Raw genomic sequence first — 56,692 nt, forward strand, 5'->3', positions numbered from 1 at the left:
CGTGGGCCGGGGCGTCCCCGTGGGCCGGAACGGCCTCCAGGGCAAGGACGCTTCCGAGGGCCGGGGCGCCCCCGTGGATCGGCACGCCCTCCAGGGCATGGATGCCTCCGGGGGCCGGGGCGTCCCCGTGGGCAGGAACGGCCTCCAGGGCATGGATGCCTCCGGGGGCCGGGGCGTCCCCGTGGGCAGGAACGGCCTCCAGGGCAAGGACGCTTCCGAGGGCCGGGACGCCCCCGAGGGCCGGCACACCACCCAGGGCCGGCAATCCCTCCAGGACCGGCAACCCCTCCAAGACCGGCAAACCGGCCCCGCGGCACCGGCCGCCACCTTCGCGGCGGACATCGGCGGCACCTGGGTGCGGATGCGCGTCGGCGGGGCTGACGCGCCGGTGGAACGAGCGCCCTCGCCCAGCCGTCTGCGCCACCCGGACCGCTCCACGGCCCGGCTGCGGGCGGACATGGTCGCGCTGCTCGGCGACCGGGTCCCGGCCGGTGCCCGGGCCGCCCTCTCCTTCGGCGCGGCCATCGACCATCTGACCGGCACCGTCTACGGATCGGCCCCGCTGTGGGGGGACGAGGCCGCCCCGTACGACCTCGCCGCCGACCTGCGAAGGCGCCGGCCCGACGTCACCTGGCACCTCGTCAACGACGTCACCGCCGCGCTGCTGGACTTCGCCGCCGTGCACGCACGGCCCGGTACCCGCCGGGTCGCCTATCTGACCGTCAGCAGCGGCATCGCGCTGCGCGTCGCGGACCTGGAGCGGACCAGGATCCCGGTCGACGCATGGGGACTGCAGGGAGAGGTCGGCCACCTGCCGGTCCCGCTCACCGACCCCGGCGCGGACGTCCTCGCGGGGCTGCCCTGCGAGTGCGGCGCGACGGACCATCTCGCCTCGGTCGCCTCCGGGCCGGGCCTCGTCCGCGCGGCCCGGCGGCTCGGACTCCCCGACGCCCCGCAGGTCGCCGACTGGCTCCCCGGTGCCCTCGCCTCGGACGACCCCGGCGCGCGCCGGCTGCTGGAGCTGTGCGCCGCCCCAGTGGCCCAGCTGCTGCGCACCCTGTGGTGCCTCGACCCGCACCTCGACCTGATCGGGATCGGCGGGGGAGTGGCCGAGGGACTCGGCGCCCCCTACGCGGCCGAGATCCGCCGCCGGCTCTCCATCGCCACCTCCTACGCCGACCGGGGGCGCGACGACGCCTGGCTCGACGACCGGCTCGTGTTCTGCGGACCGGGTCAGGTGGACGCGCTGCGCGGCGTGCGACGCGTCGGCGACTGGATTCCGGGGGTCAGCCGATGAGCGCCGCAGGTCAGCCGATGAACCCCGCAGGTCAGCCGATGAGCGGCCCGGGGCAGCCGATGAACCCCGCAGGTCAGCCGATGAGCGGCCCGGGGCAGCCGATGAACGCCGCGGACCGGCCGGGGACCGGCGCCACCCACCGCGCCCTGGTCCGCCGGGCGGCAGACCGTTCGGGCCGCACCCTGGTCGACGTGGCCGAGGTGCGCACACCCCGGCTCGACCCGGGCGACATGCTGCTGGCGCCGACGGCCGTGGGCATCTGCGGCACCGACTGGCAGATCCTGCGGGGCCTGCGGGACGACCCCAGCCCCGTCCTCGGACACGAGGGCGTCGGGTACGTGGTCGAGCCCGGGGAGTCCGGGCTGCCGGCCGGTACGCCGGTCACCGTGAACCCCACGCATCCGCACGACGAGTCCTTCCTGCTCGGCCACAACCTCCCCGGCCTGTGGGCGGAGCGCACCCGCGTCCCCGCCACGGCCGTACGCGCCGGACTGGTCGTCCCGGTGCCCGCCGACGCCGCGCGACCGCGCGTCGCCGCGCTCGCGGAACCGCTCGCCTCCGCCCTGTACGGCGCCCGGATCGCACGTCACACCCTGACCCCGGCGGCCCTGGTCGTCTGGGGAGACGGCATCGTGGGGCGCCTCGCACGCGACCTGTGGCTGTCGGAGCGGCCCGGACTGCACACCCTCCTCGTGGGGCACGGCGACGACGCCACCGACCCGCACGCCGCCGGCCTTCCCGGGCTGCTCGCGGGCCTGCCCTCGCCGGTCGTCGCCGTGATCGCCACACCGCGCACCGGCACGCGGGAGGCGCTGACCGCCCTGGACCGGTACGTGCCGGGCACGCTCCTGGTCGACCTGCACGCCGGCGTGCCCTCGGGGGCAGTCCCCCTGACGGCCGGTGACATCGACGCCGCCACGATCCGCGCGGCCAACTGCGGCGGCACACCCTGGCCTCCGAAGGTCGAGGAGCTCACCCGCCCGCACGGCAGGCTCCTGCTCTGCGGTCACCGGGGTGTCTCCGGCGGCCATCTGCGGGAGGCCGTCGACCTGCTGCGCACCACCCCGGCCCTCGGCGAGGAGGTGCTCACCCACCAGGTCGGCCTGGAGGAGGCCGCCGACCTCGTCAACACCGTGCTGACGACGTCCACGCGCGGGGCAGGCGGGCGCCGGGTGCTCAAGGCCGCCGTGCGCATCGGGAGCGGGTCATGACCGCGCCGGTCGCCGTCGCCGCGCCGCAGTGGCGGATCGGCACCGACCGCCGGGCGGCGGCACGGGCCGCCGCCGCGGCCGGGGCCGACCGACTGCACCTGGACTACGGCGGCGCCCACCGCGGGCCGCCGCTGAGCGACCCCGTCGCGCTGCGGGCGGCCGAGACGGCCGCCGGGGAGATCCCGGTGCCCGTCCTCGCCGTCAACCACCTCAACGACATCGGCCTGGCGCGGCAGGACGGCACCCCCGACCCGGCGGCCGTCGACCTCCTGCTGCGGGCCCTGGACTGCGCCCGGCGGCTCGGTGTAGCCGTACTGCACGTGCCCGGGTTCCGGCGGAGCCTGCCGGTCACCGGCCCCCTGCGCGCCGGGACGGCCGAGGCGCTGCGCGGCCTGTGCGAGCGGCTCGCGGGCGCGGAGATGCTGGTCGCCTACGAGTCGCCGCTCGGCCCGCACGACTCGCTCGCGCTGGCCCGGGCGGTGGACCATCCGGCCCTGCGCCTGGTCCTGGACACCGGCAACCTGCTCGACGCGGGGCAGGAGCCGCTCGCCTTCGCCGAACTGGTCGGGGCAGCCGGGCTGCTGCTGCCGGACCTGCACATCAAGGACGGCTCCCGTACGGCCTTCTCCACCGCCGGCCTCCCGGCCCTGCTGCGCGGCTCCGGCGCTCGTTCGGTGCTGGTGGAGAACGACTACCGGGACGCCCCGGACCGTCTGCGCGAGGACATCGCACAGTGCCGCCGCGCGGCCGAAAACCGTCACCCGAAGGACGCACCATGAAAGCCATCCGGCTCATCGCCCCCCGCACCCTGTCGGTCACCGACACCGCACCGCCCGAACCCGGCCCCGGCGAAGTCCTCGTCAGCGTGGCCCTGCTCGGGCTCTGCGGCACCGACCTGGGCTTCTTCGACGGCAGCAGCAACTACCTGCGGGACGGGCTGAAGAGCTACCCCTTCGTCCTCGGCCACGAGTGGATCGGCACCGTCGTGGAGACCGGTCCCGAGGCCGACCCGGAACTGCTCGGGCGACGCGTGTCGGGCCACAACTTCCGCGGCTGCGGCACCTGCGCGCACTGCCACGCCGGACGCGTCCGCTCCTGCCCGGACCGCAGCGAGATCGGTGTGCTCGGCCCCCGCCCGGGCGCCGGCGCGCAGCTGATCACCGTGCCGGTGGACACCCTCACCCGGATTCCGGACGCCCTGTCCGACGCGGCGGGTGCCCTGCTGGAGCCGACCGCCGCCGCGCTGCACGCCGTGGACCGGCTCGCCGTGACCGCCTCCGACCGCGTCGCGGTGCTGGGCGCGGGCACGCTCGGGCTCGCCGCGGCGCAGACGGCGCGCGCGATCGGCGCGGACACCGTCGTCCTGGACCCGCACCCCGCCGCCCGGGAGCTGGCCGCCGAGCTGGGCCTGCGCGCCCAGGCCGGTCCGGGCGCGGCGGACGAGGAGGCCTACGACGCGGTGATCGAGGCGTCGGGCAACGAGGCGGCGGTCCGCTCCGCCGTCCGCCTGGTCGCGGCGGGCGGGCGCGTCGCCCAGCTGGGCACCCCCCACCACGCCGTGGACGGATTCGACGCGGCGGGCCTGGTGATCCGGGACGTGACGCTGCACGGCGTACTGTCCGGCATCGGCTACTGGGACCGGCTCGTCGGCCTCGTCGAGTCGGGCGCGGTGAACCTGGACGCCCTCGTCGACCGGGTCTTCCCGCTGGACGAACTGGACGCCGCCTTCGCGCGCCTCACCGACGGGAACCGGAGCCGCCCCAAGGTCCTGGTGCGGCTCGGCGCGTCCGACCACCCGGCGTCCGCCGCATGAGCGGCACGGCAGTGGCCGGGGAAAAGGAACGGGAGCGGGAACGGATCGACGCGCCGACCGCCGCGCGTCTCGCCGTCCTGGCGAGCGCCACCTTCGTCTATGTCACCTTCGAGGTCTTCCCGGTCGGTCTCATCACGGACATCGCCGGCAGCCTGGACGTCCCGACCGGCCGGGTGGGGCTGCTGATCAGCGGGTACGCCGTGGTCGCCGCGATCGTCACCGTGCCGACGGTCGCACTGGCCTCCCGCGTCTCCCGGGGCACCGCCCTGGTGGTCTCCCTGCTCGTCCTGGTCGCCGCCGAAGTGCTCGCGGCGGCCGCGACCAGCTACTCGATGATGGTGGTCAGCCGGGTCGCCGCGGCCCTGACGCACGGGGTGCTGTGGTCGCTCATCGCCCCGGCCGCGGCCACGCTGGTGCCTCGGTCGCGGGTGGGCACCGCCACCGCGGCGGTGTTCGGCGGGTCCACGCTCGCCGCGATCGCCGGCAGCCCGGGGACCACGCTCATCGGCGAGCTGATCGGCTGGCGCGCAACGGCCCTGGTCCTCGCGGCGGCGACCGTGGCGGTGACCGTCGGACTGGTGTGGGCCCTCCGGCCGCGCGAGCACGCCGCGGGGCCACAGACCGGGCAACCGCGGGAGACGGCCGCCCCGGAGACGGCGCGAGGCGCCGTGCACTGGCCGCGCGTACTGACCCTGTGCGCCGTGGCGGTGGTGCTCATCACCGCGCACTTCCTGAGCTACACCTACTTCGCCGTCCTCGTCGCCGACATCACCGGCACCTCCACCGCCGTGGTCGTGCTGCTCGCGGTCTTCGGGCTCGCCGGGGCCGTGGGCACGTATCTGGCGGGCCGGAACAACGACACCGCTCCGCGGCGGACGGCGGTCGTGACCATCGGGGTGTTCGCCGCGGGCGTCGCCCTGCTGGCGCTGTCACCGGCCCTGGGCCCCGCCGCGGTGCGCGGCGCGGCGGCGGCCGCCGCCGTCGCCCTGTGGGGCGGTGCGTTCGCCGCGGCCGGACCCGTCTTCCAGACCGGCGTGATGCGCCTGGCGGGCAAGGACGCCGACCGGGCCTCCTCGGTCTACGTCACCGGCTTCCAGATCGGGATCGCGGGGGGCTCGGCGCTGGGTGCCGTACTGCTCGGCCACTCCCCGCTCTGGCTGCCGGTCGCCTCGACCGCGCTGGTGGCGGCGGTGCTGCTGGCGGTCCTGGTGCTGCGTCCGGTGCCCGCGACCGAAGCACCAGTGCGCCCCTGAAAATCAACTTGCTTATATAGTGGCAGCTACGCTTCTATAGATTCGCTTCCAGATCCCGACCGTTCCGTTCCCCCCACCCAGGAGGCAATGAGATGCCCCAGACATCCGTCGACAGCGCGACCGTGCACTACCGCACCGAGGGCCAGGGCCCCGGTCTGCTCCTGGTGCACGGCACCGGCGCCACCGGTGAGACCAACTACGGTCACCTGGTGGAGGAGTTCACCGACCGGCGCACCGTGATCCTCCCCGACTACGCGGGCAGCGGCGGGACCGTCGACGACGGCAGCCCGCTGTCGCTGGAGCGGCTCGCCGACCAGGTGCTCGGCGCCGCCGACGAGGCGACCGACGAGCCCGTCGACGTCGTGGGCTTCTCGCTCGGCGCGCTCATCGCCGTGATGGCCGCGGCCCGCCGCCCCGAGCGGGTCCGCCGGCTGGTGCTGGTGGCCGGCTGGGCGCGCAACGACGACCTGCGCAAGCGCCTGGGCTTCACCGTCTGGCGCCGGCTGGCCGACCTCAGCCCGGAGCTGTACTCGCACTACATCAGCCTGCTGCTCTTCACCCCGGGCTTCCTGGCGAACCTGGACGAGGAGGGCTTCGACGCGGCCGTGGGCGGCGCCGAGGTCAACGAGGGCACGCTGCGCCAGATCGAGCTCGGCCTGGACGCCGACATCCGGGAGCTGCTGCCGAAGATCGGCGTCCCCACGCTGGTGGTCGGCTGCCGTCACGACCAGCTCGTGCCCGTCGACCACTCCCGCGAGCTGCACGAGTCGATCCCGGGCAGTGACTACCTGGAGATCGAGAGCGGCCACCTGGTGCCGGCCGAGGCGCCGGAGGAACTGGTGAACGCCATCCGCAAGTTCCTGGACTGACCCGGACGCCACGCCCCTCGGGGCGGTCTGCCACGCCTTCCGCCCCACGGCCGCCCCACCCGGTTGGACCGCCCTCGCCTTGGTCCGGCCCGGCCGGCCCCCCACCCTCGCCTGACCTCCCGGCTGAACCACCCCGCCCCGCCCGGCCCGGCCCCGCCCGGCCGCACACCCTCGCCTGCCCCTCCCGGCTGAACCACCCCGCTCGGCCCGGCCCCGCCCGGCCGCACACCCTCGCCTGCCCCTCCCGGCTGAACCGCCCCGGCTCGCCCCGCCCATCCGGACCCGGACCCGGCAGGCCCCCTCGTGCCCCGCCCGCCCTCTCGGGCCCTGACCCCGGCGTGCCCTGACCCGCCCTCAGCCGCGCGGGCCGCCGCCCCAGGACACCGTCACCGCTCCAGCCGCGGCTCCCGCCGCAGCCCCCAAGCCCTGCCCGTCGAGCCCCTCCAGCCAAAGAGAGCCCGCCCATGGCCACACCCCAGACCGCCCCGACCGAGCTCCTACCGCCGTCGCCTGCGGAAGCCAGACGCGAGGAACCCACCGACGCAGAACCCACCGACGCAACCGCCGACGCACCACGGATCGGCGGTCCGGCGGTCCGGCTGCCCTCGCTGACGGGTATGCGGTTCCCCGCCGCGCTGCTCGTCTTCCTGTTCCACCTCTCCCTGCCCGCCCACTGGCTCATGGCCGGCGACGCCAACGACACCCTCTTCGCCCGCCTGGTCGAGCAGGCCGGCGGCGTGGGCGTCACGTTCTTCTTCGTCCTCAGCGGCTTCGTCCTCGCCTGGTCCGCCCGCGACGGGGACCCGCGAACCTCGTTCTGGCGCCGTCGGTACGTCAAGATCGTGCCCAACTACGTCGTCGCCTGGGCGCTCGCGATGCTGCTGATCGCGGCCGGTACCGCCCCGTGGCAGTCGGTGGCCACCTTCTTCATGCTCCAGTCCTGGGTGCCGGACTACGCCACCAACTTCGCCGTGAACTCCCCGGGCTGGTCGCTGTCCACCGAGGTCTTCTTCTACCTCTGCTTCCCGCTCCTCTTCGCCGGCGTCCGGCGGATCGCCCCGCAGCGGCTGAAGTTCTGGATCGCGGGTGTCATCGCCGCCGTGTGCGCCACGCCCTGGCTGGCCACCACCTTCATTCCGCCCGGCGACGTCTACATGTCGAACGAGCCCGGCGTCTCCGGCCTCCACCTCTGGTTCGCCTACGTCTTCCCGCCCGCCCGGCTGCTCGACTTCCTGCTCGGCATCCTGGTCGCCCGCGCCGTCATGCTGGGCCGCTGGCGCGACATCGGCCTCGTCCCCTCCGGCCTGTTGCTGGCGGCGAGCTATGCGATCGCCGAACTCCCCGGCGTGCCGTACCTGTTCGCCCAGCGCGCGGTGTGCCTCGTACCGTGCGCCCTGCTGATCGCGGCCGGAGCGCTGGCGGACGCGTCGGGCCGGCCCACCCCCTTCCGGCATCGCGCGATGGTCTGGCTCGGCGAGGTCTCCTTCGCCTTCTACCTGCTCCACTTCATCGTGCTCTCCGAGGCGCGAGACCTCTTCGGCGCCCGCCTGGAGTCCGGCTGGGCCGTGACCGCGTTCGTCGTCGCCGAGTGCGCCGTGTCGGTCCTGGTCTCCTGGGCGATGTACGCCTGGGTGGAGAAGCCGCTGGTACGCCGCTGGGCCCGCCCACGGGCCAAGGCCCCCGCCGCCACGGTCGCCTGACCGGTCGACACCCCCGGGCCCGGCGGTCCCCCGCCCGCCCTCCCGCACGACTCGAAGGTGCACACTCATGCCGTTCCGACTCGCCGCCCTGATCCTCGCGATCTTCTGTGTCGGCACCGCGGAGCTGTCACCCAGCGGCATGCTGGACGATCTCTCCGCCGACCTCACCGTGAGCCTGGCCATGGCCGGCCTGCTGGTGACCGCCTACGCGCTGACGATGGTGGTCGGCGGCCCGCTGGTCACCGCGCTCACCACACGCGTACGCCGCAAGACGCTGCTGGTGGGCCTGCTGGCCGTCTTCGTCCTGGGCAACGTCGTCTGCGCCCTGGCGCCGGGCTTCGGCGTGCTGATGGCCGGCCGGGTACTGACCGCGGTCGTGCACGGCACCTTCATGGCGGTGTGCGTCGTCACCGCGGGCGCCATGGTGGGGGAGGGCAAGGGCGGTGCCGCCGTCGCCGCCACCCAGCTCGGGATCAACCTCGCCACCGTCCTCGGCGTCCCCATGGGCTCCTTCCTCGCCCAGCACTACGACTGGCGGGCCCCGTTCGGCATCGTCGCGGCGCTGGCCTCGGTGGCCATCGTCCTCGTCCTCCTCTGGGTGCCCGACACTCCCCGTCCGACCGTGTCGGCGGCCCATGAGGCGCGGGTGTTCCGCCGCCCGGCCGTCTGGGGCACGGTGGGTGCCACCGTGCTGTGCTCCGGCGGCATGTTCACCCTGATCACCTACATGGTGCCGCTGCTGACCGGAGTGGGCCATCTCTCCCGGCAGTGGGTGCCCGCCGTGCTCCTCGCCTACGGAGTGGGCTCCATCGTGGGCAATCTGCTCGGCGGGCGGTACGCGGACCACGGCGTCGACCGGGCCGTGGGACAGCTGTCCTGGGCGCTGGTGGCCGTCTGCCTGCTCGCCTGGCTCCTCGCCCCCCACCCGGTGGGCGGCGCCGTCGCCCTCGTGCTGTTCTCGCTGGCCACCTTCGCCCTGATCCCCGGCCTTCAGGCCAAGGTCCTGGCCGAGGCGGCCGACGCGCCCACGCTGTCCCTGACCGCCAACATGTCCGCCTTCGGGCTCGGCGCCGCGCTCGGCTCGTGGCTCGGCGGTCTCCTCACCGACTCCGGCTTCGGCATCCGTGCCGTGCCCCTCGGCGCCGCCGCGCTCACCGCCGGGGGCGCGCTCCTCGTGCTGGGCCTGGCCCGCGCGGCCCGCCGCGCCCCGGCCGGCCACGCCCCGGCCGACCACACGCCGGCCGACCACGCCCCGGCCGGCCACGCCCCGGCCGGCCACGCCCCGGCCGACCACACGCCGACCGACCATACGCCGGACTCCCTTCCCCTCGCCGTCCCTACCACCGAGAGGTGACCCCGTGGTGACCGCACCGCACGACACCCCCTCCAGACGCCCGGCACCCCTGCCCTCGCTGACCGGCCTGCGGTTCATCGCGGCGGTCCTGGTCTTCTTCTTCCACTCCTCCTTCTTCGAGCCCCTGACGAACCCCTTCGCGGACCGCGGCCAGGCCGAGGCATTCCAGTGGCTGTTCAGCAAGGCGGGCTGGATGGGGGTGTCCTTCTTCTTCGTGCTGAGCGGCTTCGTGCTGACCTGGTCGAGCAGGCGGGACGACACGGTCACGGCGTTCTGGCGCCGCCGGCTGCTCAAGATCTTTCCCAACCATGTCGCCATGTGGGCCCTGGCGATGGTGCTCTTCGCCGGGGCGGCGACCCCGCTCACGGCATGGCTGCCGAACCTGTTCCTGATCCACTCCTGGTTCCCGCAGCACGGCATCTACATCAGCGTCAACGCGCCGAGCTGGTCGCTCTGCAGTGAGCTGCTGTTCTACCTGCTCTTCCCCTTCCTCATCCGGCCGGTGCGGCGCATCCGTACGGAGCGGCTGTGGGCCTGGGCCGGTGCCATGGTGGCCGGCATGGTGGCCCTCGAAGCCGCCGTCGACCTGCTGGTCCCGGCGCAGCCGCGCACCCCCGAGGGATTCCCCATCTCCTCCCTCCAGTTCTGGCTCGGCTACAACTTCCCCCCTGGCCGCCTGTTCGAGTTCGTCCTCGGCATGCTGCTGGCCCGGCTGGTCCTCGCGGGCCGGTTCCCCCGCGTGCCCCTCGCCGGTGCCCTCGCCCTGGCCGTGGCCGGCTACGCGCTCGCGCTGAACGTGCCGTTCCTGTACGGCTTCACCGTGGCCACCGTCGTCCCGGTCGGTGTGCTGGTGTGCGCGGTGGCCCTGGCCGACCTCCGCGGCGAGCGCACGCTGCTGAGCGGTCGCGTGATGCGCTGGCTGGGGGAGGTGTCCTTCGGCTTCTACCTCGCGCAGTACGTGGTCCTCTACTACGGCCGGACCCACGTGCTGCACAACGCGACCTACGGACTGGTCGGCGGCGTGCTCGAACTGCTCGTCCTGCTGCTGGTCACGCTCGCCCTGGGCTGGCTGCTGATGGTGTGCGTCGAACGCCCCGTCATGCGCCGGTGGGCCCGGCCTCGCGTCCGTACGCCCCGGACCCCGTCCGAACCGGTCCTGGTGTCGCCGGCGGCGACACGCACGGGGGCGGCTCGGGTACCGGCCGGGGACAGCGCCGGGGACAGCGAAGCGGAGCCGGTGCCCACGGCCTGAGGCGGGAACCGGGCAGGCCCGCCGGTGGTGTGGGTCAGACGCGGAGGGCGCGGGAGTCGTTCTCCGCCGGGGCGGTACGCAGTTCCCGCAGCCCCCGGGAGAGCGCGATCAGGCCGGCCAGGTCGCTCTCGTAGTCGGCGGCGTGACCGTCCCCCGGGGCCACGAAGACCGCGGCTTCCGGTGTCGCGGCAGCGGCGAGGTCCGCCTCGCCGCGCAGCCGCAAAGACCGGTCGACCAGGCGCACCAGGTCCGGCCCGGCCGCCGGCACGCCCGCCTCCCCGGCCTTTTCCCCGGCCTGAGCCCCGGCCTGAGCCCCGGCTTGATCCCCGGACCTCTCCCGTGCGGCGCGGTGCAGATAGGGGCTGAGCCGGGTGAGCCCGTCCCGGCACTCCACATACCTGCGGTACACGGCCGAGGTGTAGTCCAGGAGCGGCAGCCACCGACGGCCCCGGTGCTGCTCCAGGACCAGCTCCGGATAGAAGTCCACGAGCCGCCGCCACAGCTCTTCCAGCTCACGGAACCGGGCCCGCTGGACGGAGCGTTCCCGCAGGAACTGGGCGGCGCTCGCGAAGCACGGCAGACTCAGCCCGGCGCACACCGCGATGGTGGCCACCTGGCCGGACAGGAAGATGTTCGGGTAGGTGAAGTGATGCCCGAAGCCACGGCAGGCAGGGCAGTTGACCCACAGGATCCGCAGGACGCAGCTGAGGGCGAGCCCGAGGAGACCCGCGGAGACGGTGCCCAGGGACGCCCGGAGCAGCGGCCGGCGACTGTTGCGCGCGTGCCGCGCGGCGAGCACGGCGCACGTGGTGTAACCGAAGACCAGATAGGCGCCGCCGATGTCGTAGAACGCGCGCACCTGCCAGTGGTCCAGGTACGGCAGCGCGAAGGTGTGGTCGCGCAGGCCCGGCGGCATCAGCGCGGTCACGCCGGCCATCGCGGTCAGACAGAGGAGGCAGAACACCACCTCCCCCCTGCGCCACAACGGCCGGCGCCGCTCCCACAGGAAGCCGACCATGAGGCACAGCCCGGTCAGGATCGCCACGTTGTACGCGAGCTTCGTGAAGCCGGTGAAGGCGAGGCCGTCCAGCGCCGCCGGATCGGACAGCTGGGCCGGCACGTTCCCCGCGCCCAGCAGGAAGAGCGACAGGCACAGATGCAGCCGCATGGGGGCACGGAAGCGCTGCCGGATCAGCAGCGGAAGCGTCCACGCCGTGCCACCGAGCAGCGTCACGATGGCCAGCAGATTCACGAAGTCCTTCACAGCGGCCCGCCCGCGGGAGCACGGCCGCGGCATTCCCGTCTCCGGTGACGCCGGACGCACGAGGTGCCCGCACGCCCCGTCCTTCGGCCGAACACACGTCCCCCTTGTTGCCGCCCCGCCTTGCGGCCGCACACACCCGACCCCGTTCACCGGCGCCGACCAGATGCGCCGACCCCCTGCGGCCCGATCCGTATGACAGGCCCCAGGCAAGCTACGGCGCCCCGGTAGCGAAGAGCAAACCCACCGTGATCACCGCCCCGACGCCCCGGCCGGGAGGGCCGCATGCCGTCCTTCCGGCAGGTGCTCCAGGGCGTGCACCAGGCGTGGGACGAGCGGCGGGACGAGGCCACCGAGGTCGCCGGGAAGATCGTCCGGGATCTGGCGGGACGGGAGCCTACGGGGACGACCGGACCCCCGGCGAGGAGGAACTTGCGCAGGCGCTGCTCGGGCTCACCCGGGAGTACGACCCGCAGCGCGGCGGATTCGGCGGGGGGCCGAAGTTCCCGCCGTCCATGGTGCTGGAGTTCCTGCTGCGGCATCACGCGCGCACCGGCGCCGAAGGCGCCCTGCAGATGGCGTCCGACACCTGCGAGCGCATGGCCCGGGGCGGCATCTACGACCAGCTCGGCGGCGGCTTCGCCCGCTACTCCGTCGACCGCGACTGGGTCGTGCCGCACTTCGGGAAAGTAGCTGTCTAAGGTCCAACACTTCCGTACCATTTCCCCTGAGAACAGAGGGGGTTGTGGTGCGCGAGGATCACGCGACGCTGGTCGGGTTAGGGCTCAGCCCTGAGGAACTGGAAGCCCTGGGACTGGACAAGCCCGCGACGGCCGATCCGGCCGGACTCATGGACGCCTACCTGCGACGAAGCAAGAAGATGGAAGACCTGACCACGCTGCGGGGACACTTGCGGGACGTGGCGCGCTGGGCGCAGACGAACGGACTTCAGATCCGACACGTCTGGTTTGAAGAACTCTCGGCATCCAAGGCCTACGTAAGACGCCGGGAGTTCGAGAAGGCCACCCAAGCAATCATGGACGGTAAGTCCAAGACGCTCGGCGTGTGGAAGACGGACCGCTTCGACCGTCGCGGCATGGGAGCGGTGGGCCGGATGCTCGACGAGTTCGACCGCCGACATTCGCGGCTCGTCTCCGTTTCCGAAGGGCTGGACTCATCACAGGGTGGCCGCATGGTCTTCGCGATCCTGAGCGAGCGTGCCAGGGAGGAAGCGAAGGACATAGCGAAGCGTGTGAAGATCGGCCATGACTCGCACAAGGCGGAAGGCCGAAGGGGAACGGGCAGGCCCCCGTTCGGTCTCTACAGCGCGCCCGGAAGCGGCAAGGTCGAACCCCATCCCGACGAGTACGACACAGCCCGCAGGCTGGCGGACCTTTTGCTCGACAAGAAGACGACGAAGGACACCGCTCACCAACTCAACGAGGAGGGCTACTGGACCCGGACCGGTGCCACCTGGTCGCCCACGGCGGTGAGCAAGCTGGCTCAGTCCCCGCTCTTCGCGGGCATGGTCCCGGTCCGGCGGCGCAAGACGGACGAGCACGGCAACCCCTTGGACAGTTGGGAGGGGTACGGCGAGCCTCTGCGCAATGAGAAGGGCGAAGTCATCATGTGCGGCAAGGGGGTCGTGACGCCGGGCGAGTGGTTCAAGATCAAGTCGCTCATTGCCGAGCGGACCGACGAACGGTGGGCGAAGGGGAAGCCGGAAGCGAAGTATCTGGGCACGGGGAGCTACCGATGCGGGCGGCTACGGGACAAGAAAGGCACGGGGGAACTTGAGTCGTGTGGTGGCTCGATGAGCCACCGTGGCGGACGCTACCGGTGTGAGGTCCGGCAGACGCGGGGCAAGTCCATCTGCGAGGGAGTGGTGACCCTCGCCGAGCGCATCGACCACGCGGTTGGACAGGCTTGGGTCCACCACATCACGGCCCTTGAACCTGGTGACCCGGTGGTCATCGAGATAGCCCGCCGGTGGCTCGCCTTCGCGGACCCCGAAACGCAGGCGAAGAAGGACGAGGCTCAGAAGGCCCTTGAGGCGGCCCATCGGCGTGTGAAGAAGCTCGAAGACGACTTCTACGTGTACGGGAAGATGGATGAAGAGCGCTTCGAGGAGCTGAGCGAAGGGCAGCGCGCCGTTATCGAGAGCACCACCGCGACCCTTGAGGCATGGGACGCGGAGGCAGACCTCTCGCCCCTCACGCAGGTCGACACCCTGCGTGAGGCGTGGGAAGCGGCGGATATGGCGGACAAGCGGATGCTTCTGAAATGCGCCCTCGGAAAGAAGGGCATCACGGTCAAGCCCGCCGCGCGGCAGGGGGACCACACCCCGATCCTGGAACGGCTTGAGTTCGACTGGCTGTCGAAGAAGGACACAATCACCGAGAAGTGAGTTCGAAGCACGGCTGGTCCTTCGAGCCCCATCCCCGTTCCGCAGCGAGCACACGTGAGGCGGACGCGCGCCCTGGTGCCGGCCCTCGCTGGGTTCCTGGCGTGGGTCCTCGTGGTCCTGGTGCTCATGCTGGGCATCCAGGTTTCCCATCCCTTCCGTGATCTCGGCGGCGCGGGGCGGCAAGGGTGCAAGGACAGGCCCCGTCCCGGTCGCTGAGCTACAGAAGGGCAGGCGGCCGGGATGGTCAGCAGGGCGCGCGGGGACCGTGGCGGAGCAACGCTGCCACTCGCCGACCGATCCGGCCGCGCGAGCACTGAGCCGGCGCCCCTCGGCCCCGTTCGCGTGCCGCCCCTGTGGCGCATGGACGGGGCGGAGGCGGAGTGCGCAAGGATGGAGGTATGCCGAACCGACTTGCGCAGGCCACATCCCCCTACCTCCTCCAGCACGCGGACAACCCCGTCGACTGGTGGCCATGGGAGGCCGGCGCGTTCGAAGAAGCCCGGCGGCGCAACGTCCCCGTGTTCTTGAGCGTCGGCTACAGCGCGTGCCACTGGTGCCATGTCATGGCGCACGAGTCCTTCGAGGACGATGACACCGCTGCGTACATGAACGAGCACTTTGTGTCCGTCAAGGTGGACCGTGAAGAGCGGCCGGATGTGGACGCCGTCTACATGGAGGCCGTGCAGGCCGCCACGGGGCAAGGCGGCTGGCCCATGTCCGTGTTCATGACGCCGGACGGGGAGCCGTTCTACTTCGGCACGTACTTCCCTCCCGGGCCCCGGCATGGGATGCCGTCCTTCCGGCAGGTACTCGAAGGCGTCCACAGCGCGTGGACGAGTCGGCGCGACGAGGTGGGCGAAGTCGCCGCGAAGATCACCAGGGACCTTGCCGGACGGGAACTGAGCATCGAGTCCGCAGGATTGCCCACCGACGAGACTCAGGCCCTTGCGCTCCTCCAGCTGACCCGGGACATCGACCCCGCAAGCGGCTGGTTCAAGGGAGGCACCAAGTTCCCGCCGTCGATGGTGATCGAGTTCCTAGTGCGGCACCACGCGCGGGCCGGCTCCGTGGCCGCGCTGGAGATGGCAGAAGGGCTGTGCGGCGGGATGGCTCGTTCGAGCCTGTACGACCAGGTGGGAGGCGGGTTCCACCGGTACGTACTCACGCCGAGGCCTGGTGGACCTTTGGTACCGCACTTCGAGAAGATGCTGTACGACAACGCCCTGCTGTGCCGGGTGTACGCCCACCTCTGGCGTGCCACCGGCTCGGAGCTCGCCCGCCGGGTCGCCCTGGAGACCGCCGACTTCATGGTGCGCGAACTGCGCACGAACGAGGGCGGGTTCGCCTCCGCGCTCGATGCCGACAGCGACGACGGCACCGGCAGGACCGTCGAGGGCGCGTACTACGTGTGGACACCCGAGCAGCTGCGTGAGGTGCTGGGGGAGCAGGACGCCGAGCTCGCCGCGCAGTACTTCGGTGTGACCGAGGAGGGCACCTTCGAGGAAGGCGCCTCCGTCCTGCAGCTTCCTCAGCAGCAGGAAGGGCTGGTCGACGCCGGGAAGATCGCCTCGGTGCGGGAGCGGCTGCTCGCGGCCCGGGCCGAGCGGTCCGCGCCCGGCCGGGACGACAAGGTCGTGGCCGCCTGGAACGGGCTGGCGATCGCCGCGCTCGCCGAGACCGGCGCCTACTTCGACCGGCCCGACCTGGTCGAGGCCGCCGTCGCCGCGGCCGACCTCCTGGTCCGGCTGCACCTCGACGAGCAGGCCCGGCTCACCCGCACCAGCAAGGACGGCCACGCCGGCGCCAACGCGGGCGTCCTGGAGGACTACGCGGACGTGGCGGAGGGCTTCCTCGCGCTCGCGTCCGTGACCGGTGAGGGCGTCTGGCTGGAGTTCGCCGGGTTCCTCCTCGACCACGTCCTGGTCCGCTTCACCGACCCGGAGTCGGGCTCCCTGTACGACACGGCCGCCGACGCCGAGCAGCTCATCCGCCGTCCTCAGGACCCGACCGACAACGCCGCCCCGTCCGGCTGGACCGCGGCGGCGAACGCCCTGCTCGGCTATGCCGCGCACACCGGGTCCGAGCCCCACCGCACCGCCGCCGAGCGGGCGTTGGGTGTCGTCAAGGCGCTCGGACCGCGCGTGCCCCGCTTCATCGGCTGGGGTCTCGCCGCGGCGGAGGCCGTGCTGGACGGACCGCGCGAGGTCGCGGTCGTGGGGCCGTCGCTCGATCACGAGGGCACGAGGACCCTGCACCGCACGGCACTCCTGGGCACCGCGCCGGGCGCGGTCGTCGCCGTCGGCGCTCCGGAGAGCGACGAGTTCCCGCTGCTCGCGGACCGCCCACTGGTCGGCGGTGAACCGGCCGCGTACGTCTGCCGCAACTTCACCTGTGACGCCCCGACGACCGAAGTCGAAAGGCTGCGAGCGGTGCTGAGTGGCTGAAGCGTCAGCCCCGACCGTGTGACTCGGCCAGGGCGCGTTCCACGATCGCCTCCAACTGCTCGTGGTGCGCGCCCCTCCAATAGGCCCGGCCGCACGCCGTGCACTGCGCGAACACGTCATACGTCGCATGCGTCCCCTGCTTCAGCTGGTCGGCGACCTCGTCCTTGGTCGCCTCACGCAGCACCCCGTTGCAGGCGGTGCACCGCGTCCAGGGACGCAGTTCGGGACGGAACCGGTCCAGGACGTCCCGCAGCTGCTCCTCGGGCCGGGTGCTGTACACGAACGCGCCCGCCCACAACTCCCGGCGCCGCAGCAGCCCCCGGTCCCGGCTCAGCATCACCCGCTGCTCGGCGGCCGACAGCGCGGCCAGCGCCTGGTCGCCGATGTCGGTCGACTCGTAGGCCGCGTCCACGCCGAGCAGCCGCAGCCGGCGGGCCAGCGTGCCGAGGTGCACGTCGAGGAGGAAGCGCAGGGGAGCGCCCGGGACGGTCTGGGGGCGTGCGACGGTCCGTACGGTCACGGACTCGCCGGCCGCGGGGACGTGCGAGGCGGGCACCTCGCGGCCGTCCACGACGAGGGCGCCCACCTCGGTCAGTGGCACGCCCAGCGACTCGATGACATGGCCGAGGCCGGCGACGCCGTCGGTGGCGGCCGGTACGGTGCCCGAACGCCCGGCCCGGGGCACGAACACCTGCAGCTCGGGGGCGAACTCGACGTGGATCTCGGGACCGTTCACTCGGTCAGGATGCCACGGCGGCGGGCCACGGCCTCAGGGTTTTCCGGCCGGCAGGCCGTGTTCCAGGACGTCGAGGGCGCGGTCGACGAGGTCCCGTACGTCGTCCCGGTGGCCGGTCTCGGCCCAGTAGTGGGAGACCTCCGTCAGCCCGCCCAGCACGGACATGGCGAAGACCCGTAGCTCCAGGCTGTCCGGGGCGAGCCCGGAGCGGTCGGCGAGCGCCTCGCGGAGGAGCAGGCCGGTGGCCGCGGTGCTCTCGATCATGCGGGCCCGGACCGCGGGCACCTCGACCCCGAGCCGGGCCCGCAGCCGGGCCACCCCGGGCTCCTCGGCGAGACTCAGGTCGAGAGCCGTGCGCATCAGATGCCTGACGAGGTCGGCCCACGACTCGTCCTCCGGTCGGGCCCGCAGCTCAGCCGCCATCACCGGGGCCCATTCGTCGGTGACGACGATGTCCTCCTTGGTCGGGAAGTAGCGGAAGACGGTCGACGCCGACACCTCGGCACGGTCGGCGATCTGCTCGATCGTCGTGGCGTCGTAGCCCTGCTCCTCGATCAGCGTGTAGGCAGCGCCGCGGATCGCCCGGCGGGTCTTGATCTTCTTCCGCTCCCGGAGTCCCGGCGGGGGCCGGTCGGCGGGGGTGGTGCGTGGGGCCGTCATGACATGAGAGTAACTGTCAAAAGACAGCTACCGTCAACCTGTCTCCCTCTCCCGCTCCGGGTGCGACGAGAAACGGCCACGGCTGGAGAGCCGTGGCCGTGCGGGTCGGGGAGGGTCTACCCGTGCTGGTACGCCACCAGTGAGATCCCCACGTAGTGCGTGATGAAGGCCGCCAGGGTGAAGGTATGGAACACCTCGTGGAAGCCGAACCAGCGTGGTGACGGGTTGGGCTTCTTGATGCCGTAGACCACGCCGCCCGCGCTGTAGAGCAGGCCGCCGACGATGACCAGGACGAGGACGGCGACGCCGCCGGTGCGCATGAAGTCCGGCAGGTAGAAGACGGCCGCCCAGCCCATCGCGATGTAGCACGGGGTGTACAGCCAGCGCGGGGCGCCGACCCAGAAGACGCGGAAGACTATCCCGGCGGCCGCCGCGGCCCAGACGCCCCACAGCAGCCACTGCCCCTTCGCCCCGGGCAGCAGCAGCATGGTCAGCGGCGTGTACGTGCCCGCGATGATCAGGAAGATGTTGGCGTGATCCAGACGGCGCAGCACGCCGTCCATCCGCGGACTCCAGTTGCCCCGGTGGTACAGCGCGCTCACGCCGAACAGCAGGCACGCCGTCAGTACGTAGATACCGCAGGCGACGCGCCCTCTGGTCGAGTCGGCGAGGGCGGTCAGTACCAGGCCCGCGACGAGAACGGCCGGAAACATGCCGAGGTGCAGCCAGCCGCGCAGCTTGGGCTTCACCGGGTGCGGCAGGGAGAGCGCCACCGGGCCGCGGCCGTCGGCCGGCGTATCCGAGGGCGCGTCGGGGACGAACGCAGTCATGGCCGAATGGTAGCTACGGAACCGTAAGTGACCTATCAGTCCAGCTGATTGGCCGACGAAGAGTGGCCATCCTCTCACCGTCACCGAACGATGGTCACGCAAACGGACGGTCATATGAACCCAACGTGCACGCAAAGCGTCGTGAGAAACCGTGGCGATCCTCACGTTGCTCACCTGTGCGCTCCTCTGGACAGATGGGCGCGGACGTCGGATGATCAAATGAGTGCGGTCGGCACCGGATGAGCGCCAGGTTTCACCGTGAAGCATCCGGGTCGCAGCCCCCACGGGGCCTCCACATCACCAAAAAATCCCTCATTTAGGAGCAATCGTGGCGCGCGACATCGCGGCTCCCACCGTCCCCACCACTCACGAGGGGCTGATCTCGTGGGTGAACGAGATCGCCCAGCTGACCCAGCCGGACAACGTGGTCTGGTGTGACGGATCCGAGGCCGAGTACGAGCGCCTGTGCGGGGAGCTCGTCGAGAAGGGCACCTTCAAGAAACTCGACCCGATCAAGCGCCCCCACTCCTACTACGCGGCCTCCGACCCCACCGACGTCGCCCGCGTGGAGGACCGGACGTTCATCTGCTCCGAGAAGGAGGAGGACGCCGGCCCGACCAACCACTGGAAGGCCCCCGCCGAGATGCGGGAGATCTTCCAGGGCGCCGGGGGCCAGGGCGGCCTGTTCCGCGGCTCGATGCGCGGCCGGACCATGTACGTCGTGCCCTTCTGCATGGGCCCGCTGGGCTCGCCGCTGTCCGCGCTCGGCGTCGAGATCACCGACTCGGCGTACGTCGCCGTCGCCATGCGCACGATGACGCGCATGGGCCAGGCGGTCCTGGACGAGCTCGGCTCCGACGGCTTCTTCGTCAAGGCCGTGCACACCCTGGGCGCCCCGCTGGAGCCCGGCCAGGAGGACGTCCCCTGGCCCTGCAACCAGACCAAGTACATCTCGCACTTCCCCGAGGACCGCGAGATCTGGTCCTACGGCTCGGGCTACGGCGGCAACGCCCTGCTCGGCAAGAAGTGCTACGCCCTGCGCATCGCCTCCGTGATGGCGCGTGACGAGGGCTGGCTGGCCGAGCACATGCTGGTCCTCAAGCTGACCCCGCCGCGCGGCGAGGCCAAGTACGTCGCCGCGGCCTTCCCGAGCGCCTGTGGCAAGACCAACCTCGCCATGCTGGAGCCGACCATCCCCGGCTGGACGGTCGAGACCATCGGCGACGACATCGCCTGGATGCGCTTCGGCGAGGACGGCCGCCTCTACGCCATCAACCCCGAGGCCGGCTTCTTCGGTGTCGCCCCCGGCACCGGCGAGCACACCAACGCCAACGCGATGAAGACGCTCTGGGGCAACTCCGTCTTCACCAACGTCGCCCTCACCGACGACGGCGACATCTGGTGGGAGGGCATGACGGAGGAGACCCCGGCCCACCTGACGGACTGGAAGGGCAACGACTGGACGCCCGAGTCGGGCGTTCCGGCCGCGCACCCCAACGCCCGCTTCACCGTGCCGGCCTCGCAGTGCCCGATCATCGCGCCGGAGTGGGAGGACCCCAAGGGCGTGCCGATCTCGGCGATCCTCTTCGGCGGCCGCCGCGCCACCGCCGTACCGCTGGTGACGGAGTCCTTCGACTGGAACCACGGCGTCTTCCTCGGCGCCAACGTGGCCTCCGAGAAGACCGCCGCCGCCGAGGGCAAGGTCGGCGAGCTGCGCCGCGACCCCTTCGCGATGCTGCCGTTCTGCGGCTACAACATGGGCGACTACATGGCCCATTGGATCGACGTGGCCAAGGACAAGGACCAGTCCAAGCTGCCGAAGATCTACTACGTCAACTGGTTCCGCAAGGACGACCAGGGCAAGTTCGTGTGGCCCGGCTTCGGCGAGAACGCCCGTGTCCTGAAGTGGATCGTGGGCCGTCTGGACGGCACGGCCGAGGGCGTCGAGTCGCCGATCGGTGTCCTGCCGGCGAAGGGCTCCCTCGACACGGACGGCCTCGAACTGTCCGACGCCGACCTGGACTTCCTGCTCACGGTCGACAAGGAGGTCTGGCGCGAGGAGGCCGCCCTGGTCCCCGAGCACCTCAACACCTTCGGCGACCACACCCCGAAGGAACTGTGGGACGAGTACCGCGCGCTGGTGAAGCGCCTGGGCTGAGCCCCACCTCCAAGACTCCGCGGCCGGCCTGAACCGACAGTGCCCTGACCAGCAACATCGTCACGGCCGGCCGCGGAACGCACTGGCGGGACCCGCACAACGGCGTGCGGGGTATTGGATCTGTCGCCACCTTCCGTCCGCCTCGACGGAATCCGGCGGCGACAGGCCCGTCCCGCCCGCTTCGGCGCGGCCCCCAGGTGGGCTCACGAACGTGCCGATGGATGACCGAGCGCTCCGGCCGACTGCCTACGTCGACCGGGGCGCTCGGGCGTTTCCCGCTGGGTGACGGTCTTGAGGTTGCCCTTGGCGTCGCAGGCGAACGAGGTGAGCTTGCCGCTGCCGCCCTCGGCCGTGCAGCGCCGGCCCTCGAAGGCGCCGCGGGTCGGGGTGGCCTTGTTGTACGTGTACTCGCGGGTGCCGCCGGCGGTGCGGGGGTGGTCACCGGCATCGTGTTCCCCGGCGTCCCGGCGTCCCGGCCGGCCCGGGCGTTACCGCCCCGCGCGTCGCCGCGAGACGCCTCTGGGGCGGTTCCTGGAATCTCGGCAGGCCGCGCGGCCCTGGGAAAGCCGTCCGTGGGGATTCGTGGCGCCCGGTCCGCGCGTCGCTGCGGGTGCGCGCGGACCGGGGCCGTTCGAGGGAGCCCGTGGAACAGGCTCAGCGGGACGCGAGTGCGCGCGGCCCCAGAGCGGCCGTGTGGGCGTCCATGCACTCGGCCGCGAGAATGGCGGCAGCCGTATCGGCCCGGGACGCGGCCACGACCAGCGCCCGCCCCGCGAGGGCGTGCGCCCGCCGATGGAGCGCCACGGCACTCCGCTCGCGCCGGCCCCTGGCCGCGCGGACCGGCGTACGCCCACCCCTCAGCCGGGCCACCTGCTCCGTGAGCCGCTCCGCCGAGGCGTCCAGGTCGGCCGAGGGGGCTGTCGCGCGCAGTTCGTCCGTGACGGCGAGCAGCGCGGCGAGATGGCCGGCGAGCTGGATGTCCAGCTCTTCCTCACGCGAGCGGTGGGGGAAGTCGGCGGTGGTGCCGGCCATCGTGCTGTGGACCGACTTGGTGCGGATCGGTTCGTACATGGGACGGCCTCCTGAGTGCTTCAGGAAGCCATCCTAGCTTAGATTTCGTCTAAAGTTGAGTTGTTCACAAAACCGGACCGCCTGCACACGCAGTGTGAGCGGGGTCTCCGCGGGGTCGGTCAGGGCTGGCTGTAGCCGTCCAGGAAGTGCCCGATCCGGCCCATCGCGTCCCGCAGGTCACCGACCGACGGCAGGGTCACCACGCGGAAGTGGTCCGGCTCCGGCCAGTTGAAGCCGGTGCCCTGGACGACCATGATCTTCTCGCGCCGGAGCAGGTCCAGGACCATGCGCCGGTCGTCCTTGATCTTGAAGACCTTGGGGTCGAGACGCGGGAAGAGGTACAGCGCGCCCTTCGGCTTCACGCAGCTCACGCCCGGGATCTGGGTCAGCAGCTCGTACGCCACGTCCCGCTGCTCGCGCAGCCGCCCGCCCGGCAGCACCAGGTCGTTGATCGTCTGCCGTCCGCTGAGCGCCGCGACCACGCCGTGCTGGCCCGGCATGTTCGCGCACAGCCGCATGTTCGCGAGGATCGTCAGGCCCTCGATGTAGGAGTCGGCGTGCGCGCGCGGCCCGGAGATCGACATCCAGCCGACCCGGTAGCCGGCGACCCGGTAGGCCTTCGACATGCCGTTGAAGGTGAGGGTGAGCAGGTCGGGGGCGACGGCGGCGGTCGGGGTGTGGGTGGCCTCGTCGTAGAGGATCTTGTCGTAGATCTCGTCCGAGCAGACCAGCAGGTTGTGGCGGCGGGCGATGTCGGTGAGCCCCTTGATCATCGCCTCGTCGTAGACGGCCCCGGTCGGGTTGTTCGGGTTGATGATCACGATCGCCTTGGTGCGGTCGGTGACCTTGCGTTCGACGTCGGCCAGGTCCGGCATCCAGTCGGCCTGCTCGTCGCACCGGTAGTGCACGGCGGTGCCGCCGGACAGGGAGACGGCGGCGGTCCACAGCGGGTAGTCGGGCGCCGGCACGAGGACCTCGTCGCCGTCGTCGAGCAGCCCCTGCATCGCCATCACGATCAGCTCGGAGACGCCGTTGCCGATGAAGACGTGCTCGACGTCCGTCTCGATGCCGAGGGTCTGGTTGTGCATGACGACCGCGCGCCGCGCGGCCAGCAGCCCCTTGGCGTCTCCGTATCCGTGTGCCGAGGACACGTTCCGGAGGACGTCCTCCAGGATCTCGGGCGGACACTCGAAGCCGAACGCCGCCGGGTTGCCGGTGTTGAGCTTGAGGATGCGGTGACCTGCTGCTTCCAGGCGCATCGCCTCCTCGAGCACCGGGCCCCGGATCTCGTAACAGACGTTGGCGAGCTTGGTCGACTGGATCACCTGCATGACAGGGAGCTTACGGCCCGGTAATGCCCCGTGGCTCGTGTTTTCCGCCACGCGAGACGCGCCGGTTTCGCATGAAATCGCCATACGCAGCCTCATCGGCCCCGGACGCACCGGCGGTGCGCGGTGGGGCGCAGTAGGCCAAAGGGGCGACGGGTGCGCGGTTTCCCCGCACCCAGGGGAGGGGCGCCGGTACCCGGGCAAAGCCCGACGAAGCTCGGAAGCGGTCATCAAGTCCCCCAACCATGCCCCCCAAGTTCCCGGCAGGTCATGGCGGTTGCGTAGGGTCGGCCCGGACGCCGAGGGTCCCGTTCTGAAACAGGTTCTTGTGCCGCCCGCCTTGCGACGATCACAATGCGCATGACAACACTGCGGGCGGCCGGAAGTTTTCCGGCCGCCTCCGTCGCAAGAGGGGACCCCCCATGAGAAAACCTCTCGCCGCCGCGTTCTTCGCCCTGGCGATAGCCGGGGCCGGCGCGGCTCCCGCGACCGCTGCCGAGGCCGCCCCCCAGGGCGTCGGCAAGGCCGCGGAAACGGGCTCGGCCACGTCCGCCGCCACGGACGTGGTCACGTCCGTGGGGCAGACGCTGTCCGGGCTCCGCGGCACGAAGGCGAAGGCCGTGAACTTCGCCGGCACCGTCGCGCTCAGCAACTGCTCCGGCTCCGTCGTCCGCATGCCGGACTCCGAGGACAACGACCCGGCGCTGGTGATGACCAACGGCCACTGCCTGGACGGCGGCATGCCCGGCCCGGGCGAGGTCCGCGTGGACCAGGCCTCCAGCCGTACCTTCGGCCTGCTCAACGCCTCCGGCTCGCGCGTGGCCACCCTGCGCGCCGCCAAGCTCGCGTACGGCACGATGACCGACACGGACGTCGCGTTCTACCAGCTCACCACCACGTACGGGCAGATCAAGAGCTCTTACGGCATCAACGCGCTGACGCTGAACGACTCGCACCCGGTCGCCGGCACCGCCATCAGCATCCCCTCGGGCTACTGGAAGCGGATCTACAGCTGCGACATCGACGGGTTCGCGCACACCCTGAAGGAAGGCGACTGGACCTTCAAGGACTCGGTCCGCTACACCTCCGCCTGCAACACCATCGGCGGCACGTCCGGCTCGCCCGTCGTCGACCAGGCCACCGGCAAGGTCGTCGCCATCAACAACACCGGCAACGAGGACGGTGAGCGCTGCACGATGAACAACCCCTGTGAGGTCGACGCGAACGGCAACGTGACCGTCCGCAAGGGCATCAACTACGCCCAGCAGACCTACCAGATCCCGGCCTGCTTCGGCGTCGACAGCAAGCTCGACCTGCACGCGAGCGGCTGCACCCTGCCCAAGCCGTAGGGCAGGGGCCGGGCCGGGTGGTCACGCGAGAGCGGTTCTTCGGACCGCCCGGCCCGCCAGGACGTCCGTACGCCGGCCGTCCTCGATCACGAAGCGGCCGTCGACCAGGACGTACGGGATACCCGTCGGGAGCGTGCGGGGTTCGGAGAAGGTTGACCCCGCCGCCACCGTCGCCGGGTCGAAGAGGACCAGGTCGGCGACGTACCCCTCGCGCACCAGGCCCCGGTCCGGCAGTCGCAGCCGGGCCGCCGGGCGCGAGGTGAGGTGCGCTACGCACTCCTCCAGCGACAGCACCCCCAGCTCCCGCACGTAGTGCCCGAGGTAGTGCGGGAACGTGCCGTAGGCGCGCGGGTGCGGCTTGGCGCCCTGGAGGATGCCGTCCGAGCCGCCGGTGTGCACCCGGTGGCGCATGATCGCCCGGACGTTCTCCTCGTGGCCGACGTGCTGGAGGATCGTCGGGGCCAGCCGGTCGGCCAGCAGCAGTCCGCGCGCGGTCGTCCAGGGGGCCTCGCCCCGCGCGTCCGCCGACTCCCGGACCGTCCGGCCGACGAACCCGGCCAGGGCCGGATCGCCCACGCCGGAGATCTCGATGGTGTCCCACTCGATGGGCACGCCGTGACAGCCGTCCGAGCCCGTGACCTCCAGGTCGTGGCGGATCCGAGCCGCCGTCCCCTCGTCCGCCAGCCGCTTCAGGGCCGTCTCGGGGCCGCCCTCGTTCGCCCAGCTCGGCAGCATGGCCGCCAGCGTCGTGCAGCCCGGCGTGTAGGGGTAGGTGTCGAGGCTGATGTCGGCCCCGGCCGCCAGCGCCTCGTCCAGGAGGGCGAGCAGCTCCGGCGCCCGGCCCTTGTTCACACCGAAGTTCATGGTGGCGTGGGCGAGATGCAGGGAGCAGCCCGCCTCCCGGGTCAGCGCGACCATCTCCTCGTACGCCTCCAGCGCGCCGGCGCCGTAGGAGCGGTGGTGCGGGCAGTAGTAGCCGCCGTACGACGCCACCACCCGGCACAGCTCGGTCAGTTCGGCGTCCTTCGCGTACATGCCGGGCGTGTACGTCAGCCCGGACGACATGCCGACCGCGCCCTGCTCCATGCCCTCGGCGACCAACTGCCGCATCCGGTCCAGCTCTTCGGGGGTCGCCTCGCGGTCCTCCCAGCCGACGGCGAGCGCGCGGACCGTGCCCTGGGGGATCAGATAGGCCGCGTTGACCGCGATCCCCCGGTCCAGCCGGTCCAGGTACTCGCCCACCGACCGCCAGTCGAAGTCGATGTCGTCCCCGGAGCCGTTCCACCCGGCGATCGCCCGCCGCACCTCGCCGAGCGTGCGGTCGTCGACCGGCGCGTACGACAGCCCGTCCTGGCCGATGACCTCCAGGGTGACGCCCTGCGCGGCCTTGGCGCTGTGGTCGGGGTCGCGCAGCAGGGCCAGGTCGCTGTGGGCGTGCATGTCGACAAAGCCGGGGGAGAGGACGAGACCCTCCGCGTCCAGCTCCCGGCGCGCCCGAGGCCGCTGGCAGCCGGCCGCCGCCGCCTCCTTGACGATCGACACGATCCGGCCGCCGTCGACCACGACATCGGCCCGGTACGAGGGTCCGCCGGAGCCGTCCACGACCTCCGCGTCCCGGATGACGAGCTCTTCCATCGCGGGCCTCCTCAGAAGAACGTACGGACGTAGTCGACGACCGTCCCGTCCGCCGCCACGACCGGGATCAGCTGCCACTTGTCGAACGACGTGCACGGATGGGACAGCCCCAGACCGACCCAGTCACCGACCTCCAGATCCGCCTCCGGCGTGGTGCTCAGCCAGGCGTGCTGGTCGGACAGGCCGGTCACCGACACCCCGGTGGCCGGGCGCTCGGCGCCGTCCCGGCGGATCACCTGCGCGAAGGGCAGATCGAGGTCGTAGGCCGCGTCCCGCTTGCCCGCGTTGACGAAGGCCTGCTCGGCGGAGGGCCGCGACACCACCTGCGTCCACAGGCGGAACGCCGGCTCCAGGGCGCCCTCCTCGGGGACCCGGTTGAACGGGGTCAGCTTGCGGTAGTGGCCGTCGTCGTGCGAGACGTAGGCGCCCGAGCGCAGCAGCTTGCAGACGGGCCGGGAGAGTCCGGGGATCTCCGCGAAGACCTCGGCGACCGCGTCGAACCAGGCGCTGCCGCCCGCGCTGACGACGATCTCGTCCACGCCCTCGAAGCGCCCGGCCCCGTCGAAGCCGACGGCGAGCGCGACCAGCCGCCGCAGCCACGCCGTCACCCGCTCCTGGTCGGCCTTCGGCACCTCGCCCTCGTAGCCCGCGACACCGACGAGCCGCAGGGTCCGGGTGCGCGCCACCGCGTCCGCGACCGCCGCGCACTCCGCCTCCGTGCGGACCCCGGTCCGGGCGCCCTCCCCGGCCGCGAGTTCGACGACGACGTCCACCGGCCGCACGGAACCGCCGAGGGCCGCGTCCATCAGCTCGACTCCGCGCACGGAGTCGACGTAGCAGACGAAGCGGAAGTCCGGGTCGGCGTCCAGCTCGGCGGAGACCCAGCGCAGGGCCGCCGCGTCGACCAGCTCGTTCGCGAGGAAGATCCGCCGGGTCCCGAACGCCCGCGCCACCCGCGCCTGGTGGGGGACCGCCAGGGTGATGCCCCACGCCCCGTGTTCGATCTGCCGCTGGAACAGTTGCGGGGCCATGGAGGTCTTGCCGTGCGGCGCGAAGACCAGGCCGTGCCGGGCCGCGTACGTCTCCATGAGCTTCAGGTTGTGCTCCAGGCGCTCGGCGGACAGCGCGAGCACGGGCGTGGCGAAGCCGCCGGTGAACAGATCGCGTCGCTGGGCGGCCAGCTCGCCCACCGTCAGCCCGTCGGCGTCCGGCGGGAGGCCCTTGAAGCGGTGGTCGACGCGCTCTGCGGCGAGCCGGGCGAGGGACTCGGCGGCGGTGTCGACTGGCATGGAGCCTCCTGATCAGCTGTGTTGCATTCTCTGCAATCTGCATTGCGTATGTCGATGCACGCTGTCTAACATCTCGGCCACCCGCGGTCAATGAAACGGCCGTCCACTGAACCGACCAGGAGCTACGAGCATCGTGACCCCCACCGGACCCTGCAACGCCCCCGACGTCGTGGACGTCGTCGCGCTCGGCGAGTCCATGGTCACGTTCCTGCCCTCCCGGCCGGGGCGGCTCGCCGACGTGCCCTCCTTCGACCGGGGCATCGGCGGGGCCGAGTCGAACGTGGCGTGCGTACTGGCCGCCGCCGGGCACTCCGTGCGGTGGGTGAGCCGGGTGGGCGACGACCCGTTCGGTGATCACCTGGTCGAGGCGATCGGCGGGTACGGGGTCGACGTGGCACACGTCCGGCGTGACCCCGGCCGCCCCACCGGCATCTACTTCCGCACCGCCGGGGACCGGGCCACCGACGCGCACGAGGTGGCGTACTACCGGGCCGGTTCCGCCGCGTCCGCGATGAGCGTGACGGACCCCGAGCCGGCGGCGGTGCGCGCCGGGCGCGTGCTGCACCTGTCGGGGATCACGCCCGCGCTGTCCGCGAGCTGCCTGGAGCTGATGCGCGAGCTGACCGCCCGCAGGCCCGGCCGCCCCCTGGTCTCCTTCGACGTCAACCACCGGCCCGGACTCTGGAGCGACACCGACGCGCCCCGCGTCCTGCGGGACCTCGCCCGGGGCGCCGACCTCGTCTTCGTGGGACAGGACGAGGCCTGGGGGCTGCACAGTCCCGAGGCCGTCCGCGCAGCCCTTCCCGAACCCGAGGTGCTGGTCGTCAAGCAGGGCGCCAAGGGAGCCACCGTCTTCGAGAAGCGGGACGTCACCTTCGTCCCCGCCCCCCGGGTCGACGTCGTCGCCGAGGTCGGCGCGGGCGACGCCTTCGCCGCCGGGTTCCTCTCCGCCACCCTGCGCGGCCTGCCCGTCCGGGACCGGCTGCGGCACGGGCACCTGATGGCCGCCGCCGCGCTCACCGTCCCCGGCGACCACGCCACACCCCCCTCCCGGGAGCACGCCGACCGGCTCGCCGCCCTGGACGACGCCGCATGGGGGAGACTGCGACTCGGCCCGGGCTGGACCGAGGAGACGCAGCGGGCCGACGAGGAGGTACGTACGCCATGAGCCAGACCGTCGACCGCGCGCTGAGCATCCTGCCGCTGCTCGCCGAGGGCCCCGCCGACCTGGGGCAGGTCGCCGACCGCCTCGACGTGCACAAGTCCACGGCCCTGCGCCTGCTGCGCACCCTCCACGAGCACGGCCTCGTCTACCGCCAGTCCGACCAGCGCTACCGCCTCGGCGCCCGCCTCTTCGCGCTCGCCCAGGAGGCGATGGAGAACCTCGACGTCCGCGAGATCGCCCATCCCCACCTGGTCCGCCTCAACGAGAGCTGCGGCCACACCGTGCACCTCGCCGTGTACGAGGAGAACGAGGTCCTCTACATCGACAAGGTCGAGAGCCGCTACCCCGTGCGGATGTACTCCCGCATCGGCAAACCGGTCGCCATCACCGTCGCCGCCGTCGCGAAGCTGCTGCTCGCCGACCTGCCCGAGCACGAGCGGCGGGCCGTGGCCGAGAAGCTCGACTACCCCACGTACACGGCCCGTTCGACACCCAACGCCGGCGCGTTCCTGCGGGAGCTGGACAAGGTGCGCGAACAGGGCTGGGCCACCGACCTCGGCGGCCACGAGGAGTCCATCAACTGCGTCGCGGCGCCCATCCGCGGCGCCGACGGCCGGGTCGTCGCCGCGATGTCGGTCTCCGCGCCGAACGTCGTCGTCACCGCCGACGAACTCCTCACCCTCCTGCCGCTGGTGCGCCGTACGGCGGACGCCATCAGCGGCGAGTACTCCGGCAGGACACCAGTGAAGGGCACCGTATGACGGACAAGATCGCACTCACCCCGAAGACCCACACCACGCCGCCGGCGAAGTTCTCGCACGGTGTGCGGAAGGGCAACATCCTCCAGGTCGCCGGCCAGGTCGGCTTCCTGCCCGCCGAGGAGGGCAAGGCGCCCACCCCCGCCGGGCCGACCCTGCGCGAGCAGACTCTCCAGACCCTGGCCAACGTCAAGGCGATCCTGGAGGAGGGCGGCTCCGGCTGGGACGACGTGATGATGATCCGCGTCTACCTCACCGACGTCGACCACTTCGCCGAGATGAACGCGATCTACAACGCGTACTTCGAGGAGCAGGGCCTGACCCAGCCGCCCGCCGCGCGCACCACGGTCTACGTCGGCCTGCCCGCGGGTCTCCTCATCGAGATCGACGCGCTCGCCGTACTCGGCTGACCCTCCACCCCACCTCGCTCGTTCAGGCGCGGCGCCACCGGTGCGCCGCGCCGCGCTCCCCCCTACCCCGAAACCGCATGCATTTACGTAGAGGACCCCCGAATGTCCCTTCCGCTCGCCGCGTCCGCCCCTGCCGAGACCCCACCCCACACCGGAGGCCTGCTCCTCCTCGTGGACGGCACGGCCGGACTGCTGCTCACCGCCGCCCTCGGTATCGGGCTCCTGCTGTTCCTCATCATCAGGATGAGACTGCAGCCGTTCGTCGCGCTGCTCGCGGTCTCCATAGCCGTCGGCCTCGCGGCCGGTCTCTCGGTCACCGAACTCTTCGGCACGGTCCAGAAGTCGGACGCCGTCTCCACCATCGAGTCCGGCATGGGCGGCATCCTCGGCCATGTCGCCATCATCATCGGCCTCGGCACCATGCTCGGCGCGATCCTCGAAGTCAGCGGCGGCGCCGAGGTGCTGGCGGGCCGTCTGCTCGGCCTGTTCGGCGAGAAGCGCGCCCCCCTCGCCATGGGCCTCACGGGCCTGATCTTCGGCATCCCGGTCTTCTTCGACGTCGGCATCTTCGTCCTGGCCCCGATCGTCTACGCCGCCGCCAAGCGCTCCGGCAAGTCGATCCTGCTCTACTGTCTGCCCCTGCTCGCGGGCCTCTCCGTCACCCACGCCTTCCTGCCGCCGCACCCCGGCCCGGTGGCCGCCGCCGGACTCCTCCACGTCGACCTCGGCTGGGTCATCCTCATGGGCATCGTCTGCGGACTGCCCGCCGTGCTGGCCGCGTGGGCGTACTCCGCGTGGATCGGCCGCCGCATCTTCGTCGCCGTGCCGCAGGACATGGTCGAGGCGTCGGAGGAGGCCAAGCAGGCCGTCCTCGACGAGCAGCGGGCGACCGGCACCGAGCCGCGCGAGCAGCCTGTCTCCCTCGGCACGGTCCTCGGCATCATCGGCACCCCGCTGGTCCTGATCCTGGCCGCGACGTTCTCCTCGATCGCCCTGGACCCCTCCACGCTCCGCTCGGTGATCGAGTTCTTCGGCAACCCCTTCGTGGCGCTCACCCTCGCCCTGTTCCTCGCGTACTACCTGCTCGGCATCCGGCGCGGCTGGTCCCGCAAGTCCCTGGAGACGGTGTCCACGGCGTCCCTCAAGCCGGTCGGCAACATCCTGCTCGTCGTCGGCGCGGGCGGCGTCTTCGGCGCCGTCCTCAAGGCCAGCGGCGTCGCCCAGGCCCTCTCCGACACGTTCAACGACGTGGGCCTGCCGGTGATCGTCCTCTCCTACCTGATCTCCGTGGTCCTGCGCGTCGCCCAGGGCTCGGCGACGGTCGCCATCGTGACGACGGCGGGCATCGTGGCGCCGCTCCTCTCCGAGGGAGACCACTCCCAGGCCTTCGTCGCCCTGGTCATCATGTCCATCTCGGCCGGCTCCATCTTCGCCTCGCACGTCAACGACGGCGGCTTCTGGATGGTGGCCAAGTACTTCGGCATCAGCGAGCGGGACACGCTCAAGACCTGGACCGTGCTGGAGAGTGTGCTCTCGGTCGCGGGGTTCGTCGTGGCGGCGGTTTTGAGCCTGTTCGTGTAGGCGTCTCATAACGATGCCGGGGCTGGCTGTGTGCCGCACAGGTTTGTCGACCATACTGCTGCGCTGTGGAGCAGCGCATAGGTTCGAGCAGCCAGCCCCTGGAAGGCGCCGGATTCGACCCGGCCTTCATCCCCGGGCTCACGTCACCCGCGTCCGGACGGACGGAGGACGAGAAGCCGGAGAAGGAGCCCGAGGTCGCGGAGGCCGAAGACGCCGAGGAGACCGAGGGGGCCGAAGAGGCCGCCCCGGAGCCGGTGGAGGACGCCGCATCGGAAGGCGGTCCCGTCTTCGAGGCCTCCGACCGCCGCGCGAAACTGGTCGCCGACCACAGAGGGGTACGACTCTCCCTGGACGACCAGGAATGCGAGTTCCGCTGGGACGAGATCGGCGCGGTCGAGACGGAGACCGCCCGCTTCGGCAAGCGCTACACCGTCACCGTCCACACCCCTGACCGGCGCTGGTACCCGATCGAGATCGAGGCACCGGCCAGGAGCCGTTTCACGGAGTGGGACGAGCAGTTGGACGCGGTACTCGACGCCTACTTCGAGGACGCCGAACCCGAGGGGCGCGAGGAACCGCGCACCTAACCGCAGTACTGGGTTTCTTTACCGATCGACCGGTACATGCAGTCGGCGTTCTCCAGCAGCTGCAGCACCGCATCGCGGTTACGCGAAGTCTCCCGCTCGATCACCTCGTCGGGCGGGTAGAACCCACCCCCACCGGACCTCGGATACATCTCGAACGTGTACCCGAAGATCTTGTGCGTGCCCCAGAGGTAGTCGTCGATCGACCCGTCCGTGATGTACAGGTCGCTCGACTGCTCCGCCGTGTAGCCGTTGCTCGCGGCCATCTTCTGCCCGACCGTCTTGAACGCCGCGTGGTCGTCCGCGGTCATCCCGGTCGTGGTGTCCGAGTACGTGTAGCCGAACGGCCACAGCACCAGCTCGCTGTACGTGTGGAAGTCGACACCGGCCCTGATCTGCTGCTTCCCGCCGACGACCCGGCTGCGCACGAAGTCGGCGACGACCTTCACCTCGGGTGCGGACTCGGCCGCCGTGCCCCGGTAGGTGTCGGAGGACGCCGAGCCGGAGGAGCCGCCGCAGCAGCCCCAGCGGTAGTTCCAGTTGCGGTTCAGGTCTGTGCCGACGTACGACGAACCCGAGTTGGGCTGGCGGTTCTTGCGCCACGAGCGGTACGACCCGGTGGCGATGTCGTACTCGCCGCCGTCCGGGTTGAGGTCCGGGACGATCCAGATCTCGCGGTTGTTCACCATGCTGGTGACGCGTGAGTCGGATCCGTAGTCGGAGGTCAGCTCACGCAGCAGGTAGAGCGCCATCTCGACGGTCAGGTGCTCGCGGGCGTGCTGGTGGTGCGTGAACAGCACCTCCGGCTCGGCCTCGTCGCTGCCCACGTTGTCGCTGATCTTGAGGGCGACGATGTCCCGGCCCTGGTACGACTTGCCGATCACGCGCCGGCTCGCGATCGACGGGTTGGCCGAGACGATGGAGTTGATCTCGGTCGTCATCTCCGCGTAGTTGTGGTAGCGCGAGTCGGCGGACGGGAAGTCGAGGATCCGGACGTCGTCCTCGCCCGCGGACCGGTCGGGCACCGCGCCGAGCGCGGTGACCTCGTAGCCCAGCGCGCGCAGCTTCCTGATCTGGTCCGCGCGCCCGGAGACGACGACACCGTGGCTGTGGGACTCGTCCACGGTGACGCCCGTGCGCTGAAGTGCCGTGCGGTCCTTGGCCGTCGCGTGCAGATGGACCTCGTACTGCCTGACGTCGTCGGCCGAGGGGGCCGCCTTGGGGGCGCTGTCGGCGGTGGCGTCCGGCGCCGTCGCCGAGAGGGGCGCCGCGAGGGCGAGTGCGAGAAGGGCGGCGAGGGCGGCGGTGCGTCTGCCCGTGCCGGGCCCGGAGCCTCGTATGCGAAGTCGCATGAAATCTCCTTGTGGGAGGTGGGGTTGTTCGTGCGACGTACGTAGTGCGGGTGGCGCAATCGTTCTGCTAATGGCATGAGCAGGTCAAGACTGAAAACGGTCGCGCAGTGTACGCGTGCGGCGTGGCCGTCGAGGTGTCACGGGCGAAGTACACCCACGGGTGTGACTCCCGCGTGCATAGATGTATGGGGCGGGGGAGAGTGAGGATCCGCGCAAGGGGAGCCGGGCTGTCCGGGTCCTCGGAACACACCCCCCAGAGGACTGGCTGATCATGGGCGGATCAGCGCCACGACGGGACCACCAGCTGCCGGCCGAGACGACCAGCTTCGTCGACCGGCGTGGCGAACTGACCGAAGGCCGCGAACTGCTGTCCCGCGCACGGCTGGTGACGCTCACCGGACCGGGCGGCGTCGGCAAGACCCGGCTCGCCGCGCGCATCGCGGCCCGCGTGCGGCGCGCCTTCCCTGACGGCGTGTGCTTCGTGCACCTCTCCGGGGTGCACGACCCGGCGCTCGTCCCGCTCGCCGCCGCCGACGCGCTGGGACTGCACGACCACTCCGCCCAGCCGCCGCTGGACGCCCTCGTCGAGCAGGTACGGGACCGGCGACTGCTCCTCGTCGTCGACAACTGCGAGCACCTGGCGGGCGCGTGCGCCCGGCTGGCCGCGGCCCTGCTGCACGGCACCGAGGGCGTCCGGATCCTCGCCACCAGCAGGCACCGGCTCGGCCTCACCGAGGAGCATCTGCTGGAGGTGCGGCCGCTGCAGGTGCCCGACCCGGACGGCGACCTGTCCGCCGCCGAGGGCTATCCGGCCCTCACGCTCTTCGCCGACCGCGCGGCCGCCGTCGTTCCCGGCTTCCGCCTGACTCCCGGCAACCTGGCCTCCGTGGCCCGCCTCTGCCGCCGCCTGGACGGCCTGCCCCTGGCCATCGAACTCGCCGCCGTCCGGATGCGCGTCCTCGACGTCGACCAGCTCCTCGACCGCCTCGACGACCGCTACCGCTTCCTCACCACCGGCAGCCCCGCGGCCCTGCCCCGCCACCAGACCCTGCGGGCGGCGGTCGCCTGGAGCCACGACCTGTGCACCGGCCCCGAGCAGGTGGTCTGGTCCCGCCTGTCGGTCCTGCCGGGCGGCTTCGACCTGGAGACGGCGGAGGCGGTGTGCGCGGACGACCCGACGCCCCCCGCCCTTGACCCGGTCGACGGGATCGCGCCGGGGCCCGTGCTCAGCCGCCATTCCCTGCCCGCTCCGCGCGCCGGTGCGGGCCCTGGCGGGCCGCTGCTCCTGAGTGTGCCCGGCCCTGGCCGTGGGTCTCCGCCCCGGCCCGTTCCGTGTCCGGGTGGTGTGCCGTTGCCTCTGGCCGTGTCTGGTCCTGGTGGGTCGCTGCTCGTGGGTGTGCCCGGCCTCGACGGCATGTCTCCGCCCCGGCCCGTTCCGTGTCACGTGTCCCCGGCCGGTGATGACGCCGGGGACGCCGTAGGCAGCCGGCAAGCCGGGCCGGGTCCGGTCGGGCTCCGTGTCGATGAGGTCCTCGACGCCGTCGCCGGGCTCGTGGACAAGTCCGTGCTGTGCCGGGAGCCGGGGCCCGGCGGGGTGCGGTACCGGATGCTGGACACGTTGCGGCAGTACGGGCTGGAGCGGTTGCGGCGGAGGGCGGGGGAGGAGGGGGCCGCGCGGCGGCGGCAGCGGGACCGGATGCTGTGGCAGGCCGAGGAGTGTGAGCGCGGCTGGTTCGGGCCCGGGCAGCCGGAGACCGTCGCGCGGCTGCGCGCCGACCGGGACAATCTGCGTGCCGCCCTCGACTTCAGCCTGGCCACCCCGGGCGAGGAACGCGCCGGACTCAGGCTCGCCGGCGCCCTCTGGTTCTACTGGCACGCCTGCGGCGCCCCCCGCGAGGGCCTGTACTGGCTCGAACGGGCCCTGGCCGCCAGCCCCGAACCCACCCGGGAACGGGCCCGCGGCCTCTGGGTCGCCGGACTGCTGGCCGCCACCACCCAGGACTTCCCCCGGGGCCGCCGCCAGGCCGCGGACGCCCTCGCCCTCGCCCGTGCCCTGGGCGACACCGCCGAGGCCGCCCACGCCGAGTACGTCATCGGCGTCATCCGGCTGTTCGGCGACGACCTGCCCGGGGCTCTGACGCACTTCGAAGCCACCGTCGCCCGCGGCCCCGTACCCGGCCAGCACCTGAGCCTCGTAGGCCTCGACCAGGTCGAACTCGCCTGCGCGCTGGGCTTCCTGGGCGAGGCCGACCGGGCCGTCGAGGTCTGCGAGCGGGCCCTGCTGCTCTGCGAGCGGCACGGCGAGCAGTGGGTACGGTCGTACGTGCTGCGCATCCTCGCCCTCGCGCACACCGTCCGCCGCGACTGGCCCCGGGCCGAGCGGCACGCTCGCGAGGCACTGCGGCTCAAACACGCCGTCCACGACATCATCGGCATCGCCCTGACCCTCGACCTGCTCGCGTCGATCGCCGCCGAACGCGGCAACCACCGGCACGCGGCCCTGCTGATGGGCGGCGCCGACCGCGTCTGGGCCGACATCGACACCGGCCGCTGGGGCGCGCACACCCTCAACTCCGTACGCCGGGACAGCGAGGAGCGGGCCGGCCGGGCCCTGGGCCGGGACGCCTTCGAGCGGGCCCACCGGCGCGGCGGCGGACTCGGCCTCGCCGAACTCGTCGGCCAGGCCCTCCAGGAGCCGGTCCGCCCGCGCCCCGGGGACTCCCCGGCCCCGCACGACGACACCGCGGTCCGCCTGACCCGCCGCGAGTCGGAGGTCGCCCGGCTGGTCGCCGAGGGGCTCGCCAACCAGCAGATCGCCGACCGCCTGGTGATCGCCCGCCGCACCGCCGAAGGCCATGTGGAACGCATCCTCAGCAAGCTCGGCTTCAGCAACCGCAGTCAGATCGCCGCCTGGGTGACGGCGCAGAACTGACCCTCCCGCACCGGAACACCCACCCACCTCCCGAGGGGAACAGATGACCGTCCAACAGCCCTCCCTACCCGCCCCGTTCGACCACCGCATGGCCGTCTTCGACTCCGACGAGGACTTCGTGGCCGCCGCCCTGCCCTTCCTCGGCGAAGGCCTCGCCGCCCTCGGCGAACCACCGCCCGTGGCCATCGCCGACCCCCGCAACCTGGACCTGCTCCGGGACGCCCTCGGCGGCGACGCCAAGGACATCACCTGCATCCCGCACACCGACTGGTACACCGGCTCCGCCGCCAACGCCGTGGCCCGGGCCGCCGCCTACCTCGCCGCCCACGCCGCCCCGGGCGGCCGGATCCACCTCCTCATGGAGCCCGTGTGGAGCGGCCGAGCCGGCCGTTCGGCCCGCGAGACCACCGAGTGGATCCGCTACGAGGCCCTCGCCAACCCCCTCTTCGCCCCGATGGCCACCACCGCCATGTGCGCCTACGACACCCGCACCGCCGGACCCGCCGTCGTCGCCGCGGCCCGCCGCACCCACCCCGACACGGAGGTGTACGAGGACCCGGTACGGCTCGCGGCCGAACTCGACGCCGTACCGCTGCCGCTGCCCCCGTCCGGCGCCGAGCGCCTCGCCCAGCCGCACGCCGCGGCCGTACGGTCCTGGGCGCGGACCCGCGGCCTGCCCGCCGCCGACGCCGAGCTGTTCGGGACGGCCGTCGCGGAGACGGCGGCGGCCCTCGCCCCCCTGGACGGCGCTGCCCTGCTGTGGGGCGAGGCGCCCGCCTGCGTCTGCGAACTGCGTTCCCTCCGCCGGGTCGACGACCCGCTCGCCGGCTTCGTCCCGCCACCGCCCACCGGCCAGGACCCCGGACCGGGCCTGTGGTACGCCCGCCAGGTCTGCGCGTACGTCGACATCCGCGACGACAGCGAGGGCGCCACGGTCCGTCTGCAGTACGCGTGACCTGCACAAGCAGGTAGGGGATCGGGTAGTCCTCCCCCTGCGCCGGACCACCCCCGGGGATCACCCTGGACCCATGCTGCAACTCTCCGGGCGCCACCTCCCGGACCCCGACGCACGGTACGGTCCGTTCCCCCAGCCACCCCTGGGAGCGGGCCACCTCAGCGTCGAGTACGGGCCCCGGCTCTCCGCCGTCCGCGAGGCGCGCGCGGAGGTCCGCAGACAGCTGGAAGGCTGGGGGCTCGCGGAACGCGGGGAGGTGGCGGACGTCGCCGAGCTGCTCGTCGGCGAGCTGGCCACCAACGCCCTGGTGCACGCCGAGAGCGGCTTCCGGCTGTCCCTCTTCGCCTCGCACGGCGTACTGCGCTGCGAGGTCGCCGACGCGGAGCGCCGGGTGCCGCGGGTGCTGGACGCGGGCACCGGGGAGAACGGCCGTGGGATGTTCCTGGTGGACGCGCTCGCCCGGCGCTGGGGCTGCCACCGGGACGGGCCGGGCAAGACCGTGTGGTTCGAGCTCGGTACGTGTGGGGCGGACGGCTGTGGTCGGCGACAGCCGTGACGCTCCGCTGGGGTGGGCCGTGGGCGGTGCGTTGTGCCGCCTCGGCCTGTCTCCGGGCTGCGGGTTGTCCGTGGTCGCTCGCGCCCACGCGGCGGAGCCGCAGATCGACACAGCCCCGCGCCCCTTGAGGTGATTGCGCTCCTGCCCTCTTGTCGGGCCGGGTTCTTTGCGGTTTCTTGATCTGTATGGCCGAGATCACGGATCACACGGGTGCGCAGGAGTCCCAGCCGCGTAAGGCGAGCTGGAAGTACATCGGGCCGGGCATCGTCGTCGCGGCGACCGGTGTCGGTGCCGGTGACCTGGTCGCCACGCTCATCGCGGGCAGCAACTTCGGCTACACCCTGCTGTGGGCCGCGATCATCGGCTGCCTGGTGAAGATCTCGCTGGCCGAGGCGGCGGGCCGCTGGCATCTGTCCACGGGCCGCACCCTGTTCGACGGCTGGGCGAGCCTCGGCCGCTGGACCACGTGGTTCTTCGCCGTGTACGTCGTCGTCTGGGGCTTCGTCTACGGCGCGGCGGCGATGTCGTCGAGCGCGCTGCCGCTGCAGGCGCTGTTCCCGGACGTGATGGACCTGAAGTGGTGGGCCATCGCCTGCGGCCTGGTCGGCCTGGTCTTCGTCTGGTTCAACAAGTACGCCGTGTTCGAGAAGGTCATGACGGTCCTGGTGGGCGTCATGTTCGTGGTGACGGTGTACCTGGCCATCCGGGTCACCCCGAACATCGGCGACGCCTTCGCCGGACTCCTCCCCGTCCTGCCCGACGAGAAGGACTCGATCCTCAACACCCTGGGCCTGATCGGCGGCGTCGGCGGCACCATCACGCTCGCGGCGTACGGCTACTGGGTCAACGCCAAGGGCTGGACCGACACCGGCTGGATGAAGGTCATGCGCCTGGACAACCGCGTCGCCTACGCCACGACCGGCATCTTCGTGATCGCCATGCTCTTCGTCGGCGCGGAGCTGCTCCACTCGGCCAACATCGCGATCTCGAGCGGCGACAAGGGCCTGATCCAGCTGGGCGACATCCTGGAGGCGGAGTACGGCGCGGCGACGGCGAAGTTCTTCCTGATCGGCTTCTTCGCCACGTCGTTCACCTCGCTGATCGGCGTCTGGCACGGCGTGAGCCTGATGTTCGCCGACTTCACGGCACGGCTGTCGGGCAAGGAGGCCGTCAAGGGCGAGGAGATCGCCTCCGGCAAGCGCGAACGCTCCTGGCCCTTCCGCGCCTACCTGCTCTGGCTCACCTTCCCGCCGATGGTGCTCCTCTTCGAGGACGAGCCCTTCCGTCTGGTCATCATCTACGGCGTCCTCGGCGCGGCCTTCCTGCCCTTCCTCGCCGGCACCCTGCTGTGGCTGCTGAACTCCAGCCGTACGCCGAGGCAGTGGCGCAACGGCCCGTTGAGCAATGCCATGCTCGCCATCGCGGGCCTGCTGTTCCTCGTCCTGTGCGTGAAGCAGATCTGGGACCAGCCGTGGGGGGACTTCTTCTAGGCAGCGAGGCGGGCCGGGAGGCGGGCGGGGAGAATCGACGGATGACCGAGCAGCCACTCCCACCACCCGGCCCCGGCTTCGGCCCGCCCCCACCGCAGTACGCGCCCGCGCGGCCCGCCTACGCGCCGCCGCCCGTCCCGTACCCGCCCGCACCGGCCCCGTACCCGCCGACCCCGCCCCCGTACGCCCAGAACCCGCCCCAGCAGCCGGCCCCGGCCGGACCGGACTTCCTCGCCGTCGACAAACGCAACGCGGTCGTCGTCGACGCGACCGGCGTCGCCTTCGAGGCGGCCGGCCAGACGATCGAGTTCCGCTGGCCCGAGATCCGCGGCGTCCACTACCGGGCGAGCCCCGACGGCAAGGCGCTGATGGTCTCGGTGGTCCACATGGACGGCAGGTTCTACGAGTGCGTGGTGGAGGCCAAGCCCAGGACCCGGCTCCAGGAGTGGTTCCCGCAGCTGGCCTGGGTGCTCGGCCACTACCGGCCGATGGGCTGACGGCGTCCCGGAGCCGCTACGGCAGCCCGTGGACGTGCGGTCCGACCGCGTTCGACCAGGCGTTGCCCGCCGTCGCGTCCCAGTTCGTCGACCAGGTCATCGCGCCCCGCAGGCCGGGATACGTCCGCGGCGGCTTGAAGGAACCGCACCCCGTGCCCTTGGCCAGGCAGTCCAGGGCGTTGTTCACGACGGACGGCGACACATAGCCGCTCCCCGCGCCCCGGGTCGAGGCGGGCAGGCCGAGCCCCACCTGGGACGGGGCCAGGCCGCCCTCCAGATGGATGCAGGCCAGGGCGGTCAGGAAGTCCACCGAGCCCTGGCTGTAGACCTTGCCGTCGCAGCCCAGCATGGAACCGCTGTTGTAGTACTGCATGTTGACGACCGTGAGGATGTCCTTGATGTTCAGGGCGGTCTGGAAGTAGGAGTTCGACGTCGACTGCATGTCGATGGTCTGCGGTGCCATCGTGATGATCAACGACGAGCCCGCCTTCGCCGAGAGCGACCGCAGCGCCTGGGTCATATAGGTCGCGTTGAGGCCGTTCTCCAGGTCGATGTCGACGCCGTCGAAGCCGTACGTCTGCATCAGCGAGTGCACCGAGTTCGCGAAGTTCGCCGCCGAGGCCGCGTCGTTCACCGCCACCGTGCCGCGCTCACCCCCGACCGAGACGATGACCTTCTTCCCGGCGGCCTGCTTGGCCCTGATGTCCGCCTTGAACTGGTCGACGGTGTAGCCGCCGAGACCGGCCGAGTCCAGGTTGAAGGTCACCGCGCCCGGCGTCGAGGTCGCGTCGGCGAAGGCGACGGCGATGATGTCGTACTGCGACTGGACGTCGGCGAGCCTCTGGACCGTGGCCCCGTTGTCGAAGTTCTGCCAGTAGCCGGTCACCGCGTGCTTGGGCAGGGCGGGACCGGGACCGGTCGGCGCGTTCGTCCGGCCCGTCACCGCCGCCGACTTCGGCGACTCTCCCGCCGCGTTGGTCGCCGCGACCTGGAAGGAGTACGAGGTGGAGGAGGCGAGGCCGGTCACGGTCGCCGAGGTGCCGGAGACGGCCGTCACCTTCGTCCCGTCGCGGTAGACGGTGTAACCCGTGGCCCCGGAGACGGTGTTCCACGCCAGCGACACCGACGAGGACGACGTACCGGAGACGTTCAGACCGCCCGGCGCGGCCGGGACCGTGGGGCCGGGGTCGGTGCCGCCGCCCCCGTCGGGCCCGAACACCGACACGTCGTCCGCGTAGTACGCGGCCTGCCCGTACCAGCCGTGCGTGTACACCGTCACCGAGGTCGTCGACGATCCCGTCCTGAAGGTCGTCGACAGCTGCTTCCAGGAGGAGGAGTCCGGGGTCCAGGTGGACACGTCGGTCGTGCCCGTGCCCGAGACGCCGAGGTAGGCGTAGCCGCCCCGGACCCAGGCGCCCAGGGTGTACGTCGAGCCGGGCTTCACCCGCACCGTCTGGGAGCACCGGGCGTTGTCCTGCCCCGCCGGGGTCCCCTTCAGCGCGGCCGTGCCGGCGTGCACCGGGGAGGAGACGGCCGTACCGCTTCCCGCGGAACAGGTCCAGTCGCTCAGGCCCGACTCGAAGCCGGCGTTCCTGGCGTTGTTGACGTCGGCGGCGGAGGCCTGGCCGACGGTCGTGACAGTGAGGGCCAGGGCGGCCAAGAGGGCGCCCGGCCACAGCCGCGGGTATCGCCTACATATGGACATGACAAGAAAATGGTCCAGACCAACCGGCCTGTCAATAGGTTCAGACCAATTCCGGGGCGAGTTCGAGTCCATGGGTGTCGAGCGGCGGGATGCTCAACCTGCCCCGTTTTGACGCATCTTGCGCAATGACAGTTCCTCGCGAGCTACACAAACGCTGTTCTCCGGTCACAGAGCCGTGGATACAGTGCTGAGGTAGTCACGCAGTGAAGTCACCGAAGTGGGCCGGAGTCACACCGGCGCGCCGACGGGCATGGGGAAACGGGGAGCCGCGCGTGCCAACTGCCATTGCCGTGACCAGTGCCGACATGGCACTGCCGCCACAGGACGAACGCACCCTGCCCGCCGTCGTGCTGAGGGACATCGACCGGCGCCCCCTGGAACAGGCGCTCGCCGAGATGCAGACCCTGGTCGAGCACCACGGACACGTCATCGTGGTCTGCTCCCAGGCCGCGCCCACCGCCGTACAGCGCCGGCTGCACACCCTGCGCTCCCTCATGGAGAGCGACCGCATCGCCCTCTTCCGCCCGGACCTGCCCCCGCTCGGACTGGCGGTCCTGGCCCGCCAGTTACGGCAGCTGGCGTCCTGCGACATCAGCCCCGGCGTGCTCGCCTCGGCGGGCCGGCTGCTCGTCCACTACATCCACGCCGGGGCGCTGCTGGGCTCCGTCACCCGGCTCGACCGCGTCCCCGTCGGCCTGAAGTCACACGCCAAGTCCTGGGTCCCGGGCAGCCAGTTCGGCGTCCTCGCCCACCCCGAGCCGCGACTCGTCAGAATCACCCCCGAAGCCGCCCTCCCCGGCCCCGAGTTCGGCACCTGGATGCTCGTCGCCAAGGGGCAGCTCCAGTCCGACTGGGTCACCACCACCCTCGCCCCCTCCTGGAAGGTGCAGGGGCTGCGCGAGATCCCGCTCCCGGCCGAGTCGCCCGACTGGTGGGGCACCGGCAAGCTGATCGAGTTCTGCAGCTTCCTGCCCGACCTGTCGGTCCTCTACCAGCTGGTCACCTCCGTACGGCGCGGCAGCTGCCACTGGTGCGGCATCGACGTCATCGGCGACCGCTGCGTGTTCTGTTCGGCCATGCCACCCGTCTACGACAGCCCGCCCCCCAAGCAGCTCGAGAGCCGAACGGCCGTCGGGGCAACGGGTGGACGCCGCCCGGGGTGAACCCCGACACCGCTCGCCGGCACCGCTCCGATCCCGACCGACCGCTATCCCCAACGAGGTTGCACGGTTCATGAACTCCCGTCAGCGCCGCGGCGTGATTCTCCTGCTCCTGTCGGTCCTCTGCGCCCTGGGCGCCTTCGCCGGCGTGCTCTCCGTCATAGGCGACGTGAAGTCCAAGGTCGGACCCGAGGTCACCGCCTACCGGCTGAAATCCGACGTGCCGCCCTACACCACGCTCACCACGGGCCAGTTCGAGAAGATCAAGATGCCCGAACGCTGGCTGTCCGACAACGCCGTCACCGATCTGCGGGACATCCAGGGCAAGATCGCCGTCACGACCCTGCGCTCGGGCTCCCTGCTCCAGTCCGACATGATCGTCCGCCGGCCCGCCCTCCGGCCGGGCCAGCAGGAGGTCGCCATCATGATCGACGCGGCGACCGGCGTGGCCGGCAAGATCACGCCCGGCTCCTCGGTCAACGTGTACGCCACGTTCGAGGGCAAGCGCGAGGGCGACCCCGACCAGTCGAAGATCATCGTTACCAACGCCGAGGTCATCGACGTGGGCGACCTGACCGCGCTGAAGCCGGACGAGAACAACCGCACCCAGCGGCCCACCGACGCCGTCCCCATCACCTTCGCGCTGTCCGCCCTCGACGCCCAGCGCATCACCTACGCCGAGTCGTTCGCCCAGCGGGTCCGGCTCGCCCTCGTCGCGCCCGGCGGCGACACCACGGTCCCGGAGCAGGACCGGACGTACGAACTCGCGAAGGACAAGTGAGAGGCCCGCATGCCCACGAGGATCCTCCCGGCAGTCGGTGAAGCGGACGCCGTCCGGTCCATCACGACGCTGCTCAGCCAGCTCCCGGACGCCGAGCCGGTGGCCCCGGTGGCCGACTCCACCCAGCTCATCGACACCCTCGCGCGGCTCGCCGCCGAGTCCGTCGACGAACTGCCCGAGGTCGTGGTCGTGCACGAGCGGATCGGCCCGGTCCCCGCGCTGGAGCTGATCCGCGAAGTGGCCCTGCGCTTCCCGGCCGTCGGCGTCATCCTCGTCACCTCGGACGCGAGCCCCGGCCTCTTCCAGGCCGCCATGGACTACGGCGCCCGCGGCCTCGTCGCCCTGCCCCTGAGCTACGAGGAACTGGCCAGCCGCGTCCAGGCGGTCGCCCAGTGGTCCGTCGGTGTACGGCGCCACCTGGGCGCCGGCGGCGACGTCTTCACCGGCGTCGGAGGCACCGTCGTCACCGTCAGCGGCGCCAAGGGCGGAGCCGGAGCCACCCTGACCGCCATCCAGCTCGCCCTCGCCGCCCAGGCCTCCGGCCGCAGCACCGCCCTGGTCGACATGGACCTCCAGACCGGCGACATCGCCTCCTACCTCGACGTCCAGTTCCGCCGCTCCGTCGTCGACCTGGCCGCCATCACGGACATCTCCCCGCGCGTCCTGGCCGACGCGGTCTTCCGCCACGACACCGGCCTCGCCCTGCTGCTAGCCCCCGCCGAAGGGGAACGCGGCGAGGACGTCACCGACCGCGCCGCCCGCCAGATCGTCAGCGCGCTGCGCTCCCGCTACGAGGTCGTCGTCATCGACTGCGGCGCCCAGATCGGCGGCGCGGGCGCGGCGGCCGTGGAGATGGCGGACCGGGCCCTGCTCATCACCACGCCGGACGTGGTCGCCGTACGGGGCGCCAAACGGGCGGTACGGATGTGGGACCGGCTGCAGATCCGCAAGGCCGAGGAGACGACCGTCGTCGTCAACCGGCACAGCCGCGGTACGGAGATCCAGCCGCCCCTGATCCAGAAGATCACCGGCACCGCGGTCGCCGCCACCGTCGTCCCCGCCAACTTCAAGGAACTGCAGAGCGTCGTGGACGCGGGCCGCATCCACGAGCTGGAGAACAAGAGCTCGGTGAAACAGGCCCTGTGGGGCCTGGCGGGGGAGTTGGGCCTGGTCAAGGTCCCGGACGGGGGTCAGAAGGGGGGCCGGGGGGCGGTGGGCTTTCGGCGGAGGAGGGAGGGGGGATGAGAGTGCTTCGTGGTGCACGGGAGCGAGACCGGGGCCAGGTGACCATCGAGTTCCTCGGGATGACACCGACGATCATCGTGACGCTGGTGGCGCTGTGGCAGGTCGTGCTCGTGGGTTACACGTTCATCCTCGCGGGAAACGCGGCGGACGAGGCGGTGCGGGCGGCGACGGCGGCGGAGCCGGGCGCGCGTGACGGTGCCTGCGAGGACGCCGGGCTCAAGCACCTGTCGGAGGCGTGGCGATCCGGTGCGGACGTGACATGCGGCGGCTCCGGTTCCGGTTACGTCACGGCCGACGTGCACCTGGAGGTCCCGATCCTCTTCCCGGGCACGCTGTCCGTTCCGTTCCCGGTGGACGGCCACGCGGGTGCGGTCGAGGAGGCGGACTGAGATGGCGTGTCCCGGCAAGGGCCGTGACCGGGGGCAGGTCGCGATCGAGTTCATCGGCTTCCTGCCGATCCTGATCCTCGTCGGGCTGGCGGCGGTACAACTCGGCCTGATCGCGTACACGGCCCAGCAGGCGGGGACGGCGGCCCGGACCGGGGCGCGCAGTGCGTCGCTGGAGGGGCCGTACGAGGCGGACTGCCGCGCGGCGGTGAGCAGTTGGCTGGCCGATGAAACCGACTGCGGCGCGGCGCCCGGCGCGGACGAGGTCACCGTCACGGCCACCGTGCAGATCCCGTCCCTCGTGCCCGGCTGGGACTTCGACCCGGCGGTCAAGACCGCCACGATGCCGCTCGACCACTGAAAGACGAGCTAGGAGCACCGCACCCATGAGCCTGCGAGCACGCATCAACACCCCCGAGGAGCACGGCAACCGGGGCGAGGACGGCCACATGGTCGCCTCCTACCGGGCCAAGCTCCTGGAGGAGATCGACCTCGCGGAGATGAGCTCGCTGGCCGCCGCCGAGCGCAGGGCGCGGCTGGAGCGGGTGCTCGGGCACATCATCAGCCGCGAGGGCCCGGTCCTGTCGACCGTGGAACGCTCGCAGCTGATCCGCAGGGTGGTCGACGAGGCGCTGGGCCTCGGCATCCTGGAGCCGCTCCTGGAGGACGCCTCCATCACGGAGATCATGGTGAACGGCCCGGACGCGATCTTCGTGGAGCGCGGCGGCCGGGTGGAGCAACTGCCTCTGCGCTTCGCCTCCAACGACCAGCTCATGCAGACGATCGAGCGGATCGTCTCGACGGTCAACCGCCGCGTGGACGAGTCGAACCCGATGGTCGACGCCCGCCTCCCTTCCGGCGAGCGCGTCAACGTCATCATCCCGCCCCTGTCCCTGACGGGCGCCACCCTCACGATCCGCCGCTTCCCGCGCTCCTTCACGCTCCAGGAGCTGATCGGCCTCGGCTCGCTCGACGAGCACATGCTGTACCTGCTGGCGGGCCTGGTGCAGGCGAAGTTCAACGTCATCGTCTCGGGCGCGACGGGCACGGGCAAGACGACCCTGCTCAACGCCCTCTCCGGACTGATCCCCGAGGGCGAGCGCATCATCACCATCGAGGACTCGGCCGAACTCCAGCTCCAGCAGGCCCACGTCATCCGCCTGGAGTCACGCCCGCCGAACGTCGAGGGCAAGGGCCAGGTGTCGATCCGCGACCTGGTCCGCAACTCCCTGCGCATGCGCCCCGACCGCATCGTCGTCGGTGAGGTCCGAGGCGGCGAGTCCCTCGACATGCTGCAAGCCATGTCCACGGGCCACGACGGCTCCCTCGCCACCGTCCACGCCAACAGCGCCGAGGACGCGCTGATGCGCCTCCAGACCCTGGCCTCCATGTCGGACGTGGAGATCCCCTTCGTCGCGCTGCACGACCAGATCAACAGCGCGGTGGACGTCATCGTGCAGCTGACGCGGTTCGCGGACGGCGCCCGCCGCATCACCGAGATCGCCCTGATGGACAGCCACGGCAGCGACCCGTACCGGCTGGTCACGGTCGCCCGTTTCAACGCGCGGCCCATGAGTTCCGACGGCCGTATCCACGGCGCCTTCGAGCACTTCCCCGTCCCACGCCGCACCGCCGACCGCCTCTACATGGCCAGCCAGCCCCTCCCGCAGGCCTTCGGCATCGCCCGGTCCGCGGACCAGCTAGCCACCCGAGAAGCCAGGTAGGACCGACCGATGGATCTGCAAACGCTCATCACGCTCACCACGGGCGTCACCCTGCTGACGTGCGTCCTCGCGGTCGTCGGCCTGCACTCCTACGCCACGGGCAAGGCGCAGCGCCAGGCGCTCGTCGACCGCCTCTCCGCCACCGGCCACGTCCCGGTCGGCGGCCGCCGCCGCAACTTCCAGGGCATCGACCGCCGCCTGCGGCGCACCAGACTCGGCAAGAAGCTGGAACTCCGCCTGGCGGCGACGGGCCTGGACATCACCCCGGGTGAGTTCTTCGTCTACATGCTCGCCACGGTCGCCGGCCTGTGGCTGATCGGCCAGGCGGCCCTGGCCCCGTTCTTCGGCCCGCTGGCGGGCCTGCTCGGCATCGGGGTCGCCGTCCAGTTCCTCAACTGGCAACGCCAGAAACGCATCGAGAAGTTCATCAACCAGCTCCCCGAGATGGCCCGGATCCTCGCCAACGCGACCCAGGCGGGACTCGCTCTGCGCACGGCGATCGGCATGGCGGCGGAGGAGATGGAGGCCCCGGCGGGCGAGGAACTGGGCAAGGTCTCCGCGCAGCTCGCGGTGGGCGCGTCGCTGGACGAGGCACTCGACGAGATGGCGGAGCGCCTCCCGTCCCGCGAACTGGTCGTCCTCGTCACCACCCTCGTCCTGTCCAACCGGGCGGGCGGCCAGGTCGTGAGCGCCCTGCGGAACCTGACGGAGACCCTGGAGGAACGCAAGGAGACCCGACGCGAGGTCCGCACCCAGCTCTCCCAGGTCAGCATGACGTCGTACGCCGTGCCGGTCCTGGGCGTGGGCTCGCTCTTCCTGATGAACGGGGTGAAGGACGGCGCCCTGGACCGCATGACCGGCTCCCCCTTCGGCCAGGGGGCGGTCATCATCGCCTTCGCGCTCTACGCCGTCGGCTTCGTCCTCATCCGCCGCCTGTCCCGCATCGACGTCTGAGAAGCCAGGAGGGAACGGAACCCATGGGACTTCTCCTCGCCCTGCTGATGGGCCTCAGCGTCTGGGGCGTCTTCGCCGGTATCCGCATGTACCGCGCCGAGGCCAAACTGCCGGGGGATCTCGCGTTGGCCCTGGAGGTCGGCTCCACGCGTACGGGAGCAGTGGACTCCCTGATCGACCGCATGGGCATGCGCTACGCCCCCGCGGTCCTGCGCCTGATGGGCCCCAAGCAGGTGGCCAAGTACCGCCGCAAGATCGACCTGGCGGGCAACCCGGGCGGCCTGACGATCGACCGCTACGCGGCCCGCCGGGCGGTCTACGGGGCCCTCGGCGCCGTCGGCTTCCTGGTGTTCCTGATGCGGGGCCAGCTCCTGGTGGCCCTGTTGCTGCTGGCCTTCGGCGCGTTCTGGACGGAGGTGGGCATCTGGTCGGCGATCCGCATCCGCAAGGACGTCATCGAACGGACCCTGCCGGACTTCCTGGACGTCCTCGCCGTCGTGGTCAGCGCCGGCCTCGGCTTCCGCCAGGCCCTGGACCGGGTCGCCTCCAAGTACGAGGGCCCCTGGGCGGACGAACTGCGCATCACCCTCCGCCAGATGGACCTCGGCATGAGCCGCCGCGAGGCCTTCGCGGAACTGCGGCGCCGCAACGACTCCGAGCAGGTCGCCATGTTCGTCACGGCGTTGCAGCAGGGCGAGGAACTGGGCGCCCCGATCGTCGACACGCTGGTGGCCCTCGCCAAGGACATGCGGCGCACGGACGCGCAGAACGCCCGTCGCAAGGCCGCCCGGGCCGTCCCCAAAGCCACGATGATGATCACGACCTTCATGGTCCCGGCCACGATGCTCCTGCTCGGCGCCGGCCTGATCCTCGGCTCGGGCACGGACTTCGGCTCGGTGACGGGCAAGTAGGGGGGCGGGCGACAGCATGTCGATGACAGGGGAACGGACGGGGCTGCTTCGCCGCCGCCGTCCCAGGACACCGGAGATCACCACGCCCCCGGCAGGCACGGTCCTCCCTACCCACGCCCGCACGGGCGCGCCGGACATCCCGGTGACGTCGGCGTTGCCGCCGGGGTGGGAGGCGGTGGAGGGGGGTGGAGTTCAGGGGGATGCGGACGGCGGGTCGGAAGGGCAGGCGGACGGCGAGCCGGATCCGGGTGCGCACGGCCGGTCAGCCGCCGACGGCGCCCCGCCCCGACAGGGGCCACCCGCACCACCCGACAACGAGAGCCGCACGGGTGGTGCGGATGGGAACCCCGTCCCGGCCGAAGGCCGGGGCACGGCCACGGATACCCCCACCAGCCCCGCGATCGACATCCAGGTCAACGCCCTACAGGCACTGTCCCGACAGGTCTTCGGTTTCCGCCTGGCCATGATCGCCCTGGCCACCCCCACCGCCCTCCTCAACGCCAACGAGGGCGTCCCCACCCGCCTGGTGGGCGCAGCCGTAGTAGTCACCTTCATGACGTCCTACGTCCTCTTCAGGGACTGGGAACGCTTCGGCCCCCTCCTCCTCCGCCACCCCACCCTCCTCGCCGCCGACACCCTCTTCGGCGCCCTCCTCCTCATCTCCGCGGGCCCCGACAGCACCCTCGCCTACGTCAGCGTCTGCACCCCCCTCCTGGCCGGCCTCGTCTACGGCTGGCGAGGAGCAGCAGTGTTCGCCAGCCTCCAGGCCCTCCTGCTCCTCCTCATCCACGCGGCACAGGAGAACCCACCCCCCGGCCTCGCGGAGGCGACCCTCCTGCCCGGCCTCTGCGTCGTCGCCGGCGCCGTGGGCTCCAGCCTGCGCAACCTCATGCTCCGCTTCGGCGCGGCCACCCAGGCCCTCACCACCGTCCAGGCCCGGCTCGCCGTGACGGAAGCGGTCAGCGCCGAACGCGCCCGTCTGGCCCGCGAGATGCACGACTCGGTCGCCAAGACCCTGCACGGCGTGGCACTGGCAGCCGACGGCCTGACGACCTCCACAGCCACCGACCAAATGAACCCGACCCTGATCAGACAGCAGGCGGCACTGGTCGCCCGCTCCGCCCGCCGCGCAGCCGCCGAATCCCGCGAGCTCCTGGCGGACCTGCGCCGCGAATCGGACCCGTCCCAGGCCACGGACGTCCTGGTCGAACTGGCCGCCCGCACCCGCGACTTCAGTGCCCGCACCGGCCTCCCCGCCGTCTACCACCCCACCGGCGAGCACTCCGTACCCCCCGTCCCACCCGCCGTGGCCCGCCAGCTCCTCACCATCGCCGCGGAAGCGATGGAGAACGCCCACCGCCACGCACACCCCACCCGCGTCGACGTCAGCGCGGGCGTCCACGGCGACCTGCTCCGCATCAGCGTCCACGACGACGGAAACGGCCTGCCACCCGGCACGACACTCGAACAACTCCGCCGAACGGGCCACTTCGGCCTGGTCGGCATGGTCGAACGCGCCGCCTCGGTGGGCGCCCGCATCCGCATCGGCCGCGGCGGCCACTCCCAGGGCACGGAAGTCCGCCTGGAACTCCCCCTGGCGGCCCTGACCACCCCCACCGCCTGAAAGGAGGCTCCTGATGCCGGACCATCCGCTCCCGCACCCCGGCGCCGCACCACAGCCGCCGCCCCACCCCTTCACGGACCTCGCTCAGCCCGCACAGCAGCCGAGCCGCACCCTCCGGGTCGTCGTGGCGGACGACAACCCCGTCGTCCGAGCGGGCCTCACCGCGCTGCTCTCCGGCCGCGCGGACATCACGGTCGTGGCGGAGGCGACCGACGGCCGCCAGGCCTGCGAGGCAGCTCGCCGGCACCACCCGGACGTAGTCCTCCTGGACGTCCGCATGCCCGGCGTGGACGGCATCTCGGCCCTCCCGTATCTGGTGGGAATCGCCCCGGTCGTGATGCTGACGTACAGCAGGGAGTCGGAGATCGTCCAGGAGGCCCTGCGCCGAGGAGCGGGCGGCTACCTGGTCCACGGCGAGTTCACGGCCGACCAGCTGGTGGATGCCGTACGGGACATCAAACAGGGCAGGGCCCACTTCACCCCCACGGCAGCGCAGGCCCTGCTCGCCCAACTCCGCCAGGACCAGTCATCAAATGCGACTGCATACGGAATCACTACCTCCGCAAACGCGCATACCAATTCCCAAGAGCGGCCCCGACCAGCAGATTCACCTCTCTCCATCACCCCACCCTCACCCATTTCTTCACAAAACCTTTCGCAGGTGCAATCAAGTGTGGGACAGTCTTCATCCGGGTGGCCCGACAGGTCGCGGTTCCAACTGAGCGCGAGGGAGGCGGAGATCATGGACCTCATCGCGTCCGGCATGAACAACCAGCAGATCGCCGCCACGTGCTTCATCAGCGAGAAGACCGTCAAGAACCACATCAACCGCATCTTCGCCAAACTCCACAGCACCAGCCGCTCCGAGGCCGCCGCGAAATGGCTCGGCACGGCACCGGACTCATCCCGAGGGCTGGGGTGACCTTTGATGACGGAACGGACGAAGAGCCGGTCGATCCTCCACGATTGGGCCCGGAATTGGGCCCTGGGGCCCTCCCGCGGACGCCATGTTCCGCCGTACGTTCCCCCTGTCGAAAGCGACACAGCCGAAACCGGAGGGGAACACCATGAGCGACCTGATGCTGAAGACCGCCGTCGCGACCAAGGTCCGTGTGAACGGCTGGAAGAACACGACGACCGAGGCGATGCGCCGCCGCGCCGGCGACAGGGGACAGACGGCGGTCGAGTATCTGGGCATCATCGCGGTGGTGGTGGCGATCGTGCTGGCCATTACGGGAACCAGCATCGGTACGACGATCCTCAACAAGATCACGACTCTGATCAACCGGGTCGGGAATTGACGGGACCGCGTAGGTACGGCGACGCAGGGCAGGCCTTCCCCATCTACATCACGGTGGTGGGGGGCCTGCTCTTCCTTGCGCTCGCCTACTTCGCAGTGGGTCAGGCGACAGTGAACCGGGGCGGTGCCCAGACGGCGGCCGACGCCGCCGCGCTCGCGGCTGCTCAGGATGCCCGGGACGAGCTCGCGGACAAGTGGGTCGAGGCCGTTCTCGATCCCAACCAGTGGCAGGACATCTTCAACGGCGACGTACCACTGACTGGCGACCCATGTTCACGTGCGCATCAGCTCGCGGGCTGGAACGACGCCGACGTCCAGGGATGCTCGGGCAGCGGGCTGCCCCTGGGGTACGAGGTCGTTGTGCAGACTCGGACAACCATGGGGGAGTCGATCGTCCCCGTCACTGCGCAGAAGAAGTCGAGGGCCAATGCCACGGCCGTCATCGAGCCCCTCTGCGAGTTCAAGCTCCCTGCCGAGGGCGCGGGGGACAACTCGCTTCCCCGCCTCACTTGCGACGGCAAAGAGTGGGACCTGAAGCCGGACGATCTCACCGAGCTCCCGGAACCCGAGGATCTTTTCGACGTCCACCTGGCCGACTGAGAAGCGAACGACGAGTGATGAAGGAAGCGGAGAGATGAGCATGCGGTTCACTGAGAGGGCCCGCAGGAGGATGGTCGCGTTGTTTCTGGCGGCTGGGCTGGCCCTGGGGACGGCCAGTTGCGGTGATGGCGGCGACGACAAGAAGCCCGACACGTCGGCCTCCGCTTCCAAGGGGCGTGGCTCCGCGCCGAGCGCGCAGGAGGGGAAGTCGGAGGCGCCGCTGGCCGAACTCAAGGGCAAGGACGGCCTACTTCTCCAGATCACGTCCGCGCAACGGGACGCGGGCGGATTCGTCACCGTGAACGGCCAGTTCAAGAACGACGGTTCAGATTCGCTCACCATCCCGGCCGAACTGCGCGGTGACGAGACGGAGATCCTCAAGCACGGCACATCACTCGGCGGTGCGACGCTCGTGGACTCGACTGGGAAGAAGCGCTACTACGTGCTGCGCGACACCGACGGACGACCGCTGACGACAACGGGCCTCACCACGATCGAGTCCGGGCAGACCATCCCGGTCTTCCTTCAGTTCCCCACTCCGCCCACGAGCACCACTGACGTCATGCTCCAGGTCCCGACGTTCTCCAGCGCCCCCATCAAGATCTCCGGATGAGGCCGACCATGACCCCCATCCACACCCGACCGGCGCCCCCACGCCTCGCCCTGGTCCTCACCGCCGCCACCCTCATGGTCGCCACGAACATCTACGGCGCCGTCTCCGCTCACGCGGACGAAACCCCCGGCGTCCCTCCTGGCACCGAGGCTTCCCCCTCCGCCCCCGTAGAGGTCGATCCCAACGACCCCGACCTCAAACTCCCCGAGGGCGCCACCCTGGCCTCCGCCAAGGTCCTCGACATCAAACAGGTCGTAGAAGACCAGAGCGGCGACGAACGACGGGAAGACACCAACGCCGACGTCAAGTTCGCCCTCCAGGCCGAGGTTCTCTTCGGCAAAGACAGCGCGAAACTCGGCGCGGAGGCGAAGGCGCGTATCTCCGCGATCGCCGAGGAGATCAAGACGCAGAACGCGACGAAGATCCGTGTCTTCGGCTTCACCGACAACCTGGGCTCCTCCGCCCACGGCGATGTTCTGTCCCGGAAGCGCGCGGACGCCGTACAGAACGTCCTGGCCCAGGAACTGACCGACTCCAACGTCACCTACGAGGTACGCGGCTACGGCGAGCAGTACCCCATCGCGGACAACTCCTCGGAACCCGGCCGCAAGAAGAACCGCCGAGTCGAGGTCTCCTTCCCCCGCTCGGAGGGCTAGTTGTATGAGGGCTGGACGTTGGTGACGCCCGCCGACAAGCGTGAGGCTGGCGGCCGTCCGCCAGCTCCGCTGTGGGGCCGGTGGTAGTTGTAGTGGATGTTCCAGACAGCGATCGCAGCCGAGCGGGGTCCTCGCTGGTGAACTCCCGGGCGTAGAGCAGTTCCTCGGCCAGGATTCGCGGATAGCGCTCCACCTTCCCGTTGTGGCGGGGCGTGTAGGGCTTGGTCTTCTAGTGCCGTGACTGGCCACCGACGATGCGTGCGAAGTCGCCTGATCGGTAGCAGGCACCGTTGTCGGTGACGACTCGGTGGATGTGGGTGATGCCGTGTGCGGCGAACCAGACCTTGGCTCGGGCGAAGAAGGCCGCCGCGGTCGCTCCCTTCTCATCCGCGAGGGGCTCGGTGCAGGAGAGCCGGGAGAAGCCGTCGACGACCGAGTGGAGGTAGGTGTAGCCGCGTTTCGCGCCCGCTGACTTCGCCCGACCAGCGGCTCTGGCCTGATCGCTGTCGCGGCCGTGGACGCGCCACCCTCCGCCGTCAGGGATTCGGCCGACCCTCTTGACGTCCAGGTGGACCATGTGGCCGGGCCAGCGAGCGGTGATCTTCCCCGGCTTGCGGTTGTTGTCCCCGTTCGGGTCAATGAATCGGCGTCTGCCAAGGCCCAGTCGGGTGAGGTGTCGGGTGCGGCGGTTGATCGCAAAGCCGAGATCGGCCAGTTCGTCGGTGATCCGCTGGGCGGACCACTTGTGCTCGCGTCGCCAGGTCTCGATCTGCTCGATGACCCAGGCTGGTGTCGCGGTAGGGCTCGCGTGCGGTGTCGAAAGTCGGTCTTGCAACCCGACGTCTCCGTGACGTGGCCAGCGGTTGACCCACTTCGACGCGCACGCCCGGGAAGTTCCCATCTCTGCTGCGACGTGAGCGATCGGGCGGGTCTTGCAGCGCTCCACAAGACGTCGCCGGCCTTCGACTGAGAGAGGTGCGTTGGCGTGGGTCATCGGGTCTCAGCCGTTTCATTCTCAGCCGCGGTGACTTTGGCCGGTCGGAGCAGCCAGCGGAGCGCGACGAGGCCGAGGATGAGATGCAGGACGCTGGCTGCCGCCGCGGCGACGTGCAGTCCGGTAAGGAAGGCCGACTTGGCGTCGGTCACGGTCGCCGCTGTCAGTTCAGGCAGCTGGAGTGTCTCGTCGAGGGTTGGGGCGAGGTCGGGGCCTTGGAGGCGGAACAGCAGAGCTGCCAGCGAACCGAGCAACGCGATGCCGAGAGCATTGCCGATCTCGTTGCTGGTCTCCGCGATCGCGCCTGCGGATCCGGCGCGCTCGGGAGGGACTGCGGCAACGGCGGTGTCGGCGACGACAGCGAAGGAAATGCCATAGCCGAGACCCGCGACCGCGGTGGATGCGACGTACCAGCCGATTCCGCCTGTGATGGTGGTGGGCAGCAGCAGGAGCAAACCGGCGGCGATGGAGAAGTGGCACACGAGCAGCGCGGCGCGCTTGCCGACGCGGTCGACGACCAGCGGGGTCGCGATGCAGGTGGTGGTGAGTGCGACGGCTCCAGGCAGCGCCCAGAGCGCGGCCTGCAAGACGGGGACGTCGAGGACAGACTGCAGGTAGATCCCGGCCAGGTACGCGGCAGCTGACCATGCTGCGAGCGGCAGCAGACCGGTGATGACGGCGACGGTGAATATCCGGTCGCGGAAGAGTGAGAAGTCGATGAGCGGGTGCTCCAGTCGCCGTTGCCGTAGACCGAACCACGCCAGTACGGCAATGCCCGCGAGCACGGTGGCCATGGCGGTAACTGTCAGGCCTTGGGTGGCCGCGTGCTTGATGCCGTAGATCGCCAGCAGGAGCCCGACGGCGGAGGTCACGACGCTGGCGGTGTCGATCCGCCCAGGCCGGGTCGCCCGGACCTCGCCGAGCAGCACCGGTGCGAAGCAGAGGAAGCCGACGATGACGGGGAGGTTGATCAAGAACACCGATCCCCACCAGAAGCGTTCCAGCAGCACGCCGCCGATGACCGGTCCGATCGCGAAGCCGGCAGCGAATGCTGCGGCGAAGATGCCGATGGCCTGTGCGCGTCGCTTGGGGTCGGTGAACAGTTCGCTCAGAACCGCCAGCGCGGAGGGAAGCAGAGTCGCGCCGGCGATCCCCGTGACCGCGCGGGCGGCGATGAGCAGTTCCGGTGTGGGGGCGAAGGCAGCGGCAGCAGAGCCGAGGCCGAAGAAGGTCGCGCCGATCATGAGGAGCCTGAGGCGTCCGTAGCGGTCGCCGATGCTCCCGAACGCGATGAGCAGTGACCCTACGGCGAAGCCGTAGATGTCCAGGGTCCACAGTGCTTGGTCGGCACTCGGGCTCAGCGCCTGACTGACCCGGGGCATCGCGAGGAACAGGATGGATCCGTCCATCGAGACCAGCAGCACGGGGCCGAGGACGACGAGCAGACCGAGCCAGGCCCGGAGGTTACCGGCGTTGGTCGTGGGTGAGGGGTGTTGAGTCATGTCGTCAACGCTCCAGGCGCCTGGCCGTTGCATCCAGACACCTGATGTGGCTACACCCGGCAGGTGCACCCACACCACCGCGGACCATGTCTAGGCTCGTTGGTGTGGAGAGCTTCGGAGCATTCTTGAAGAGCCGCCGCGACCAGGTCACACCGGACGCGATCGGGCTACGCACCTACGGCAACAGTCGGCGCGTTCCAGGGCTGCGCCGAGAAGAACTGGCTCACCTCGCAGGCGTCAGCGCCGGCTATTACACGCGGTTGGAGCAGGGGCAAGCGGGCACAGCCTCGGCGCAGGTTCTCAACGCACTGGCCCGGGTGCTGGAACTGGACGAGGTCGA

Annotated in this window: 49 protein-coding genes and 2 pseudogenes (1 of these 51 only partly in view); 39 read left to right on the top strand and 12 right to left on the bottom strand. The window is 71.3% G+C overall.

What is annotated here, in order from left to right:
* From ACFZBT_RS07340 to ACFZBT_RS07380, 9 genes are all read left to right on the top strand, one after another.
* The coding region (locus ACFZBT_RS07340; protein WP_391099473.1) for an ROK family protein at positions 1 to 1,297 on the top strand (1,297 nt) is incomplete at its 5' end.
* The gene (locus tag ACFZBT_RS07345; protein ID WP_391099476.1) at positions 1,294 to 2,508 is read left to right on the top strand and encodes an alcohol dehydrogenase catalytic domain-containing protein; all 1,215 of its coding nucleotides are present in this window, start codon (positions 1,294 to 1,296) and stop codon (positions 2,506 to 2,508) included. The genes ACFZBT_RS07340 and ACFZBT_RS07345, both read left to right, overlap by 4 nt.
* Entirely contained in the window at positions 2,505 to 3,287 is a 783-nt protein-coding gene (locus ACFZBT_RS07350) for a TIM barrel protein (protein ID WP_391099478.1), read from the top strand. Before ACFZBT_RS07345 ends, ACFZBT_RS07350 begins: the two co-directional genes overlap by 4 nt.
* Entirely contained in the window at positions 3,284 to 4,321 is a 1,038-nt protein-coding gene (locus ACFZBT_RS07355) for an alcohol dehydrogenase catalytic domain-containing protein (protein ID WP_391099480.1), read from the top strand. Before ACFZBT_RS07350 ends, ACFZBT_RS07355 begins: the two co-directional genes overlap by 4 nt.
* Complete coding sequence (locus ACFZBT_RS07360) at positions 4,318 to 5,574, top strand: MFS transporter (protein WP_391099483.1); 1,257 nt, start codon at positions 4,318 to 4,320, stop codon at positions 5,572 to 5,574. The genes ACFZBT_RS07355 and ACFZBT_RS07360 overlap by 4 nt, the downstream gene beginning before the upstream one ends.
* Before the next feature lie 92 nt (positions 5,575 to 5,666).
* Positions 5,667 to 6,443, top strand: a complete 777-nt coding sequence (locus tag ACFZBT_RS07365) for an alpha/beta fold hydrolase (RefSeq protein WP_382831720.1) — start codon at positions 5,667 to 5,669, stop codon at positions 6,441 to 6,443.
* A 464-nt stretch (positions 6,444 to 6,907) separates the two neighbouring features.
* Complete coding sequence (locus ACFZBT_RS07370; protein ID WP_391099486.1) at positions 6,908 to 8,143, top strand: acyltransferase family protein; 1,236 nt, start codon at positions 6,908 to 6,910, stop codon at positions 8,141 to 8,143.
* Positions 8,144 to 8,210: 67 nt separating this feature from the next.
* The gene (locus tag ACFZBT_RS07375; RefSeq protein ID WP_391099488.1) at positions 8,211 to 9,497 is read left to right on the top strand and encodes an MFS transporter; all 1,287 of its coding nucleotides are present in this window, start codon (positions 8,211 to 8,213) and stop codon (positions 9,495 to 9,497) included.
* A gap of 7 nt (positions 9,498 to 9,504) precedes the next feature.
* Positions 9,505 to 10,749, top strand: a complete 1,245-nt coding sequence (locus tag ACFZBT_RS07380; protein ID WP_391099490.1) for an acyltransferase family protein — start codon at positions 9,505 to 9,507, stop codon at positions 10,747 to 10,749.
* A gap of 34 nt (positions 10,750 to 10,783) precedes the next feature.
* Here ACFZBT_RS07380 and ACFZBT_RS07385 read toward each other — a convergent pair whose 3' ends face one another.
* Positions 10,784 to 12,001, bottom strand: coding sequence for an MAB_1171c family putative transporter (locus ACFZBT_RS07385; protein WP_391099492.1), 1,218 nt, complete (start codon positions 11,999 to 12,001; stop codon positions 10,784 to 10,786).
* Positions 12,002 to 12,295: 294 nt separating this feature from the next.
* Between ACFZBT_RS07385 and ACFZBT_RS07390 the strand changes: the two are divergent.
* The 3 genes and pseudogenes from ACFZBT_RS07390 to ACFZBT_RS07400 all read left to right on the top strand — a co-directional run.
* Positions 12,296 to 12,702, top strand: a pseudogene (locus ACFZBT_RS07390) (hypothetical protein); the annotation flags it as partial.
* Positions 12,703 to 12,758: 56 nt separating this feature from the next.
* Positions 12,759 to 14,417 (top strand): recombinase family protein, encoded by a 1,659-nt coding sequence (locus ACFZBT_RS07395; protein WP_391099494.1) that lies wholly within the window; start codon positions 12,759 to 12,761, stop codon positions 14,415 to 14,417.
* 398 nt (positions 14,418 to 14,815) lie between these two features.
* Positions 14,816 to 16,861 (top strand): DUF255 domain-containing protein, encoded by a 2,046-nt coding sequence (locus ACFZBT_RS07400; RefSeq protein WP_391099496.1) that lies wholly within the window; start codon positions 14,816 to 14,818, stop codon positions 16,859 to 16,861.
* A gap of 4 nt (positions 16,862 to 16,865) precedes the next feature.
* On the opposite strand, the gene ACFZBT_RS07405 is transcribed toward ACFZBT_RS07400, so the two are convergent.
* From ACFZBT_RS07405 to ACFZBT_RS07415, 3 genes are all read right to left on the bottom strand, one after another.
* Positions 16,866 to 17,597, bottom strand: coding sequence for a Mut7-C RNAse domain-containing protein (locus ACFZBT_RS07405; RefSeq protein ID WP_391099498.1), 732 nt, complete (start codon positions 17,595 to 17,597; stop codon positions 16,866 to 16,868).
* 33 nt (positions 17,598 to 17,630) lie between these two features.
* On the bottom strand, positions 17,631 to 18,257 hold the full coding sequence (locus ACFZBT_RS07410; RefSeq protein ID WP_391099501.1) for a TetR family transcriptional regulator: 627 nt from the start codon (positions 18,255 to 18,257) through the stop codon (positions 17,631 to 17,633).
* A 116-nt stretch (positions 18,258 to 18,373) separates the two neighbouring features.
* Complete coding sequence (locus tag ACFZBT_RS07415; RefSeq protein WP_391099504.1) at positions 18,374 to 19,087, bottom strand: hemolysin III family protein; 714 nt, start codon at positions 19,085 to 19,087, stop codon at positions 18,374 to 18,376.
* A gap of 328 nt (positions 19,088 to 19,415) precedes the next feature.
* On the opposite strand from ACFZBT_RS07415, the gene ACFZBT_RS07420 reads away from it, so the two are divergent.
* The gene (locus tag ACFZBT_RS07420) at positions 19,416 to 21,245 is read left to right on the top strand and encodes a phosphoenolpyruvate carboxykinase (GTP) (RefSeq protein ID WP_391099507.1); all 1,830 of its coding nucleotides are present in this window, start codon (positions 19,416 to 19,418) and stop codon (positions 21,243 to 21,245) included.
* A gap of 654 nt (positions 21,246 to 21,899) precedes the next feature.
* On the opposite strand, the gene ACFZBT_RS07425 is transcribed toward ACFZBT_RS07420, so the two are convergent.
* The gene (locus tag ACFZBT_RS07425) at positions 21,900 to 22,316 is read right to left on the bottom strand and encodes a hypothetical protein (RefSeq protein ID WP_391099509.1); all 417 of its coding nucleotides are present in this window, start codon (positions 22,314 to 22,316) and stop codon (positions 21,900 to 21,902) included.
* Between the two features lie 119 nt (positions 22,317 to 22,435).
* Complete coding sequence (locus ACFZBT_RS07430; RefSeq protein ID WP_189722947.1) at positions 22,436 to 23,647, bottom strand: pyridoxal phosphate-dependent aminotransferase; 1,212 nt, start codon at positions 23,645 to 23,647, stop codon at positions 22,436 to 22,438.
* A gap of 419 nt (positions 23,648 to 24,066) precedes the next feature.
* Here ACFZBT_RS07430 and ACFZBT_RS07435 point away from each other — a divergent pair, with 419 nt between their 5' ends.
* Positions 24,067 to 24,993 carry a trypsin-like peptidase domain-containing protein gene (locus ACFZBT_RS07435; protein ID WP_391099512.1) on the top strand — a complete coding sequence of 309 codons (927 nt, stop codon included), beginning with the start codon at positions 24,067 to 24,069 and terminating at the stop codon, positions 24,991 to 24,993.
* Positions 24,994 to 25,014: 21 nt separating this feature from the next.
* Here ACFZBT_RS07435 and ACFZBT_RS07440 read toward each other — a convergent pair whose 3' ends face one another.
* Both ACFZBT_RS07440 and ACFZBT_RS07445 read right to left on the bottom strand, forming a co-directional pair.
* Positions 25,015 to 26,628 carry an amidohydrolase family protein gene (locus ACFZBT_RS07440; protein ID WP_391099515.1) on the bottom strand — a complete coding sequence of 538 codons (1,614 nt, stop codon included), beginning with the start codon at positions 26,626 to 26,628 and terminating at the stop codon, positions 25,015 to 25,017.
* A gap of 11 nt (positions 26,629 to 26,639) precedes the next feature.
* Positions 26,640 to 27,917: an alanine racemase gene (locus ACFZBT_RS07445; RefSeq protein ID WP_391099517.1), complete on the bottom strand. Its 1,278-nt coding sequence runs from the start codon at positions 27,915 to 27,917 to the stop codon at positions 26,640 to 26,642.
* Between the two features lie 133 nt (positions 27,918 to 28,050).
* Between ACFZBT_RS07445 and ACFZBT_RS07450 the strand changes: the two genes are divergently transcribed.
* The 5 genes from ACFZBT_RS07450 to ACFZBT_RS07470 all read left to right on the top strand — a co-directional run bounded on the left by ACFZBT_RS07450 (position 28,051) and on the right by ACFZBT_RS07470 (position 32,418).
* Positions 28,051 to 29,085, top strand: a complete 1,035-nt coding sequence (locus tag ACFZBT_RS07450; protein WP_391099520.1) for a PfkB family carbohydrate kinase — start codon at positions 28,051 to 28,053, stop codon at positions 29,083 to 29,085.
* Positions 29,082 to 29,843 (top strand): IclR family transcriptional regulator C-terminal domain-containing protein, encoded by a 762-nt coding sequence (locus ACFZBT_RS07455; RefSeq protein ID WP_391099523.1) that lies wholly within the window; start codon positions 29,082 to 29,084, stop codon positions 29,841 to 29,843. Before ACFZBT_RS07450 ends, ACFZBT_RS07455 begins: the two co-directional genes overlap by 4 nt.
* Complete coding sequence (locus ACFZBT_RS07460; RefSeq protein WP_189722954.1) at positions 29,840 to 30,250, top strand: RidA family protein; 411 nt, start codon at positions 29,840 to 29,842, stop codon at positions 30,248 to 30,250. Before ACFZBT_RS07455 ends, ACFZBT_RS07460 begins: the two co-directional genes overlap by 4 nt.
* A 102-nt stretch (positions 30,251 to 30,352) precedes the next feature.
* Entirely contained in the window at positions 30,353 to 31,831 is a 1,479-nt protein-coding gene (locus ACFZBT_RS07465) for a gluconate:H+ symporter (RefSeq protein WP_391099526.1), read from the top strand.
* Between the two features lie 65 nt (positions 31,832 to 31,896).
* Entirely contained in the window at positions 31,897 to 32,418 is a 522-nt protein-coding gene (locus ACFZBT_RS07470) for a hypothetical protein (RefSeq protein WP_391099529.1), read from the top strand.
* Here the strand turns inward: ACFZBT_RS07470 and ACFZBT_RS07475 are convergent.
* On the bottom strand, positions 32,415 to 33,767 hold the full coding sequence (locus tag ACFZBT_RS07475) for a M14 family zinc carboxypeptidase (RefSeq protein ID WP_391099531.1): 1,353 nt from the start codon (positions 33,765 to 33,767) through the stop codon (positions 32,415 to 32,417). The two genes, ACFZBT_RS07470 and ACFZBT_RS07475, sit on opposite strands and share 4 nt — an antisense overlap.
* A 271-nt stretch (positions 33,768 to 34,038) precedes the next feature.
* Between ACFZBT_RS07475 and ACFZBT_RS07480 the strand changes: the two genes are divergently transcribed.
* From ACFZBT_RS07480 to ACFZBT_RS07500, 5 genes are all read left to right on the top strand, one after another.
* Positions 34,039 to 36,699: a LuxR C-terminal-related transcriptional regulator gene (locus tag ACFZBT_RS07480; protein WP_391099534.1), complete on the top strand. Its 2,661-nt coding sequence runs from the start codon at positions 34,039 to 34,041 to the stop codon at positions 36,697 to 36,699.
* Positions 36,700 to 36,742: 43 nt separating this feature from the next.
* Complete coding sequence (locus ACFZBT_RS07485; RefSeq protein WP_391099537.1) at positions 36,743 to 37,654, top strand: anti-sigma factor RsbA family regulatory protein; 912 nt, start codon at positions 36,743 to 36,745, stop codon at positions 37,652 to 37,654.
* Positions 37,655 to 37,727: 73 nt separating this feature from the next.
* On the top strand, positions 37,728 to 38,210 hold the full coding sequence (locus ACFZBT_RS07490; protein ID WP_391099540.1) for an ATP-binding protein: 483 nt from the start codon (positions 37,728 to 37,730) through the stop codon (positions 38,208 to 38,210).
* Between the two features lie 185 nt (positions 38,211 to 38,395).
* Positions 38,396 to 39,700 (top strand): Nramp family divalent metal transporter, encoded by a 1,305-nt coding sequence (locus ACFZBT_RS07495; protein ID WP_391099543.1) that lies wholly within the window; start codon positions 38,396 to 38,398, stop codon positions 39,698 to 39,700.
* A gap of 41 nt (positions 39,701 to 39,741) precedes the next feature.
* Positions 39,742 to 40,197 carry a hypothetical protein gene (locus tag ACFZBT_RS07500; protein WP_391099545.1) on the top strand — a complete coding sequence of 152 codons (456 nt, stop codon included), beginning with the start codon at positions 39,742 to 39,744 and terminating at the stop codon, positions 40,195 to 40,197.
* Positions 40,198 to 40,213: 16 nt separating this feature from the next.
* Here the strand turns inward: ACFZBT_RS07500 and ACFZBT_RS07505 are convergent, their stop codons facing one another.
* Complete coding sequence (locus tag ACFZBT_RS07505) at positions 40,214 to 41,902, bottom strand: glycosyl hydrolase family 18 protein (RefSeq protein WP_391099547.1); 1,689 nt, start codon at positions 41,900 to 41,902, stop codon at positions 40,214 to 40,216.
* A 305-nt stretch (positions 41,903 to 42,207) separates the two neighbouring features.
* Between ACFZBT_RS07505 and ACFZBT_RS07510 the strand changes: the two genes are divergently transcribed.
* From ACFZBT_RS07510 to ACFZBT_RS07575, 14 genes are all read left to right on the top strand, one after another.
* Positions 42,208 to 43,065 carry a hypothetical protein gene (locus tag ACFZBT_RS07510; RefSeq protein WP_391099888.1) on the top strand — a complete coding sequence of 286 codons (858 nt, stop codon included), beginning with the start codon at positions 42,208 to 42,210 and terminating at the stop codon, positions 43,063 to 43,065.
* Between the two features lie 70 nt (positions 43,066 to 43,135).
* On the top strand, positions 43,136 to 43,843 hold the full coding sequence (gene cpaB / locus ACFZBT_RS07515) for a Flp pilus assembly protein CpaB (RefSeq protein ID WP_391099550.1): 708 nt from the start codon (positions 43,136 to 43,138) through the stop codon (positions 43,841 to 43,843).
* Between the two features lie 9 nt (positions 43,844 to 43,852).
* Positions 43,853 to 45,088 (top strand): AAA family ATPase, encoded by a 1,236-nt coding sequence (locus ACFZBT_RS07520; RefSeq protein WP_391099553.1) that lies wholly within the window; start codon positions 43,853 to 43,855, stop codon positions 45,086 to 45,088.
* Positions 45,085 to 45,477 (top strand): TadE/TadG family type IV pilus assembly protein, encoded by a 393-nt coding sequence (locus ACFZBT_RS07525; RefSeq protein ID WP_391099556.1) that lies wholly within the window; start codon positions 45,085 to 45,087, stop codon positions 45,475 to 45,477. The genes ACFZBT_RS07520 and ACFZBT_RS07525 overlap by 4 nt, the downstream gene beginning before the upstream one ends.
* Before the next feature lies 1 nt (position 45,478).
* Positions 45,479 to 45,835: a TadE/TadG family type IV pilus assembly protein gene (locus ACFZBT_RS07530; RefSeq protein ID WP_391099559.1), complete on the top strand. Its 357-nt coding sequence runs from the start codon at positions 45,479 to 45,481 to the stop codon at positions 45,833 to 45,835.
* Positions 45,836 to 45,860: 25 nt separating this feature from the next.
* Entirely contained in the window at positions 45,861 to 47,198 is a 1,338-nt protein-coding gene (locus ACFZBT_RS07535) for an ATPase, T2SS/T4P/T4SS family (protein WP_391099561.1), read from the top strand.
* Between the two features lie 9 nt (positions 47,199 to 47,207).
* Positions 47,208 to 48,152, top strand: a complete 945-nt coding sequence (locus ACFZBT_RS07540; protein WP_391099564.1) for a type II secretion system F family protein — start codon at positions 47,208 to 47,210, stop codon at positions 48,150 to 48,152.
* Positions 48,153 to 48,175: 23 nt separating this feature from the next.
* On the top strand, positions 48,176 to 49,063 hold the full coding sequence (locus tag ACFZBT_RS07545; RefSeq protein WP_391099567.1) for a DUF5936 domain-containing protein: 888 nt from the start codon (positions 48,176 to 48,178) through the stop codon (positions 49,061 to 49,063).
* Between the two features lie 16 nt (positions 49,064 to 49,079).
* Positions 49,080 to 50,687, top strand: coding sequence for a histidine kinase (locus tag ACFZBT_RS07550; RefSeq protein WP_391099569.1), 1,608 nt, complete (start codon positions 49,080 to 49,082; stop codon positions 50,685 to 50,687).
* A 13-nt stretch (positions 50,688 to 50,700) separates the two neighbouring features.
* Complete coding sequence (locus ACFZBT_RS07555) at positions 50,701 to 51,609, top strand: response regulator (RefSeq protein WP_391099572.1); 909 nt, start codon at positions 50,701 to 50,703, stop codon at positions 51,607 to 51,609.
* Positions 51,610 to 51,754: 145 nt separating this feature from the next.
* Complete coding sequence (locus tag ACFZBT_RS07560) at positions 51,755 to 51,988, top strand: Flp family type IVb pilin (protein WP_391099574.1); 234 nt, start codon at positions 51,755 to 51,757, stop codon at positions 51,986 to 51,988.
* Positions 51,985 to 52,587, top strand: a complete 603-nt coding sequence (locus ACFZBT_RS07565; protein WP_391099577.1) for a pilus assembly protein TadG-related protein — start codon at positions 51,985 to 51,987, stop codon at positions 52,585 to 52,587. The genes ACFZBT_RS07560 and ACFZBT_RS07565 overlap by 4 nt, the downstream gene beginning before the upstream one ends.
* Positions 52,588 to 52,621: 34 nt before the next feature.
* Entirely contained in the window at positions 52,622 to 53,200 is a 579-nt protein-coding gene (locus ACFZBT_RS07570; RefSeq protein WP_391099580.1) for a hypothetical protein, read from the top strand.
* A gap of 8 nt (positions 53,201 to 53,208) precedes the next feature.
* Positions 53,209 to 53,856: an OmpA family protein gene (locus tag ACFZBT_RS07575; protein ID WP_391099582.1), complete on the top strand. Its 648-nt coding sequence runs from the start codon at positions 53,209 to 53,211 to the stop codon at positions 53,854 to 53,856.
* On the opposite strand, the pseudogene ACFZBT_RS07580 reads toward ACFZBT_RS07575, so the two are convergent.
* A pseudogene (locus ACFZBT_RS07580) lies at positions 53,853 to 54,850 on the bottom strand (IS481 family transposase). The gene ACFZBT_RS07575 and the pseudogene ACFZBT_RS07580 sit on opposite strands and share 4 nt — an antisense overlap.
* Complete coding sequence (locus ACFZBT_RS07585; RefSeq protein ID WP_391099585.1) at positions 54,847 to 56,352, bottom strand: MFS transporter; 1,506 nt, start codon at positions 56,350 to 56,352, stop codon at positions 54,847 to 54,849. The pseudogene ACFZBT_RS07580 and the gene ACFZBT_RS07585 overlap by 4 nt, the downstream one beginning before the upstream one ends.
* A gap of 86 nt (positions 56,353 to 56,438) precedes the next feature.
* Here ACFZBT_RS07585 and ACFZBT_RS07590 point away from each other — a divergent pair, with 86 nt between their 5' ends.
* Positions 56,439 to 56,692: the start of a helix-turn-helix domain-containing protein gene (locus ACFZBT_RS07590; RefSeq protein WP_391099588.1), read on the top strand. It continues 709 nt past the right edge of the window; 254 of the gene's 963 nt are visible here — the first part of the coding sequence; the start codon lies at positions 56,439 to 56,441; its stop codon lies off the right edge, out of view.

Source organism: Streptomyces sp. NPDC008137, assembly GCF_042957035.1.
Classification (GTDB): Bacteria; Actinomycetota; Actinomycetes; order Streptomycetales; family Streptomycetaceae; genus Streptomyces.

Bases quoted from the DNA above. Each gene is read 5' to 3' on its own strand.
- ACFZBT_RS07345 (WP_391099476.1), top strand. From the start codon at position 1,294: ATGAGCGCCGCAGGTCAGCCGATGAACCCCGCAGGTCAGCCGATGAGC.
- ACFZBT_RS07350 (WP_391099478.1), top strand. From the start codon at position 2,505: ATGACCGCGCCGGTCGCCGTCGCCGCGCCGCAGTGGCGGATCGGCACC.
- ACFZBT_RS07355 (WP_391099480.1), top strand. From the start codon at position 3,284: ATGAAAGCCATCCGGCTCATCGCCCCCCGCACCCTGTCGGTCACCGAC.
- ACFZBT_RS07360 (WP_391099483.1), top strand. From the start codon at position 4,318: ATGAGCGGCACGGCAGTGGCCGGGGAAAAGGAACGGGAGCGGGAACGG.
- ACFZBT_RS07365 (WP_382831720.1), top strand. From the start codon at position 5,667: ATGCCCCAGACATCCGTCGACAGCGCGACCGTGCACTACCGCACCGAG.
- ACFZBT_RS07370 (WP_391099486.1), top strand. From the start codon at position 6,908: ATGGCCACACCCCAGACCGCCCCGACCGAGCTCCTACCGCCGTCGCCT.
- ACFZBT_RS07375 (WP_391099488.1), top strand. From the start codon at position 8,211: ATGCCGTTCCGACTCGCCGCCCTGATCCTCGCGATCTTCTGTGTCGGC.
- ACFZBT_RS07400 (WP_391099496.1), top strand. From the start codon at position 14,816: ATGCCGAACCGACTTGCGCAGGCCACATCCCCCTACCTCCTCCAGCAC.
- ACFZBT_RS07410 (WP_391099501.1), bottom strand. From the start codon at position 18,257: ATGACGGCCCCACGCACCACCCCCGCCGACCGGCCCCCGCCGGGACTC.
- ACFZBT_RS07415 (WP_391099504.1), bottom strand. From the start codon at position 19,087: ATGACTGCGTTCGTCCCCGACGCGCCCTCGGATACGCCGGCCGACGGC.
- ACFZBT_RS07425 (WP_391099509.1), bottom strand. From the start codon at position 22,316: ATGTACGAACCGATCCGCACCAAGTCGGTCCACAGCACGATGGCCGGC.
- ACFZBT_RS07430 (WP_189722947.1), bottom strand. From the start codon at position 23,647: ATGCAGGTGATCCAGTCGACCAAGCTCGCCAACGTCTGTTACGAGATC.
- ACFZBT_RS07435 (WP_391099512.1), top strand. From the start codon at position 24,067: ATGAGAAAACCTCTCGCCGCCGCGTTCTTCGCCCTGGCGATAGCCGGG.
- ACFZBT_RS07440 (WP_391099515.1), bottom strand. From the start codon at position 26,628: ATGGAAGAGCTCGTCATCCGGGACGCGGAGGTCGTGGACGGCTCCGGC.
- ACFZBT_RS07445 (WP_391099517.1), bottom strand. From the start codon at position 27,917: ATGCCAGTCGACACCGCCGCCGAGTCCCTCGCCCGGCTCGCCGCAGAG.
- ACFZBT_RS07455 (WP_391099523.1), top strand. From the start codon at position 29,082: ATGAGCCAGACCGTCGACCGCGCGCTGAGCATCCTGCCGCTGCTCGCC.
- ACFZBT_RS07460 (WP_189722954.1), top strand. From the start codon at position 29,840: ATGACGGACAAGATCGCACTCACCCCGAAGACCCACACCACGCCGCCG.
- ACFZBT_RS07465 (WP_391099526.1), top strand. From the start codon at position 30,353: ATGTCCCTTCCGCTCGCCGCGTCCGCCCCTGCCGAGACCCCACCCCAC.
- ACFZBT_RS07475 (WP_391099531.1), bottom strand. From the start codon at position 33,767: ATGCGACTTCGCATACGAGGCTCCGGGCCCGGCACGGGCAGACGCACC.
- ACFZBT_RS07480 (WP_391099534.1), top strand. From the start codon at position 34,039: ATGGGCGGATCAGCGCCACGACGGGACCACCAGCTGCCGGCCGAGACG.
- ACFZBT_RS07485 (WP_391099537.1), top strand. From the start codon at position 36,743: ATGACCGTCCAACAGCCCTCCCTACCCGCCCCGTTCGACCACCGCATG.
- ACFZBT_RS07490 (WP_391099540.1), top strand. From the start codon at position 37,728: ATGCTGCAACTCTCCGGGCGCCACCTCCCGGACCCCGACGCACGGTAC.
- ACFZBT_RS07495 (WP_391099543.1), top strand. From the start codon at position 38,396: ATGGCCGAGATCACGGATCACACGGGTGCGCAGGAGTCCCAGCCGCGT.
- ACFZBT_RS07500 (WP_391099545.1), top strand. From the start codon at position 39,742: ATGACCGAGCAGCCACTCCCACCACCCGGCCCCGGCTTCGGCCCGCCC.
- ACFZBT_RS07505 (WP_391099547.1), bottom strand. From the start codon at position 41,902: ATGTCCATATGTAGGCGATACCCGCGGCTGTGGCCGGGCGCCCTCTTG.
- ACFZBT_RS07510 (WP_391099888.1), top strand. From the start codon at position 42,208: ATGGCACTGCCGCCACAGGACGAACGCACCCTGCCCGCCGTCGTGCTG.
- cpaB (WP_391099550.1), top strand. From the start codon at position 43,136: ATGAACTCCCGTCAGCGCCGCGGCGTGATTCTCCTGCTCCTGTCGGTC.
- ACFZBT_RS07520 (WP_391099553.1), top strand. From the start codon at position 43,853: ATGCCCACGAGGATCCTCCCGGCAGTCGGTGAAGCGGACGCCGTCCGG.
- ACFZBT_RS07525 (WP_391099556.1), top strand. From the start codon at position 45,085: ATGAGAGTGCTTCGTGGTGCACGGGAGCGAGACCGGGGCCAGGTGACC.
- ACFZBT_RS07530 (WP_391099559.1), top strand. From the start codon at position 45,479: ATGGCGTGTCCCGGCAAGGGCCGTGACCGGGGGCAGGTCGCGATCGAG.
- ACFZBT_RS07535 (WP_391099561.1), top strand. From the start codon at position 45,861: ATGAGCCTGCGAGCACGCATCAACACCCCCGAGGAGCACGGCAACCGG.
- ACFZBT_RS07540 (WP_391099564.1), top strand. From the start codon at position 47,208: ATGGATCTGCAAACGCTCATCACGCTCACCACGGGCGTCACCCTGCTG.
- ACFZBT_RS07545 (WP_391099567.1), top strand. From the start codon at position 48,176: ATGGGACTTCTCCTCGCCCTGCTGATGGGCCTCAGCGTCTGGGGCGTC.
- ACFZBT_RS07550 (WP_391099569.1), top strand. From the start codon at position 49,080: ATGTCGATGACAGGGGAACGGACGGGGCTGCTTCGCCGCCGCCGTCCC.
- ACFZBT_RS07555 (WP_391099572.1), top strand. From the start codon at position 50,701: ATGCCGGACCATCCGCTCCCGCACCCCGGCGCCGCACCACAGCCGCCG.
- ACFZBT_RS07560 (WP_391099574.1), top strand. From the start codon at position 51,755: ATGAGCGACCTGATGCTGAAGACCGCCGTCGCGACCAAGGTCCGTGTG.
- ACFZBT_RS07570 (WP_391099580.1), top strand. From the start codon at position 52,622: ATGAGCATGCGGTTCACTGAGAGGGCCCGCAGGAGGATGGTCGCGTTG.
- ACFZBT_RS07575 (WP_391099582.1), top strand. From the start codon at position 53,209: ATGACCCCCATCCACACCCGACCGGCGCCCCCACGCCTCGCCCTGGTC.
- ACFZBT_RS07585 (WP_391099585.1), bottom strand. From the start codon at position 56,352: ATGACTCAACACCCCTCACCCACGACCAACGCCGGTAACCTCCGGGCC.